Source organism: Cupriavidus sp. HE11 (assembly GCF_056097175.1).
Genome location: NZ_CP184465.1, coordinates 512242 through 568362, shown reverse-complemented (window position 1 = coordinate 568362; position 56121 = coordinate 512242). Strand labels below are relative to the sequence as shown.

At 65.6% G+C, this 56121-nt stretch carries 54 protein-coding genes (1 of these 54 only partly in view); 27 read left to right on the top strand and 27 right to left on the bottom strand.

Annotation, left to right across the window (positions count from 1 at the left end; genetic code table 11):
- Nucleotides 1-120 precede the first annotated feature (120 nt).
- The 9 genes from hisD to ACOABP_RS19975 all read left to right on the top strand — a co-directional run bounded on the left by hisD (nucleotide 121) and on the right by ACOABP_RS19975 (nucleotide 9383).
- Entirely contained in the window at nucleotides 121-1443 is a 1323-nt protein-coding gene (hisD, locus tag ACOABP_RS20015) for a histidinol dehydrogenase (protein WP_474229739.1), read from the top strand.
- Between the two features lie 5 nt (nucleotides 1444-1448).
- Nucleotides 1449-2216, top strand: coding sequence for an SDR family NAD(P)-dependent oxidoreductase (locus ACOABP_RS20010; RefSeq protein ID WP_474230460.1), 768 nt, complete (start codon nucleotides 1449-1451; stop codon nucleotides 2214-2216).
- Nucleotides 2213-3268 carry a LacI family DNA-binding transcriptional regulator gene (locus tag ACOABP_RS20005; protein ID WP_474229738.1) on the top strand — a complete coding sequence of 352 codons (1056 nt, stop codon included), beginning with the start codon at nucleotides 2213-2215 and terminating at the stop codon, nucleotides 3266-3268. The genes ACOABP_RS20010 and ACOABP_RS20005 overlap by 4 nt, the downstream gene beginning before the upstream one ends.
- On the top strand, nucleotides 3265-4239 hold the full coding sequence (locus ACOABP_RS20000; protein ID WP_474229737.1) for a 3-hydroxyacyl-CoA dehydrogenase: 975 nt from the start codon (nucleotides 3265-3267) through the stop codon (nucleotides 4237-4239). Before ACOABP_RS20005 ends, ACOABP_RS20000 begins: the two co-directional genes overlap by 4 nt.
- Before the next feature lie 167 nt (nucleotides 4240-4406).
- Nucleotides 4407-5330, top strand: coding sequence for a Bug family tripartite tricarboxylate transporter substrate binding protein (locus tag ACOABP_RS19995; protein ID WP_474230458.1), 924 nt, complete (start codon nucleotides 4407-4409; stop codon nucleotides 5328-5330).
- A 52-nt stretch (nucleotides 5331-5382) separates the two neighbouring features.
- Nucleotides 5383-6786 (top strand): 3-isopropylmalate dehydratase large subunit, encoded by a 1404-nt coding sequence (leuC, locus tag ACOABP_RS19990; protein ID WP_474229735.1) that lies wholly within the window; start codon nucleotides 5383-5385, stop codon nucleotides 6784-6786.
- Nucleotides 6783-7388 (top strand): 3-isopropylmalate dehydratase small subunit, encoded by a 606-nt coding sequence (leuD, locus tag ACOABP_RS19985; protein ID WP_474229734.1) that lies wholly within the window; start codon nucleotides 6783-6785, stop codon nucleotides 7386-7388. Before leuC ends, leuD begins: the two co-directional genes overlap by 4 nt.
- Before the next feature lie 39 nt (nucleotides 7389-7427).
- Complete coding sequence (locus ACOABP_RS19980; RefSeq protein WP_474229733.1) at nucleotides 7428-8291, top strand: isocitrate lyase/PEP mutase family protein; 864 nt, start codon at nucleotides 7428-7430, stop codon at nucleotides 8289-8291.
- 90 nt (nucleotides 8292-8381) lie between these two features.
- Nucleotides 8382-9383, top strand: coding sequence for a tripartite tricarboxylate transporter substrate binding protein (locus ACOABP_RS19975; RefSeq protein WP_474229732.1), 1002 nt, complete (start codon nucleotides 8382-8384; stop codon nucleotides 9381-9383).
- Nucleotides 9384-9416: 33 nt separating this feature from the next.
- Here the strand turns inward: ACOABP_RS19975 and ACOABP_RS19970 are convergent, their stop codons facing one another.
- From ACOABP_RS19970 to ACOABP_RS19945, 6 genes are all read right to left on the bottom strand, one after another.
- Complete coding sequence (locus ACOABP_RS19970; RefSeq protein WP_474229731.1) at nucleotides 9417-11639, bottom strand: TonB-dependent receptor; 2223 nt, start codon at nucleotides 11637-11639, stop codon at nucleotides 9417-9419.
- Between the two features lie 235 nt (nucleotides 11640-11874).
- A complete protein-coding gene (locus tag ACOABP_RS19965; RefSeq protein WP_474229729.1) occupies nucleotides 11875-13239 on the bottom strand; it encodes an ATP-binding protein in 1365 nt (454 codons plus the stop codon).
- Nucleotides 13215-13880 (bottom strand): response regulator, encoded by a 666-nt coding sequence (locus ACOABP_RS19960; protein ID WP_474230457.1) that lies wholly within the window; start codon nucleotides 13878-13880, stop codon nucleotides 13215-13217. Before ACOABP_RS19960 ends, ACOABP_RS19965 begins: the two co-directional genes overlap by 25 nt.
- 87 nt (nucleotides 13881-13967) lie before the next feature.
- Nucleotides 13968-14732, bottom strand: a complete 765-nt coding sequence (locus ACOABP_RS19955; RefSeq protein ID WP_474229728.1) for a COG4705 family protein — start codon at nucleotides 14730-14732, stop codon at nucleotides 13968-13970.
- Nucleotides 14733-14772: 40 nt separating this feature from the next.
- Nucleotides 14773-15210 (bottom strand): hypothetical protein, encoded by a 438-nt coding sequence (locus ACOABP_RS19950; RefSeq protein ID WP_474229727.1) that lies wholly within the window; start codon nucleotides 15208-15210, stop codon nucleotides 14773-14775.
- A 19-nt stretch (nucleotides 15211-15229) separates the two neighbouring features.
- On the bottom strand, nucleotides 15230-16075 hold the full coding sequence (locus ACOABP_RS19945) for a COG4705 family protein (RefSeq protein ID WP_474229726.1): 846 nt from the start codon (nucleotides 16073-16075) through the stop codon (nucleotides 15230-15232).
- Nucleotides 16076-16293: 218 nt separating this feature from the next.
- On the opposite strand from ACOABP_RS19945, the gene ACOABP_RS19940 reads away from it, so the two are divergent.
- Nucleotides 16294-16479, top strand: a complete 186-nt coding sequence (locus tag ACOABP_RS19940; protein ID WP_474229724.1) for a hypothetical protein — start codon at nucleotides 16294-16296, stop codon at nucleotides 16477-16479.
- 134 nt (nucleotides 16480-16613) lie between these two features.
- On the opposite strand, the gene ACOABP_RS19935 is transcribed toward ACOABP_RS19940, so the two are convergent.
- From ACOABP_RS19935 to ACOABP_RS19925, 3 genes are all read right to left on the bottom strand, one after another.
- Complete coding sequence (locus ACOABP_RS19935; protein WP_474229722.1) at nucleotides 16614-16991, bottom strand: DUF427 domain-containing protein; 378 nt, start codon at nucleotides 16989-16991, stop codon at nucleotides 16614-16616.
- Between the two features lie 306 nt (nucleotides 16992-17297).
- Nucleotides 17298-17987 carry a GntR family transcriptional regulator gene (locus ACOABP_RS19930; protein ID WP_474229721.1) on the bottom strand — a complete coding sequence of 230 codons (690 nt, stop codon included), beginning with the start codon at nucleotides 17985-17987 and terminating at the stop codon, nucleotides 17298-17300.
- 63 nt (nucleotides 17988-18050) lie between these two features.
- A complete protein-coding gene (locus ACOABP_RS19925) occupies nucleotides 18051-18503 on the bottom strand; it encodes an Lrp/AsnC family transcriptional regulator (RefSeq protein ID WP_474230455.1) in 453 nt (150 codons plus the stop codon).
- 227 nt (nucleotides 18504-18730) lie between these two features.
- On the opposite strand from ACOABP_RS19925, the gene ACOABP_RS19920 reads away from it, so the two are divergent.
- Nucleotides 18731-19747 (top strand): 1-aminocyclopropane-1-carboxylate deaminase, encoded by a 1017-nt coding sequence (locus ACOABP_RS19920; protein ID WP_474229720.1) that lies wholly within the window; start codon nucleotides 18731-18733, stop codon nucleotides 19745-19747.
- Between the two features lie 7 nt (nucleotides 19748-19754).
- Here the strand turns inward: ACOABP_RS19920 and ACOABP_RS19915 are convergent, their stop codons facing one another.
- Nucleotides 19755-20681, bottom strand: coding sequence for a LysR family transcriptional regulator (locus ACOABP_RS19915; RefSeq protein ID WP_474229719.1), 927 nt, complete (start codon nucleotides 20679-20681; stop codon nucleotides 19755-19757).
- An 80-nt stretch (nucleotides 20682-20761) separates the two neighbouring features.
- Between ACOABP_RS19915 and ACOABP_RS19910 the strand changes: the two genes are divergently transcribed.
- Nucleotides 20762-21970, top strand: a complete 1209-nt coding sequence (locus ACOABP_RS19910) for a pyridoxal-phosphate dependent enzyme (protein WP_474229718.1) — start codon at nucleotides 20762-20764, stop codon at nucleotides 21968-21970.
- Between the two features lie 19 nt (nucleotides 21971-21989).
- Nucleotides 21990-22961 carry a tripartite tricarboxylate transporter substrate binding protein gene (locus tag ACOABP_RS19905; protein WP_474229717.1) on the top strand — a complete coding sequence of 324 codons (972 nt, stop codon included), beginning with the start codon at nucleotides 21990-21992 and terminating at the stop codon, nucleotides 22959-22961.
- A 30-nt stretch (nucleotides 22962-22991) separates the two neighbouring features.
- Here ACOABP_RS19905 and ACOABP_RS19900 read toward each other — a convergent pair whose 3' ends face one another.
- Both ACOABP_RS19900 and ACOABP_RS19895 read right to left on the bottom strand, forming a co-directional pair.
- Nucleotides 22992-23693: a GntR family transcriptional regulator gene (locus tag ACOABP_RS19900; protein ID WP_474229716.1), complete on the bottom strand. Its 702-nt coding sequence runs from the start codon at nucleotides 23691-23693 to the stop codon at nucleotides 22992-22994.
- Nucleotides 23694-23809: 116 nt separating this feature from the next.
- Entirely contained in the window at nucleotides 23810-25594 is a 1785-nt protein-coding gene (locus ACOABP_RS19895; RefSeq protein ID WP_066737425.1) for an IlvD/Edd family dehydratase, read from the bottom strand.
- Nucleotides 25595-25821: 227 nt separating this feature from the next.
- On the opposite strand from ACOABP_RS19895, the gene ACOABP_RS19890 reads away from it, so the two are divergent.
- Complete coding sequence (locus ACOABP_RS19890; protein WP_474230454.1) at nucleotides 25822-26793, top strand: Bug family tripartite tricarboxylate transporter substrate binding protein; 972 nt, start codon at nucleotides 25822-25824, stop codon at nucleotides 26791-26793.
- A gap of 55 nt (nucleotides 26794-26848) precedes the next feature.
- On the opposite strand, the gene ACOABP_RS19885 is transcribed toward ACOABP_RS19890, so the two are convergent.
- A complete protein-coding gene (locus ACOABP_RS19885) occupies nucleotides 26849-27760 on the bottom strand; it encodes a LysR family transcriptional regulator (RefSeq protein ID WP_066737421.1) in 912 nt (303 codons plus the stop codon).
- 120 nt (nucleotides 27761-27880) lie between these two features.
- On the opposite strand from ACOABP_RS19885, the gene ACOABP_RS19880 reads away from it, so the two are divergent.
- Nucleotides 27881-29047, top strand: a complete 1167-nt coding sequence (locus ACOABP_RS19880) for a mandelate racemase/muconate lactonizing enzyme family protein (RefSeq protein ID WP_474229714.1) — start codon at nucleotides 27881-27883, stop codon at nucleotides 29045-29047.
- A gap of 69 nt (nucleotides 29048-29116) precedes the next feature.
- Here the strand turns inward: ACOABP_RS19880 and ACOABP_RS19875 are convergent, their stop codons facing one another.
- Complete coding sequence (locus tag ACOABP_RS19875; RefSeq protein WP_474229713.1) at nucleotides 29117-30034, bottom strand: LysR family transcriptional regulator; 918 nt, start codon at nucleotides 30032-30034, stop codon at nucleotides 29117-29119.
- A 99-nt stretch (nucleotides 30035-30133) separates the two neighbouring features.
- On the opposite strand from ACOABP_RS19875, the gene ACOABP_RS19870 reads away from it, so the two are divergent.
- The 4 genes from ACOABP_RS19870 (at nucleotide 30134) to ACOABP_RS19855 (ending at nucleotide 33629) form a co-directional block, all read left to right on the top strand.
- Nucleotides 30134-31120 carry a Bug family tripartite tricarboxylate transporter substrate binding protein gene (locus ACOABP_RS19870; protein ID WP_474229712.1) on the top strand — a complete coding sequence of 329 codons (987 nt, stop codon included), beginning with the start codon at nucleotides 30134-30136 and terminating at the stop codon, nucleotides 31118-31120.
- 15 nt (nucleotides 31121-31135) lie between these two features.
- A complete protein-coding gene (locus tag ACOABP_RS19865) occupies nucleotides 31136-32107 on the top strand; it encodes a hydroxyacid dehydrogenase (protein ID WP_474229711.1) in 972 nt (323 codons plus the stop codon).
- A 74-nt stretch (nucleotides 32108-32181) separates the two neighbouring features.
- Nucleotides 32182-32889, top strand: coding sequence for an RraA family protein (locus tag ACOABP_RS19860; protein WP_474229710.1), 708 nt, complete (start codon nucleotides 32182-32184; stop codon nucleotides 32887-32889).
- A gap of 176 nt (nucleotides 32890-33065) precedes the next feature.
- Complete coding sequence (locus tag ACOABP_RS19855) at nucleotides 33066-33629, top strand: lipocalin family protein (RefSeq protein ID WP_474229708.1); 564 nt, start codon at nucleotides 33066-33068, stop codon at nucleotides 33627-33629.
- 98 nt (nucleotides 33630-33727) lie between these two features.
- On the opposite strand, the gene ACOABP_RS19850 is transcribed toward ACOABP_RS19855, so the two are convergent.
- The 10 genes from ACOABP_RS19850 to paaA form a co-directional block, all read right to left on the bottom strand.
- A complete protein-coding gene (locus ACOABP_RS19850) occupies nucleotides 33728-35044 on the bottom strand; it encodes an MFS transporter (RefSeq protein WP_474229706.1) in 1317 nt (438 codons plus the stop codon).
- A gap of 148 nt (nucleotides 35045-35192) precedes the next feature.
- Entirely contained in the window at nucleotides 35193-36854 is a 1662-nt protein-coding gene (locus ACOABP_RS19845; protein ID WP_474229704.1) for a cation acetate symporter, read from the bottom strand.
- A complete protein-coding gene (locus tag ACOABP_RS19840; RefSeq protein ID WP_066737410.1) occupies nucleotides 36851-37159 on the bottom strand; it encodes a DUF485 domain-containing protein in 309 nt (102 codons plus the stop codon). Before ACOABP_RS19840 ends, ACOABP_RS19845 begins: the two co-directional genes overlap by 4 nt.
- A 112-nt stretch (nucleotides 37160-37271) precedes the next feature.
- On the bottom strand, nucleotides 37272-38630 hold the full coding sequence (paaK, locus tag ACOABP_RS19835) for a phenylacetate--CoA ligase PaaK (RefSeq protein WP_474229703.1): 1359 nt from the start codon (nucleotides 38628-38630) through the stop codon (nucleotides 37272-37274).
- 57 nt (nucleotides 38631-38687) lie between these two features.
- Nucleotides 38688-40325 (bottom strand): phenylacetic acid degradation protein PaaN, encoded by a 1638-nt coding sequence (gene paaN / locus ACOABP_RS19830; protein ID WP_474230452.1) that lies wholly within the window; start codon nucleotides 40323-40325, stop codon nucleotides 38688-38690.
- 122 nt (nucleotides 40326-40447) lie between these two features.
- Nucleotides 40448-41524, bottom strand: coding sequence for a 1,2-phenylacetyl-CoA epoxidase subunit PaaE (paaE, locus tag ACOABP_RS19825; RefSeq protein WP_474229701.1), 1077 nt, complete (start codon nucleotides 41522-41524; stop codon nucleotides 40448-40450).
- A gap of 25 nt (nucleotides 41525-41549) precedes the next feature.
- Complete coding sequence (gene paaD, locus ACOABP_RS19820; protein ID WP_474229699.1) at nucleotides 41550-42083, bottom strand: 1,2-phenylacetyl-CoA epoxidase subunit PaaD; 534 nt, start codon at nucleotides 42081-42083, stop codon at nucleotides 41550-41552.
- 5 nt (nucleotides 42084-42088) lie between these two features.
- Nucleotides 42089-42850 (bottom strand): 1,2-phenylacetyl-CoA epoxidase subunit PaaC, encoded by a 762-nt coding sequence (gene paaC / locus ACOABP_RS19815; RefSeq protein ID WP_474229698.1) that lies wholly within the window; start codon nucleotides 42848-42850, stop codon nucleotides 42089-42091.
- Between the two features lie 8 nt (nucleotides 42851-42858).
- Entirely contained in the window at nucleotides 42859-43140 is a 282-nt protein-coding gene (gene paaB / locus ACOABP_RS19810; protein WP_066737396.1) for a 1,2-phenylacetyl-CoA epoxidase subunit PaaB, read from the bottom strand.
- A gap of 60 nt (nucleotides 43141-43200) precedes the next feature.
- Nucleotides 43201-44202 (bottom strand): 1,2-phenylacetyl-CoA epoxidase subunit PaaA, encoded by a 1002-nt coding sequence (paaA, locus tag ACOABP_RS19805; RefSeq protein ID WP_474229696.1) that lies wholly within the window; start codon nucleotides 44200-44202, stop codon nucleotides 43201-43203.
- A gap of 113 nt (nucleotides 44203-44315) precedes the next feature.
- On the opposite strand from paaA, the gene paaX reads away from it, so the two are divergent.
- The gene (gene paaX, locus ACOABP_RS19800; RefSeq protein ID WP_474229695.1) at nucleotides 44316-45248 is read left to right on the top strand and encodes a phenylacetic acid degradation operon negative regulatory protein PaaX; all 933 of its coding nucleotides are present in this window, start codon (nucleotides 44316-44318) and stop codon (nucleotides 45246-45248) included.
- Between the two features lie 19 nt (nucleotides 45249-45267).
- On the opposite strand, the gene ACOABP_RS19795 is transcribed toward paaX, so the two are convergent.
- Entirely contained in the window at nucleotides 45268-46029 is a 762-nt protein-coding gene (locus tag ACOABP_RS19795) for a TerC family protein (RefSeq protein ID WP_474229694.1), read from the bottom strand.
- 231 nt (nucleotides 46030-46260) lie between these two features.
- Here ACOABP_RS19795 and ACOABP_RS19790 point away from each other — a divergent pair, with 231 nt between their 5' ends.
- The 7 genes from ACOABP_RS19790 (at nucleotide 46261) to ACOABP_RS19760 (ending at nucleotide 54787) form a co-directional block, all read left to right on the top strand.
- Complete coding sequence (locus tag ACOABP_RS19790; protein ID WP_474229693.1) at nucleotides 46261-47277, top strand: 2-dehydropantoate 2-reductase; 1017 nt, start codon at nucleotides 46261-46263, stop codon at nucleotides 47275-47277.
- A 219-nt stretch (nucleotides 47278-47496) separates the two neighbouring features.
- Nucleotides 47497-48216, top strand: a complete 720-nt coding sequence (locus ACOABP_RS19785) for a GntR family transcriptional regulator (RefSeq protein WP_066737389.1) — start codon at nucleotides 47497-47499, stop codon at nucleotides 48214-48216.
- A 404-nt stretch (nucleotides 48217-48620) separates the two neighbouring features.
- Entirely contained in the window at nucleotides 48621-49868 is a 1248-nt protein-coding gene (gene frc, locus ACOABP_RS19780; RefSeq protein WP_474229692.1) for a formyl-CoA transferase, read from the top strand.
- 112 nt (nucleotides 49869-49980) lie between these two features.
- Nucleotides 49981-50763 (top strand): fumarylacetoacetate hydrolase family protein, encoded by a 783-nt coding sequence (locus ACOABP_RS19775; RefSeq protein WP_474229690.1) that lies wholly within the window; start codon nucleotides 49981-49983, stop codon nucleotides 50761-50763.
- A gap of 342 nt (nucleotides 50764-51105) precedes the next feature.
- Nucleotides 51106-52839 carry an oxalyl-CoA decarboxylase gene (gene oxc / locus ACOABP_RS19770; RefSeq protein WP_474229688.1) on the top strand — a complete coding sequence of 578 codons (1734 nt, stop codon included), beginning with the start codon at nucleotides 51106-51108 and terminating at the stop codon, nucleotides 52837-52839.
- 48 nt (nucleotides 52840-52887) lie between these two features.
- A complete protein-coding gene (gene frc, locus ACOABP_RS19765; protein WP_066737381.1) occupies nucleotides 52888-54138 on the top strand; it encodes a formyl-CoA transferase in 1251 nt (416 codons plus the stop codon).
- 211 nt (nucleotides 54139-54349) lie between these two features.
- Nucleotides 54350-54787, top strand: coding sequence for a PAS domain-containing protein (locus ACOABP_RS19760; RefSeq protein WP_066737470.1), 438 nt, complete (start codon nucleotides 54350-54352; stop codon nucleotides 54785-54787).
- Nucleotides 54788-54856: 69 nt separating this feature from the next.
- Here the strand turns inward: ACOABP_RS19760 and sucD are convergent, their stop codons facing one another.
- Nucleotides 54857-55729 (bottom strand): succinate--CoA ligase subunit alpha, encoded by an 873-nt coding sequence (gene sucD, locus ACOABP_RS19755; protein ID WP_474229686.1) that lies wholly within the window; start codon nucleotides 55727-55729, stop codon nucleotides 54857-54859.
- A gap of 1 nt (nucleotide 55730) precedes the next feature.
- Nucleotides 55731-56121: the 3' portion of an ADP-forming succinate--CoA ligase subunit beta gene (gene sucC, locus ACOABP_RS19750; RefSeq protein ID WP_474229685.1), read on the bottom strand. Its footprint extends 821 nt past the window's final position; only the last 391 of its 1212 coding nucleotides appear in the window; the start codon falls outside the window, past its right edge; its stop codon occupies nucleotides 55731-55733.

The following is a 56121-nucleotide window of genomic DNA, read 5'->3' as shown; positions in this document are numbered from 1 at the left end:
GGTCGGTGCTTTCCCTATGGCGCCCTCGGCGAGGAGCTTCTTGGGGAAAACACTGAGTTTGCATACGAATGCAAGAAATCTAATCTGCATACGTATGCACAACCCAACACGGAACTCCCCATGATTCGTTACCTCAAGCGTGGCCGCGACGTTCAGGCGCGCGCCGACGACGACACCGCCGTCCGCAACACCGTTGAAGGCATCATCCGCGACATCGAGTCGCGCGGCGATGCAGCCGTACGCGAGTACAGCAAGAAGTTCGACAACTGGGAGCCGCAGGACTTCCGCCTGTCGGACGCCGCGATCGAACGCGCAATGAAGAGCCTGTCGGCATGCGAACTGGAAGACATCCGGTTTGCCCAGGCCCAGGTCCGCAACTTTGCCCAGATCCAGCGCGACTCCATGCTCGACGTGGAAGTCGAAACCCGCCCCGGCGTGTTCCTCGGCCATCGCCACGTGCCGATCAACGCCGTTGGCTGCTACATCCCGGGGGGCAAGTATCCATTGCTGGCCTCGGCGCACATGAGCGTGCTGACGGCGAAGGTGGCCGGGGTCAAGCGCGTGGTGGCGACGGCGCCGCCCTTCCACGGCGAGCCGCATCCCGCCATCGTGGCCGCCATGCACATGGCCGGCGCGGACGAGATCCTGGTGCTCGGCGGTGTGCAGGCGGTGGTGGCGATGGCGGTGGGGACATCCAGCATCGCGCCCGTGGACATGCTGGTCGGCCCGGGCAACATGTTTGTGGCCGAGGCCAAGCGCCAGTTGTTTGGCCGTGTTGGCATCGACCTGTTCGCGGGCCCCACCGAGACGCTGGTGATTGCCGATGACTCGGTCGACGGCGAAATCTGCGCGGTCGACCTGCTGGGCCAGGCCGAGCACGGCCTGACCTCGCCGGCCGTGCTGCTCACGGACAGCGAAGCGCTGGCGCACGCCACGATGGCGGAGATCGAGCGGCAGCTCAAGATCCTGCCCACGGCGCAGATCGCCGCGAAGGCCTGGGCCGATTTTGGCGAGGTGATCGTCTGCGATTCGCGCGAGGAGATGCTCCAGAAGGCCGACGAGATCGCCTCGGAGCACGTGCAGGTGATGACCCGCGATCCCGACTGGTTCCTGAACAACATGACGAACTACGGGGCGCTGTTCCTGGGCCCGCGCACCAACGTGGCCTACGGCGACAAGGTCATCGGCACCAACCACACCCTGCCCACCAACAAGGCCGCGCGCTACACCGGGGGGCTGTGGGTCGGCAAGTTCCTGAAGACCTGCACGTTCCAGCGCGTGACCACGGACGCCGCCAGCGCGGAGATTGGCGAATACTGCTCGCGCCTGTGCCACATGGAAAACTTTGCCGGCCATGGAGAGCAGGCCAATATCCGCGTGCGCCGCTATGGCAACCGTCCGGACGTGCCGTGGTACGAGCCGGTGCCGGAGCTGCAGTCGTGACATCCGTGACGCCTCTGCCGGCGTTCGGCGGCTTCCGCCTTGATGGCAAGCGCGCACTTGTCACCGGTGGCGGCCGCGGCCTGGGGCTTGCGGCGGGTGTGGCACTGGCGCAGGCCGGTGCCGAGGTCACCCTCGCGGCGCGGTCCGGTGTCGAACTGGAGGCCGCCTGTGCCGCGATCCGGGCGCAGGGCGCAAGCGCCGACTTCCTGGTGCTTGACGTGACCGATCCGGTAGCGGTCCGGCGCGAGATCGGCAGCCGTCCGCCGTTCCAGATCCTGGTCAACAACGCGGGGATGAACCGGCCGAAGCTGCTGACCGATACCGCCGACGAAGACATCGACGCGGTCTTTGCGCTCAACGTGAAGGCCACCTTCTATGTCTCGCGCGAGGTCGCCCGCAGCCTGCAGGCGGCGGGCCTGCCGGGATCGATCATCAATGTCTCGTCGCAGATGGGGCATGTGGGCAGCCCGCGCCGCACGCTGTACTGTGCCAGCAAGCATGCGGTGGAGGGCATGAGCAAGGCGCTGGCGTGGGAGCTTGGCCCGGCGGGTATTCGCGTCAATACGCTGTGTCCGACCTTTATCGAAACGACGCTCACCGCGCCGATGTTCGAGGACGCGTCGTTCCGCAGCTTCGTGCTCGACAAGATCGCGCTGGGCCGGCTGGGCCGGATCGACGAGGTGATGGGCCCGGTGGTGTTCCTCGCCAGCGACGCTTCCAGCCTGATGACGGGCAGCCCGCTGATGCTCGACGGCGGGTGGACGGCAGCATGAAGAAGGTCACCGCCCACGACGTGGCGCGCCTGGCGGAGGTCTCGCAGTCCGCTGTCAGCCGCACGTTCACGCCCGGCGCCAGCGTGGCGCCGGAAACGCGCGAACGCATCGAGACGGCGGCGCGCAAGCTGGGCTACCGGCCGAACGCCATCGCGCGCAGCCTGATCACGCGCCGCAGCCGCATCATCGGGCTGGTGATGAGCTATCTGGAGAACCAGTTCTATCCGGTGGTCATCGAGCGGCTGTGCCAGGCATTGCAGCAGGACGGCTATCACGTGCTGCTGTTCATCAGCCAGACGGAAGACGCCGACGACGTGCTGACGGACATCCTGCAGTACCAGGTCGATGGCATCGTCATGGCGTCCACGACGCTGTCGTCGGCGCTTGCCAACGACTGCATCAATGCCGGGATTCCCGTGGTGCTGTTCAATCGCGTGGCACAGATGGGGGCCATGGGAGCCTATTCCACCAGTTCGGTGACCTCGCAGAACCGGGAAGGGGGGCGGATGGTCGGGGACATGCTGGTGCGCAGCGGGCATCGCCGTATCGCCTGGCTGGCCGGCGCGGAGAACGCGTCAACCAGCCGCGACCGCGAGGCGGGCCTGCGCGATGCGCTGTCTGCGGCCGGCTTGCCGCTGCATGCCCGCGCGGTTGGTCACTATGACTTCGGCGAGGCGAGGCGCGCGGTGCTGACCCTGTTCCAGGACCCCGCCAACCGGCCCGATGCGCTGTTCGCCGCCAACGACCACATGGCCATCGCGGCACTGGAAACCCTGCGTGCCGAACTGGGCATGCAGGTGCCGCGCGATGTGTCCGTGGTGGGTTTCGACAATGTGCCCCAGGCCGCATGGCCGTCGTTCGATCTGACAACCGTGCAGCAGGACGTCGAGAAGATGGTGGATGCCACGCGGACCCTGCTGTTCGACCAGATCGGCGGCCAGGTCATGGCGCGCAGCGTGGATGTGCCGTGCGTGCTCGTGGAGCGCGGCACCGTGCGCGTGCGCGACCCCATCGCTGGCTCGCCAGTCACCAGAAAACGCAAGACAACATGAACGACAAACCTGATATCGAGGCGCTCTGCGCCGGTCGCCCCGTTGCCATCGTAGGCGCCGGGCTGGTAGGGGCGGGATGGGCCATCGTGTTCGCCCGCGCCGGGCTGCAGGTCAGGATGTTCGATGCCAACCCCGACATCACGCGCCGCGCCATGCCGCTCATCGAAGCGCAACTGGAAGGCCTGCGGCGGCACCGACTGATCGACGAGGCCTCGGCGGCCGTGCTGGCCCGCATCACGCCCGTTGCCACGCTGGCTGAGGCCGTGGATGGCGCCGCCTATGTACAGGAGTCGGTGCTCGAGCGCGTCGACGTGAAGCGGCAACTGATGGTGGAACTCGATGCGCTGGCCGCGCCCGATACGGTGGTGGGCAGTTCCACATCCGGTATCCCCGGCTCGGCCTTCGCGCTGGGGCTGACGATCTCGCCGCGCGTGCTGATCGCGCATCCGGTCAATCCGCCGTACCTGGTGCCGGTGGTCGAACTGGTGCCGTCGCCCGAGACCGCAGCGCGCACCGTCGAATTCGCTGACGCGCTGATGCGCGCCGTCGGCCAGGCAGTGGTCCACGTACGCAAGGAAGTGGAGGGCTTCGTCCTGAACCGGTTGCAGGCCGTGCTGCTGCGCGAGGCCTGGGCGCTGGTGCAGGATGGCGTGGCCAGTTGCGAGGACGTCGACAAGACCATTCGCGACGGCCTGGGCTGGCGCTGGTCGTTCATGGGGCCTTTCGAGACCATCGACCTGAATGCGCCCGGTGGGGTAGCCGACTATGCGGTGCGGCTGGGTCCGCTGTACCAGCGTATTGCGCAGTCTCGCCGGCACGACGCGCCGTGGGACGCAGACCTGATCCGGCAGGTGGAGTCGCATCGGCGCGAGCACCTGTCACAGCCCGACCTCGAAGCCCGGAGGGCCTGGCGGGACGAACGCCTGATGGAGTTTGCCGCCAGCCGCGCCGCCCGGGAGCCGCAGGCCTGATTCACACCCTGTCCGATATTCAACTCAACATCGTGACAAGAAAAGGCAAGCCGATGCCTTCCCCCTCGCAAGTCTGGAGACACCCTACCGTGAAACAGCCTCTCACCCCGTCCGCACAAACACGCCGTCGCCTTCTGGGCGCAACGCTGGCGCTGGCCGCATGCATCATGCCTGCTGCGCACGCGCAGGGCGACTATCCCAACAAGCCGATCCGGTTGATTGTGCCGTTTGCCAACGCGGGCGTGACCGATACCAGTGCGCGCATCGTGGCCGAGAAGCTCGGTCAGCAACTTGGCCAGCAGATCGTCGTGGACAACAAGCCCGGCGCGGGCGGCAATATCGGCACGCAGATGGTGGCAAAGGCAGAACCCGATGGCTACACCCTGCTGCTCGGTTACGACGGCACGCTGGTGATCAACCCCAACGTCTATGCCAGGGTGCCGTTCGATCCGGTAAAGGATTTCATGCCCATCGGCAAGATTGGTGACGCCGTGCTGCTGATAGCCGCCAATCCGAAGCTGGGCATCAAGACCGTTGCCGATCTGCAGCACTACGCGAAGACGGTGGCGGGCGGCATGTCCTACGGCAGCGCGGGCAATGGCAGCACGACCCACCTGGCCGGCGAGATGTTCCACCAGCGCACCGGCATCCCGATGACCCATGTGCCTTACAAGGGCGGCGGCCAGGCACTGCTGGACGTGGTTGGCGGTACGCTGCCCGTGACCTTCGCGGCGGTGACCGGCGCCATGCCGTTCGTCAAGAGCGGGCAGGTCGATGCCGTAGCGGTGACGTCGCGCCAGCGTGCGCCGTCGCTACCGAACGTGCCGACGCTGATCGAAACCGGCATGAAGGACTTCGAGATCAACTCGTGGGTCGGCCTGATGGCGCCAGCCGGCACGCCCAAGCCCATTATCGACAAGCTCAGCGTCGCGCTGCAGAAGGTATTGAACGATCCGGCCATGCGCGAGCGCCTGGCGTCTCTGGGCATCGTCGCCACGCCGGGCACGCCTGACGCCTACGGGCGCGAGATCGTGCGCGACCTGGCCAAGAACAAGGCCATCGTCAAGGCCGCCAATATCAAGCTGGATTGAGCCCCGGGTGCTGCGCGGCGCGGCACACCTACGACAGAAGTAGCCCCACATCATGACAACCCTATTCGACAAGATCTGGGCGGCGCATGCGGTCGCCCGCAATGACGCTGGCGAGGACCTGGTTTATATCGACCGGCACCTGGTGCAGGAGGTATCCAGTCCGCAAGCGTTTGCCAGCATGGCTGAAGCCGGACACGTGCTGCGCTCGGCGCCGCGTCATATCGCGGTGCAGGATCACAACGTGCCCACCACGGCCGACCGGCTGACGCACATCCCCAACGCGGAAAGCCGCGAGCAGATTGCCACGCTGCGGCGTAACACGCAGAACACCGGCATGCGGTTGTTCGACCTGGATCATCCGTTGCAGGGCATCGTCCATGTCATTGCCCCCGAGCTTGGCTACGTGCTACCAGGCAGCACCGTGGTCTGTGGCGATTCCCACAGCGCCACGCTCGGCGCCATGGGTGCACTGGCCTGGGGTATCGGCACCTCGGAAGTGGCGCACGTCATGAGCACCCAGAGCCTGTGGATGCGCAAGCCGCGCACGATGGGTATCGCCATCTCTGGCGCGCTGGCCCGGGGCGTCTACGCCAAGGACCTGGCGCTGGCGATCATCCGCCATATCGGTACCAGCGGTGGCAACGGGTTTGGCGTCGAGTACTTCGGGCCGACGGTGCAGGCATTGTCGATGGAGGCACGGCTGACCCTGTGCAACATGACCATCGAGGCGGGCTCGCGCTTCGGCCTGGTCGCGCCGGACGCGACCACTCTGGCGTACCTGCGCGACCGCGTGCAGGGTGCCGCCCGTGAGCATTTCGAGCAGGCGGCGCAGGCCTGGGGCGCGCTGCGCACCGATGACATGGCCGAGTTCGACCGCAGCGTGGCATTCGATGCCGCCACGGTGGCGCCGCTCGTGACGTGGGGCACGACGCCTGCCGACAGCGCTGCGTTCTCTGGCAGGGTGGGTGATGGGGCCAGGCTCGACGAGCCGGCCGAGCGCAATCGCCTGGAAGAGAACCTTGCCTACATGGGCCTGGAAGTTGGCCAGGCCCTTTCGTCGGTACCGATCGACGTGGCCTTCATCGGCTCTTGCACCAATGGCCGGTTGGAAGACCTGCGCGCGGCCGCAGAAGTGGTGCGTGGTCGTCGCGTGGCGTCGGGCGTGCGTGCGCTGGTGGTGCCCGGTTCGGGCAGCGTCAAGCGTGCGGCCGAGGCAGAAGGCCTGGCGCAGGTGTTTGTCAACGCAGGGTTCGAGTGGCGCGAATCGGGTTGCTCGATGTGCATCGGCATGAATGGTGACAGCCTGGCGCCCGGTGAACGATGTGCCTCCACATCCAACCGAAATTTCGAGAACCGGCAGGGGCAGGGTGGCCGTACCCACCTGATGAGCCCGGCTGCCGTCGCCGCGTCCGCCCTGCAGGGACGCCTGACCGATCCCCGGGAGTACCTGGCATGAAAGCCGTCATTGCAGAAGTACAAGGCCGCGCGGCGGTCATGCAGCGCGACGATATCGATACAGATGCCATCTTTCCGGGACGCTTCCTGCGCCTGGTGCAACGCACCGGCATGGGCGCACACCTGTTTGCCGACTGGCTCGCCGAAGGCCGGCCAGAGGTGGCATTCATGGCCCAGCCCACGCCGCCGGGTATGCTGGTGGCCTTGCAGAACTTCGGCTGCGGCTCGTCGCGCGAACATGCGGTCTGGGCCTTGTCGGACTACGGCGTGAAGGCCGTGGTGGCGCTGTCGTTCGGCGACATCTTCCGCAACAACTGCGTGAAGAACGGCGTGGTCGCGGCGACCGTCACCCCGGCCAATCACGCGCGTTTGCTGGAAGCGCTGGCCGATGTGCCGGACGCACCCCTGCACCTGGCGGTTGCCGACCGCAGCCTGCGGCTGCCCGACGGCAGCGTCATTCCCGTCACGCTCGCCGACGGGCACGCGGAGCAATTGCTCTCCGCCGAGGACGAAGTCGACCGCACCTTGCGCCACGACGCAGCACTGCGCGCCTACGAGGCACGCGTGCAGCGCGATCAGCCGTGGCTGGCGTCGATGGACTGAGCCCAACACTTTCCCGATTTCCCGTCTACTGGAGCCTTCATGGCCAATCCCATTCTTCGACAAAAGCTTGCCGCCGGTGAGTTCATCGTGATCCCCGGCGTGCAGGACATGATCGCCACCGTTATGACGACCAAGGTCGGCTTCGACATCATCTACGGCTCCGGCTACTGGCTGACCGCCTCCAGCCTGGGCCTGCCCGACGCCGGCATCGCGACCTATACCCAGATGGTGGACCGCATGCGCACCATCACCCGCACATCGCGGGCGGCCCTGATCGCAGACGCCGACACCGGCTACGGCGGACTGCTCAACGTACACCACACGGTGCGGGGCTATGAGGAAGCCGGCGTGACAGCCATCCAGATCGAGGACCAGGAGTTCCCGAAGAAGTGCGGCCACACGCCCTACAAGCGCTGCGTGCCGGTCGAGGACATGGTCGAGAAGATCAAGGTTGCCTCGGAAGCGCGACAGGACAAGGAAAATTTCCTCATCATCGCCCGTACTGACGCCCGCGCCAGCCTGGGCGTGGATGACGCCATGCGCCGCATGGAGGCCTATGCCAGGGCCGGTGCGGACATCCTGTTCTTCGAGGCGCCGCAGTCCGAGGAAGAGATGCGGCGCGCCTGCGAAGCCTTCGACCTGCCGATGATGGCCAACATGGCCGATGGCGGCAAGACGCCGATCCTGCCGGCTCACGTGCTCAAGGAAATCGGTTACTCGCTGGCCATCTTCCCGGCCATGACGAGCTTGGTGGCCGCTGCCGCGATGGAGAAGTCGCTGCGCCATCTCAAGGAAGCCGGTACCAGTCTGTCGGCGGAAATCCCCATGGCCGACTTCAACGAGTTCTGCCGGCTGATCGGTTTCGAGGAAGTCTGGGACTTCGAGAAGCGCTGGGCGCGTTGAGATCCCGATGACACCTCGCGGCGACTTTCCCGAACCATCCGGGCGAGGCGTCGCGTGCAAAACATGAGAAGTCGAATGGAGGAGACAAATATGCCGACGCGTTACAACATTCCTTGCCGCAATCCGCAGCAGGGCGCGCGCGCTCTAGCCACAATGCTGGCAGCAGTCGCGCTGGCGGCCCCTGCATATGCGCTCGCACAGGCGGCCTGGAAGCCCGATCGTCCGGTCACGATTGTGGTGCCGTACGTGCCGGGCGGTGGGACGGATGCCTCGGCACGTGCGACGGCCAAATTGCTGGGCGAACAGTGGGGGCAGCCCGTGCTGGTAGTCAATATGCCGGGCGCGGACGGCCTGATCGGCACGCGCAAGGTGACCGAAGCAAAGCCTGACGGCTACACATTGCTCCTGCAGACGCCCGCCATCGTGCTAACGAAGCACACGCCTTCCTTCACCGGCCCGGACCCGCTGGCGAGCCTCGTCCCGATAACCAACATCGCCCAATCGCCTGGCGTGATCGTGGCGAACGGCAAATTTCCGGCCACGTCGCTGCCTGAGCTGATCAAGTACTGCAAGACGGCTACTACGCCGTGTTCGATGGGCACGGGAGAAAACGTGGCGAAGCTCTTCGGCCAACAGCTCAAGGCCGAAGCGCTGCCCAATCTGATTGTGGTGAACTACAAGGGTACAGCGGCCATCATCACCGACATGATCGCCAACAATGTGAACTTTGCCGTGACGGGTGTCGCTTCGGCGCTGCCGCACCAGAAGGCCGGGACGCTGAAGATCGTTGCCAATCAGGGCACGCATCGCTTCAATGGCGCGCCGGAGGTGCGCACAGTGGTGGAGACCGGTCTGCCGCAGTACGAATATACGACCTGGTTTGGATTGTTCGCGCCGAAGGGGACACCTCCGGCGATCACCCAGAGCATCTACGCCGCCGTGCGCGAGGCCATGCGCCATCCCGAGTTGCAGAAGGCAATTGCGTCGGCTGGTGCCGAGCCGCTTGTCAATACGCCGGACGATTTCGCTGCCCAGGTACGCAAGGAAGATGAGCGCTTCACGGCGTTGGCGAAGCGCTACCCACTAAACTGACCTTCCAGGCAATTCCCGGGATACGGCGCGTGCTTACATGTGGATGTTCAGCGTCATTACGGCTGAACGTCCCGGTGCCCAGGTGGCGTAGATCGGGTACGCCGACGAGTAGTACTTCTTGTCGAAGATGTTCTGCACGTTGAGCTGCAGGTCCATCGTCTTGTTCAGGCGATAGGTCGCCACGGCATCGAAGCGCGCATAGCCCGGCGTCCATTTGCGGGTTGTGGCGGATACCGATGCGTACGTCAGGCTGGAGAACGTGGCGCCGCCGCCGATCGACAGCTTCGGCAGCACATCGTAGTACGTCCACAGCGTCAGGTTGTGCTTGGGCACCATCACCATCGGCAGGCCCGAAGCCGTCGGGTTGGCCGGGCCGGCGTCGGTGGTAATCGCATCGAGGTACGAATAGCCGCCGAACACGCGCCACTTGTTCGTGATGTTGCCGGCCACGCCCAGTTCGGCGCCACGTACGCGTTGGCTGCCGGCGTTGACGACGCCGCCCAGGCCGTCGCTGACGCGGGCATTGGTCTTGTCGGTCTGGAACAGGGCCGACGTCAGCGACAGGCGCTGGTCGAGCACATCCCACTTGGCGCCGACTTCGATATTGCGGCTACGCTCCGGCGACAGGTTCTGGTTGGTGGCAGTGATCTGGTCGGTGCCGCCGCCGAGGCCGCTGTTGGCACCCGGCGGATTGGCCGAGGTGCCATACGACGCGTAGAGGCTGACCGTCTGCACCGGCTTGAACACCAGGCCCAACTGGTAGCTGAACAGGTTGGACGTGTTGTTCAGGTCCGCCGCGCCGGCCTGCGTGGCCGAGACATCGAAGCGGTCGAAGCGCGTGCCGGCGTTGAACAGCCACTTGTCGCTGAGCTTGATGCTGTCGAACAGATAGGCCGACGCCACGTTGGTGTGCGTGTGCGTCGGAGCGCCGGGGAAGCCCGTGTCGCCATTCAGCACGGTGCTGCCGGTCCACGGGGCATCCGAATTCCAGGCGCCGATGGCGGTGCAGTTGTAGGCGATGGTGCAGGGGCCGCCCGAGCGGATGTTGTTGCCCGCGCTGTCGCTGACGAGGTAGCCCTCGTAGAGGCTGCGTTCCCAGCTGAATTCCAGGCCCGCGGTCAGCGTGTGCTGCATGCCCCAGAGCGTGGTCTTGCCCGAGACTTCGGTCTGGTTCGACACGCTGTTGGTCGCGTACTTGCCGCTCTTGGCCTGCAGTTGCAGGATGTTCGAGGTGGCGTTCAGGAACTGCGGGTTGGTGGCGATGTAGTCGAGCGTCGAGCGGCCGAACATGGTCGTGTTGCGCAGCTTCCAGTCCTCGGTCAGCTTGTGTTCGACGCGGATTTCGGCCGTGTCGGTCTGGCCGCGCCGGTAGTCGCGGTTGTTCAGGCCATAGAACTGCGAGCGCTCGATACCGCTGTTGGCACCCGGCGTGCCCCCTGTCGAACGGAACGGCACGCTGAAGTCCGGCATGTCGTACGAATTCAGGTGGTAGTAGCTGACATAGACCGTGGTCGGCGTATTCAGCCCGAAGGCCACCGAGGGCGACACGCCCCAGCGTTTGCTGTAGACGTTGTTGCGGCCTGGCTGATTGGCGTCGAAGCCCATCAGGTTCAGGCGCACGGCTGTCTCGTCGTTGATGCGGCGGTTCATGTCCACCGTGGCGCGCTTGTACGACTCGGTGCCCAGGCCCAGGCTGGCATTGGTGAAGTCGTCCAGGCGCGGCATCTTGGTCACGATGTCGATGCTGCCACCCACCGCGCCACGGCCCGCGTAGACCGAGTCCGGACCCTTGATGACACTGATCTGCTCCACGGCGAACGTTTCGCGGTTCTGCACGCCGGAGTCGCGCATGCCGTCCACGAAGATCGAGTTGCGCGACTCGAAGCCCCGGATGACCGGGCGGTCCGCCGACGGGTTGGCGGCCGCATCGCCGCCCAGGAAGGTCACGCCCGGCACGGTCTTCAAGGCATCGGACAGCGTCGTGGCGTTGGTCTGCTTGATGACCTCTTCCGGAATGACCGTTACCGAGCGCGGGGTGTCGAGCAGCGGCGCCACAAACTTGTACGACGGCAGCGCCTTGGTCTGCATCGGCGAGTCAGCCGAGACCACCGCTGTGGGCAGGGTGGCTTCAGACGTCTGGCTGCCCGTATCCGGGGTGGCCTGTGCGTTGGCGATAGAGGGAACGGCGATGCCGGTGCAGTACAAGGCACACGCATACGCGATGGCGCGCATGCGCGACTGAGCAGGAGAGAACATCTGGAAAGACGGAGAGAAAGTGACTTGAAATGCCTTGCCTTCTCACTGAAGTCGGAACGGCGCTATGGCTTCCGTTTCGGTAGTGAGAATGCTTATTATTAACCGGGTCAGATGTTAGCCCTTCGACGCTGCCATGTAAATGAATACTTCAAAGTCGAAAGGACTTTCGGCATTGGGCGTGGTAGACGAGAAGCGCGTCCACGCCTGGCAGTGTCGCCGCCGGAGGAAGCTGAACTTAGCGCGCGATCAATCGATCGGGGAGCGCCACGGAAATGCGGGTGCCGGTGGCGGCCGAAGGGTCTGCATACGAGATGCGGATCTCCCCGGCGAGTCGGTCGGAGATTGTCTTGACAATGGAGAGCCCCAGGCCAGAGCCTTGTGAGGTGGTCCCGGGTGTTCGATAGAACGGCTCCCAGATTCTGGAGCGCTCCTCTGGTGGGATGCCTGGGCCGGAATCACGACAGGTCAGTACGACCTGACTGTCCTCCAGGTCAATCGACAGGTCGACGGCACTGCCTTCCGGCGAGTAGCGAATCGCGTTGTCCACGAGGTTCCTGACCAGGGTGAAAAGCTCGACCTCATCCACCGCCAGCCGGACGTCACTGTCTGTCAGGACGCCAATGTCCGCGTGGCGGGCATCCGCCATTGGCATCAGGTCCTCAATCACGCGGCGAAAAACCTGGAGCACCGACGTCGCAGACACTGGCCGCGAGGAAGGCGACTGGACTCGCGCAAGACTGAGCAACTGCTCCAGCAGGTGCCTGCCGCGTTCGATGCCTTGCCTCAGTGGAGACAGCCGGGTGCGAGCCTCCTCCGACATCTCCGCGTGCGAAAGCCGCTCGGCTTGCAGCGACAGCGCCGTCATCGGGGAACGCAGTTCATGAGCCGCGTTGGCGATGAATTGCCGCTGTTGGTCCATGGATTGCGCAACCCGTGCAAGCAGCCGGTTGATTGCCATGACAAATGGCCGGATTTCTGCGGGGAGGTGGTTGCTCGGCAGTGGTGCCAGCTCGCCTTCGTCCCGTCGATTGACCTCGGCGGCCAGGGCCGCAATGGGCTTGAAGAGCTTGCGGATCAGGTCAGCAACAATCACCAGGAGCAGAGGAACCAGGACGACGAACGGAAGCACAGTGCGCAGTGCGCTGTCACGCGCAATTTCATCGCGCATGCTGGTTTCCTGGGCAACCAGGATGCGTCCACCGTTGGGAAGCGTCCTCAGAAGGACGCGAAATGACTCGGCGTTCAGTGTGAGAGAGTGGACGCCGTCAGCGACGTTCGCCGGAACGCCAAGAAACTTGCCAGGCATCTGCGGGCTCTGGCCCTCGGATGCGGGGCCGGCGTACTGGACTATCACCCGGGATTCCTCGTCGATGCCGGGCAGCTTGCCAAGCTCGGCCATGCGGGGAGCGGGCAGGTGGTCGACGTCGAACAGGATGGCGACCTGATGCAGCAGGTCATCCTGTAGCTCGATGGCTTCGTCGAAGGCGGTCCGGAAGGAAACAATCCCGCCAATCACGGCAACAGCCAGGATCGCCAGCGATAGCCACAGGGACAACCTGGCTTGTATGGAACCGGTCAGTCTTGCTTGGGCACCAGCCATCCGAGTCCCCTGACGTTTCTGATTGTGGCGGCGCCCAGCTTCTTGCGCAGCGCGTGGATAAGGTACTCGACGGCGTTGCTTTCTACCTCGTCTCCCCAGCCATAGATCCGCTCTTCGAGCTCGGCACGGGACAGGATTGCGCCGGGCCGCATCATCAATGCCTGCAGCAGGGAGAACTCCCGGCCGGTCAGGGGAACGGGCGCTCCGTCGGCAAGTTGTGCCTGCCGGGTACCGAGGTCGAGCGAAAGGGTGCCGCTGCGCAATACTGACGACGCCGCGCCGCCTTTCCGACGCCAGACTGCGCGCATTCTGGCGAACATCTCGGCCATCTCGAAGGGTTTGACCAGGTAGTCGTCCGCACCGGCATCGAGGCCGGCGACACGGTCCTCAAGGGCATCGCGCGCGGTAAGGATAACCACAGGCACTGCACTGCCGCGCGCCCGGATATCGCGCAGTACGTCGATGCCGCCTCTCCGGGGCAGGCCAAGATCGAGCAATACGATGTCGTATTGCTGGTTATCCATCGCGTTCAGCCCGCGCTCACCGTCTTCGACCCAGTCAGCAGCGTAGGCGGCGTCGCGCAGTGCATCTTGCACGACCTGCCCGATCATCACGTCATCTTCTATCAACAGGACACGCATCCAGATACCCCTGGGCTTGCGCAGCGGCACGTGCGTCCACCTTGGCGCGCTGCGGCTGGGCTGATCTCACCGGTGATTATGCAACGATCAATGGCTTGCGCTGGCTGCGGCACGCTGCGGTAACAGCAGGATGCAGCCGACCATGAAGGCCATCAGCACTGCCGAGGCAGTGAACCGGTCCAGGGCCAATCCACCAGAAGCTAGCGGCTTGTCCAGGAAGTCGCCAACGACGGCGCCAAGGGGGCGCGTAAGTATGAAGGCCGCCCAGAACAGCACTGTGCGCGAGATGGCGGTCCGGTAGTACGCAATGGCGAGGATGGCCAGCAACGTGCCGAAGATGGCGATGCCGCCCACATACCCAAGACCGATCGTGTCCGCGGTCCAGTCGCCCAGCGCGGTGCCGAGCGTTTGCGAGAACATGATGGTCACCCAGTAGAACATCTCCGCCTTCGGCTCGTTGACCGAGGCAATCGAGACGGTCCCCATGGCGCGATGCCAGATGAAGAGTGACAGTAGCAGAAGCGCCAGCAGCAGCGCGGTGCCTCCCGGATAGCCGATTCCCAGCGAGCGGTCGGCAAAGTCTGCCAGCGTTGTGCCCACCGTAGTGGTGGCGACAATCGTGATCCAGTAGGTAGCCGGGTGGTAGTGCCTGGCGCGGACCTGGGCCACGACGGCCACCAGGAACACGGCGGCGAAGATCAGTGTGCTGATCAGGTAGCCGAGATTCAGGGACATCGAGAGGGCATCGCCGCCTGTCTCGCCCAGGGTCGTGGCGGCGATCTTGATAAGCCAGAACCCCAGCGTGACCTCTGGAACCTTGCTTGCCGACTGTCGGAGGTTGGTTTGCTGCATGGGTCAGGTCCTCGAAGAAAGATGGATGGCACTCATGCCTTCATGCCTTGCCGCTAAGCCGGTCGAAAGTCTTCAGAAGGTCTGTCATCGCGGCCTTGCACTCGCCTTGAGACGGTTTGGACGCGCGCAGGGCATCCAGGGCGCGGTCGATGGCCTTGTCGAGCGTATGCCAGTCGCTCGCAGCGCGCGGCTTCAGGCCGGCCTCGGCACGGTCCCACGAAATCTCGAGGTCTTTGATACGGGTCTTTGCTGCAGCAAGGTTGCCGGCTTCCACTAGCGATTGCACGTCGACGGCGATGGTGTGAAATGCGCCCAGGTCACCGAGCATCGTGGGGGTACTCTGTGTGCGCTGAGCCGCGACGCTCGCTTGTTGGGGTGCAGCGGCGAGCGGAGCGGCGTGCCCGGCAAGCGGCGTCAACAGTGCGGCGATTGCAAGCATGGAGGCCGCCTGGCCGTGAAAGGGTGTGAAGATGAGCATGATGTAGTGCCTCGCGTAATTAGAGATGATCGGGGGCCGCGTACCGGGTGCCGCGACCATTGGTTGTCAGCTGCTCGATGGTCACGAGAATGCCAATGACGGTAAGAAACATTGCACTCGTCCAGAGCGGCCCCAAACCAAGGCCGCCGTAGGTCACGTCCTGTGTCAGCAGGTCACCAAGGGAGGCGCCGAACGGCCGGGTAAGGATGTAGGCGGCCCAGAACGTCAGTACGATGCTGGCACCGAGCCGCCACGCGGCATACGACAAGGCAATAAGCGCGCCGAAGGCGATAACGCCCCACGTAAAGCCGAGCCCAAGCGCCTCGGTCGCCAGGTCGCCTGCAGCCGTCCCGAGCGCGAAGGTGCAGAGGATGGCGATCCAGTAGAACAACTCCCGCCGGGGTGTGCAGATTGACTTGATGGACAACGTGCGCTCGCGTCGATACCACGCGGCGAAGACGAGCATCAGTGCCACGGAGAAGGCCGCTGTACTGGCGTACAGGCTGACGCCCAGGCCATCGGTCAGGACGTCGGTGACCTGGGTTCCGACGATGCTGACCAGCACGACAGTCAGCCAGTATTTCCATGGGGTATATCTGCGTGCGCGCATCTGATACCCCAGGGCAATCAGGAGCAGCAACGTCATCGCGGCGGTGGTGACTGCCTGACCCCATCCAACGTTCACGGCAAGGAAGTCAGAGCCCGTCTCGCCGACGGTTGTCGACAGAATCTTGATGATCCAGAACGAGGCCGTAATTTCTGGAACCTTGTTGGCCCAGGACTCGCCCGATGGAAGGGTTTGATGGCGCGTGTCGGCGATTGCCGAATGAGCGCTGGCATTGACGGTTGTTGGCTGACGGTCCATTCAAGCCTCCAGTTTCACGTTTCGAACCAGAGGCAAGCCTACGCACGAAGACTTAGGAGACCCTTAGGGCGCTCGGGAACCGGCGCCCGCTACACCGATTGGACGAACACATGTTGTGTCCCGGCATACGCACAATTACCTAATGCTGCGATGCGACATTCCTTCTGCTACAATTCGGGAAAACCCCATAAGGGTTATCCCTTAAAAGGAAGGACGCCATGAACACCCAATCCGACATCAAGCTGACCGATCAACTCGAACGCGACCTGATCGAGCGCGAACTGGGCACCCAAAGCCTGGGCTTTGCCAACGACGTGAAGCGCGCAGTTGCTGCCATCCAGAACATTTTCACCCGCCTGCAGGCGGAAGCGCGCAAGGCCAAGGTGGTCTACGCGAACGGCTGACCGGTATCGGCTGATAGCAGTACAGGCGGCGCAGCAAGCGCCGCAGCATTGAAAACCGGCCCGCCGCGTACCGAATCCAAGGTACGCGGCGGGCCGGTTTTTTGCTTTTGGCGTGGCGTGTCGAACCGTTCGGATCAGCGCTGGATGTCGATGTTATCGACGCGATCCGGGTAGAACGCCACATATCCCGCGATTTGCGACACGGCGTCGTGCGGATGTTCATACGTCCAGACGGCATTGTTGCCCCGGGCCCCGGCTGCCGCGATGCTGAAGTACGCGGCGTCGCCCTTGTAGGGGCAATGGCTGGCGTGTGCGGTCCGGGTCAGTTGCGCCATGTCCACGTCGTCGCGCGGGACGTACTGGACGGCCGGGTAGGACGCTTCCTGGAGGTTCAAGGCGCGCGTGGTATCGGCGATCACGCGGCCGCCGGCCGTGACGACAACGCGTGCGCGCTGCGGGGTGATGGTGATGGGATGGTCCGGGCCGGGGATCTTGACGGGCTTGTCAGTCATGGCGACGACTCCTTGCCTTGGGTGCGACGGCGGAAAAAGATGAGGCGCGGCAAAGATGCCGCGCCCGCGCCGGCCTGCCGTACGCCTGAGAGCCGTACGTGCCCGCGCCAATCATGAAAAAACCGCCACGGAGGTGACGTAAGGCTGGAAGGGAGAGAGAGCCTGCAGCCTTGCCCAAGACGATAACGCCACCGATCGTTGCGAAAAAGCGCAACGGCGGAACACACTTTTCGGGGTTCTAAAACAATGGCCCCGTCCGAGCGGGGCCATGGGCGTTCAAATCGTCGGAAAAGACGCGGGAAAGGTTCAGCTTCGGGACTGTTCCTCGATCCACAGCGACAGGCGCACCTTGTAGGCCTGCTGGATATGGCGGCGGGTGATCTGTTCGGCCTGTTCGGGGTTGCGTGCCTCCAGGGCCTCCACCAGTGCCAGGTGCTCCTCGTAGGATCCTCGCGCCCGGCCCGGCACGGCCAGCGTGGAGCGGCCCAGCAGCGCCATCGACTCGTGCAGCGACCGCAGCGTCTTGAGCAGGTAGCGGTTGTGGGCGCAGCGGTGCAGGGTTTCGTGGAACAGGCGGTTGTTCATTGCCAGCTTGTCCGGATCCGACGCAAACGACAGGTCGCGTTCGACGATATCGCGCAGCAGCGAGATTTCCACATCGGTGGCATGGCGCGCCGCCAGCGCGGCAGCCGTCGATTCCAGCACCTCGCGCATCACATAGAGCTCGCTGACCATGCTGGCATCGAGCCGGGTCACCATCATGCCCCGGTTTGGCTCGTTGACGACCAGGCCTTCGGATTCCAGCCGGGACAGCGCTTCGCGCACCGGCGTGCGCGACAGGCCTAGCGTTTCGGCCAGCTCGACTTCACGCAGACGGGTTCCCGGTAGCAGTTGGCCTGCCTGGATGGCGGCACGCAGTTGTTGATAGGCCCGCTCGGAACGCGGCAACGAAGCACTCTGGTCGCCGTCGGCGCCAGCCAGGTCCGTAGGAAGCATGAAAAACGTGAAGTGGGTAACCAAGACACGAGAGTCTACCCGAGTTCGCCGCCGGGCCTTTTGTCAAAAGGGAAACTGCGTCGTCGACAGCACTTGCTTGAGGACCATGAACGAGCGGATCTGCCGTACGCCGGGTAGATAGAGCAGTTGCTCGGCGTGCAGCCGGTTGAAGCTCTCGCTGTCCCGGGTGCGCACGAGCATGAAGTAGTCGAATTCCCCCGTGACCACGTGGCACTCCATGCAGCCCGATACTTTTTGTGCGGCTGTCTCGAATTGTGCGAAGGATTCGGGCGTGGATCGGTCGAGTACCACGCCAATCATGACCAGCATCCCGGCGTCCAGCGCCTTGGGGTCCAGCAGCGCCACAATGCCGCGGATCAGGCCCATTTCCTTGAGCCGCTCCACCCGCCGCAGACAGGCCGGCGGGCTCAGGTTGACCTTGGCCGCCAGCGCCACGTTGGAGATCGACGCATCCTGCTGCAGCGCGCGCAGGATGGCCTTGTCGGCGCGGTCCAGCGTGTCGACGTGCGCCGGGGCCGGCGTTGCCGGGGCTGCGGACGGGGCAGGTTGCCTGGCTTTGGTACGAAATTTTGTTTCTTTCAAGGCGAATTCACCGGAATAAACAAAAGGAAGACCGTCTTTGGATTGATGAATAGTGTTTCGAAGGGCCATTCTTTGCAAGCACGTTTCGTGGCTTTTTTTCTAGGATTGAGTCCATCGCCCTCAACCCCGGAGCAGCCAACATGAACCTGAAGCGCTTTCCTCGCCATGCCCTGACGTTCGGTCCCACCCCGATCCAGCCCCTGCAGCGCCTGTCCGACCATCTTGGCGGCAAGGTGGCGCTCTATGCCAAGCGCGAAGACTGCAACAGCGGCCTGGCATTCGGCGGCAACAAGACCCGCAAGCTCGAATACCTGATTCCCGATGTACTGGCGCAGGGATGCGACACGCTGGTGTCGATCGGCGGCATCCAGTCCAACCAGACGCGCCAGGTTGCCGCCGTCGCCGCGCACCTGGGGCTGAAGTGCGTGCTGGTGCAGGAAAACTGGGTCAACTATGCCGATGCCGTCTACGACCGCGTGGGCAATATCCAGATGTCGCGCATGATGGGCGCCGACGTGCGGCTGGTGGCCGACGGCTTCGACATCGGCATCCGCAAGAGCTGGGAAGAGGCCATGGAAAGCGTGCGCCAGGCCGGCGGCAAGCCGTATCCGATTCCCGCCGGCTGTTCGGAGCATCCGCTTGGCGGGCTAGGGTTTGTCGGGTTTGCCGAGGAAGTGCGCGCGCAGGAGGCCGAACTGGGATTCAGGTTCGACTACATCGTGGTGTGTTCGGTCACGGGGAGCACGCAGGCCGGCATGGTGGTCGGCTTTGCCGCCGATGGCCGCGCAGACCGCGTGATCGGCATCGACGCCTCGGCCAAGCCGGAGCAGACCCGCGCGCAGATCCTGCGCATCGCCAGGCATACGGCCGGGCTGGTGGAGTTGAACCGCGACATTGCCGATGCCGATGTGGTGCTCGACACGCGCTATGGCGGCCCGGAATACGGCCTGCCGTCGGAAGGCACGCTCGAAGCGATTCGTACCTGCGCGCGGTACGAAGGCGTGATGACCGATCCGGTGTACGAGGGCAAGTCGATGCACGGCATGATCGACATGGTGCGGCGAGGCGAATTCCCGGCGGGGTCGCGCGTGCTTTATGCCCACCTGGGCGGCGCGCCCGCGCTGAGCGCCTACAGCTTCCTGTTCCGCAACGGCTGAGCGGCGCTCACAGACGTAGTAGATCCTCCACGCGCTGGCGGCACAGCCGGACAAACTGCTGTGCCGCCGTGGACTGCCCCTGGCCCGGATGAAACGCCAGGATGGCGCGGAAGCGCACGGGGCCGGCAAACGGCACGCTGCGCAGGCCCAGCGCCGTATAGGTGCGCGCCACCAGTGGATTGGTAATGGCGAGGCCCACGCCCGCCAGCACCATTGCGCATTGTGTATGGCTGTAAGGGGTCGTCGCGACAAACCGTGCCGTGTGGCCGTGCCCGGCGAGCGCGGATTCCAGTTGCCGCTGGGCCGGATCGCCTGCATCGAGCCCGATCAACGGAGCATCGGCCAGATCCGAGGCGCCCACCCGGGCCCGGCCGGCAAACGGATGCGTGGCCGGCACGATGCAGACCGCCGGCACCGCATAGAACTCCGAAGCGGTCAGCCCGCTCGTGTCCACTTCGTCACCCATGAATGCCAGGTCCAGTTCGCGCTGGAGCAACCGTTCGCGCAGGCCGCGCGAACTGTCTACCTCCAGCCGGCAATGACTGCGCGGATAACTGTGCGTGAAGTTGGCCACCGCCAGGGGCATCACGCTGGCGGCCATCGCGTGCAGCGCGCCCACGCGCAGCACCGTGTCCTCGTGCGAGCGCAGCAGGTCGATCTTGCGCTGTACGGCATCCAGGCCTACGTAGACGCGTTCGACTTCGTCCATCAGCGCGGCCGCCTCGGCGGTCGGGACCATGCGGCCCTTGCTGCGGTCGAACAGCCTGAGCCGCGCCGATTGTTCCAGTTGCAGCACGATCTGGGTCACCGCCGGCTGGCTGATGTGCAGCGCCTCGGCGGCGCGGCGCGCGGAGCCCAGCCGCATGACCATGCGGAATACCTCGATCTGCCGCGCGCTGATGGTTTGCCCGGCGGTCGCTGCGATCTGGTTCATTCACACCCTATAAGTTTGGCTTATTGAAAGCGCGGGGTGGCTTGCGTCGCGGCGGTGCGTCTGCCCGTAGACTCGCGGTCATGCCATTCCCGTCCGTTGCCATGTCCGATATCCACGCGTCCGGCCCCGTGCCGAGCCTCAATCCCACGCTACGCGCGCTGCAATGCGTGACTTGCGGCGAAGTTTATCCGGTCTCGGACCTGCCCGAAGGCTGTCCGGCCTGCGCCAGCCACGACAGGCCAAGCAGCCTCGAAGCGGTCTATGAAGCTGCCCCTGGCGCGCCGGTGCCCGATTTTGCACCAAAAAGCCACGGTTATCGCTGGGGCCACTGGATGCCGTATCTCGACGGCGTGACGCTGGGCGAGGGCGCCACGCCATGCCTGCCTGTCCCGGCGCTTGCCGCGCTGACCGGCGTGGCGGCGGTGTGGATCAAGAACGAGGGGGCCAATCCGACCGGCTCGCACAAGGACCGCATGTCGGCCCAGGCCGTGAGCCGGGCGCTTGCCACGGGGGCGCAGGAAGTGGTGCTGGCGTCCAGCGGCAATGCGGCGGTGTCGGCCGCAGCCTATTGCGCAGCCGCCGGGCTGGCGTGCGAGGTCGCCACCTATCGCGACCTGCCTGCGGTGTTCGATGCGGCGCTACGTCACTACGGCGCCCGTCGCGTGATTTGCGCGACCGGCCATGCGCGCTGGGAACACGTGCGCCGCCGGGTGCGCGAAGACCGCGCCTTTGCGCTGACGAACTACAGCCTGCCGGCCGTCGGCAGCCCGGTGTTTGGTGTGGAAGGTTATCGCGCCGCTGCGCTCGAATGGGTTCAGCAGGGCTGCCTGCCCGACCACGTGATGGTGCCCACCGCACGCGGCGACCTGCTGTGGGGCCTTTACAGCGCGTTGCGCGACCTCGTGCGGCTTGGGCACCTGGCGCGCGTGCCGAAGCTGTGGGCCGTCGAGCCGTTCCCGCGCCTGGCCCGCGTGCTGGGCGGCGCTTCGCAGCAGGCGGATTTCCCGGGCGCGACGCAGCAGTTCTCGACGGCCGGCTCCACCGTTACCGCGCAGCAGGTACATGCGGCTACCCGATCGGGTGGCGGTGCGATTGTCGTGGACGACGCCGCCGCGCGCGCGGGCACCGGGCAGCTGGCCGCCGCCGGCTTCTGGGTCGAGCTTTGCGCGGGCGCCGGACTTGCCGCCGCACGGATGCTGCGCGCCGATGGCCGCATCGATCCATCGGAAACCGTTCTGCTCATGCTGACGGCGCGCGGCGACCGCGACCCGGCGCAGATCACAAACTAGAGCCCTGGAGGGGACCACCATGACGTTGCGTTACCTGACCGCCATCTTTTCCGTCAGCCTGGCGGCCCATGTGCCGGTGGCGCAGGCGGCCGGCTATCCCGACAAGCCCATCCGCCTGATCGTGCCGTGGGCGGCGGGCGGCAGCACCGATGCCCTGGCACGCGCCGTGGCGCAGCGCATGAGCGAATCGATGGGCCAGCCCGTGGTGGTCGAAAACCGCGCCGGGGCCTCGGGTCGTATCGGTGCCGAGGCCGTTGCCAAGGCCACGCCCGATGGCTACACGCTGGGCGTGATCGAACTGGCCCATGCCGTGGCGCCATCGGTATTTCGCCAGATGTCCTACGATGTGCTGCGCGATTTCGCGCCGGTTTCGCTGCTCGGCGAATCGCCGCTGGTGCTGTTCGCGGACAGTGCACGTTATCGGCCCGGTGACATCCAGCGATTTCTGGCCGATGCGCGCCAGTCCGGCAAGCCGGTGCAACTGGCTACGAGCGGCAACGGCACGATCAGCCATCTGGCGGGCAAGATGCTGGAGGCGCAGGCGGCCATCCCGGTCGATGCCGTGCCTTATCGCGGGTCGGCGCCTGCGCTGACCGATGTTTCCGCGCAGCTGGTTTCTGGCCATTTTGCGACGCTGGCGAGCGGCAGCAGCCTGCTTGGCGGCGGCAAGATCACGGCGCTGATGGTCACGGGGCCGTCGCGGCTTGCCGCGCTGCCGAATGTGCCGACATCAACCGAGGCAAAACTGCCGGCCTTGCAGGTGGGCCAGTGGTGGGCGGTGGTGGCCCCGGCGCGCACCCCGACGGCTGTGATCACCCGTCTCAATGACGAAGTGCGCGCTGCGCTGGCCAATCCCCAGACCCGGGCACGGCTGGACAGCCAGGGCATCGACCTGAAGGCTTCCACGCCGGCACAACTGGGCGACCGGTTGCGCGGCGAGGTTGACCGCTGGGCGCAACTGGTGAAGCAGGCGGGTATCCAGCCGGAATAGGCGCAGGCACCCGCAACAGGGCGCGGGCAATCAGCCCCGGTACTGCTGCGCGTTCAGATAGGCATCGCGCGACGGCAGCAGGTGGCTGGCGCACAGCGCCACCAGCGCGTCGATATCGCCGGCCTTCAGCGCCTCGATCATCTGCCAGTGTTCCTGGCGGGCGCGTTCGCGGTATTCGGCCGATACCAGCGAGGCAAAACGGATCGGATGGGTCTGCCGCGCGAATTCGGCAATGGCCTTCTGCAGCGTCTGGTTGCTGCAGAGGCTGAACAGCTCGCGGTGGAAGGCCAGGTTGACGCGGAACACCGTACGCGCGTCGCCGGCCGCAACGGCCGCGTCGTGTTGCTGCTGGATGGCGATCAGGCGGTCGAGGTGTGCCGGCACGCGCTGCAGGTCGATGCGCCGGGCCGCCTCGGTCTCCAGCATGCCGCGCACTTCGTACAGCTCGGTCACTTCCTGGACCGAAAACGAGCGCACCACGGCGCCGACGTTCTTGCGCCGCTCCACCAGCCCCAGGCGGTCCAGCGCGGCCAGTGCATCCCGCACCACGTGCCGCTTGACGCCAAACCGCTCCATGAGTTCGTCCTCGACCAGGCGCTCCCGGGGGTGCAGCCGGCCAAAGACGATATCTTCCTCAAGCGTGGCGATCATCGCGCCCAGGGTGTCCTGGGCCACGGGTGTGTCGTCGACGCCTGCATTGGCAGCGGCGTAGAGCGTGTCGGAACTCGGCATCAGGCGAATCGCGCCGGGGCTGGCCCCGGACGCGTGAAGAGGTGTCGGATGGAAAGCCGTCATTCTGACCGATTTTCCTGTCCGTGGCGCCTGTCCGGCCATGGTTCCACCGTGCGTCAGGCGCCGTTGCCCGGCACCTTGCCGCGCGTCTCGGCGGCGCGCAGGAAGTCGAAGTCCACGCCCTGGTCGGCCTGGTTGACGGTGGTAAGAAAGAGCTTGCGGTAGCCACGGTCGGCGGTGGGCACCACCACCGGCGTTTCCTGCGCGCGGCGTGCCAGTTCTTCATCACTGACATGCAGCGTCAGGTCGCGGCGCGCCACCGACAGGCTGATGCGGTCGCCGTTGCGTACATGGGCCAGCGGCCCCCCGATGGCCGATTCAGGTGTCACGTGCAGCACGATGGTGCCGAACGCGGTGCCGCTCATGCGGCCATCCGAAATCCGCACGATGTCCTTGACGCCCGCGCGGGCCAGCTTGCGCGGAATCGGGATATAGCCTGCCTCGGGCATGCCGGGTGCGCCTTTCGGGCCGATGTTCTTGAGCACCAGGATGTCGTCGGCCGTCACGTCGAGGTCGTCGCTGTCGATGCGGTTGGCAAGGTCGGCGGCGTTCTCGAACACCACGGCGCGGCCTTCGTGCTCCATCAGCTTGGGGTGTGCCGCCGACTGCTTGATGATGGCGCCGCCCGGTGCCAGGTTGCCGCGCAGCACGGCAATGCCGCCCTGCGGATAGATCGGGTTGTCGCGCGTGCGCACCACCTCCTGCCTGAACCCGGGACCCGCGCGCTCGATTTCCTCGCCCAGCGTGCGGCCGGTCACGGTCAGCGCATCCAGGTTCAGCAACGGCTTCAGTTCGCGCAGCAGCGTAGCCATGCCGCCCGCGTGGTGGAAGTCTTCCATGTAGTGGTCGCCAGACGGCTTCAGGTCCAGCAGCACCGGCGTGTCGCGCCCCATGTGGTCGAGGGCGGCCAGGTCGATGTCATACCCCAGCCGGCCCGCGATGGCTGCCAGGTGGACGATCCCGTTGGTGGACCCGCCAATCGCCAGCAGCACGCGCATGGCGTTCTCGAAGGCGGCCGGCGTCAGGATCTTGTCGATCGTCAGGCGTTCGCGGGCAATGCGCACCGCTTCCGTACCGGTCTGCTCGGCCACGCGGATACGGTCGGCGGTCACCGCCGGCGGCGAGGCGCCACCGGGCACGGTCATGCCCAGGGCTTCGGCAATGCAGGCCATGGTGCTGGCCGTGCCCATCACCGAGCAGGTGCCCACGCTGGCCACCAGCTGGTTGTTGACGTCGGCGATCTCCTCGGCGTCGATCTCTTCCGCACGGAACTTGCCCCAGTAGCGGCGGCAGTCGGTGCAGGCGCCCACGCGCTCGCTGCGGTGCGATCCGGTCAGCATCGAACCCGTGATGAGCTGGATGGCCGGGATGCCGGCCGATGCCGCGCCCATCAGTTGCGCGGGCACGGTCTTGTCGCAGCCGCCAATCAGCACCACGGCATCCATGGGCTGCGCGCGGATCATCTCCTCGGTGTCCATCGACATGAGGTTGCGCAGGTACATGCTGGTGGGCGCCGAAAAGCTCTCGTGGATCGAGATCGTCGGGAAGTCCATCGGCAGGCCGCCGGCCAGCATGATGCCGCGCTTCACGGCTTCGATCAGCTGGGGCGCATTGCCGTGGCAGGGGTTGTAAGCGCTGCCCGTGTTGACGATGCCGATGACCGGACGGTCCAGTGCGTCGTCGGTGTAGCCCGCGCCCTTGATGAACGCCTTGCGCAGGAACAGCGAGAAGCCCCGGTCGCCGTAGTTGGTCAGGCCCTTGGAGATGCCGGTGGCGGCGTCGGCGGGCGCGATGTCATGGCGCGGGGCGGCGCCTTTCGGGTTCTGTTCGTCGTGGGACATGGATCGATGCGGTGTGCCGGGGCGCGAAGCCCCTGGATTGAATGTTGGACCTAAGGATAGTCGACTCCCGCCTGATTGTCGTCGGTACTATCACCTATATTATTAATAATCTGATTGACTAGAGTTCGGGCAGTCCCGGGTGCGCCAGTGCCCCGGACATATCCATGCATCCGAACCAGAGCAGGAGGAGACTTGTGAAGCACAAATTCAGATCATGCGCCGAAGGCATGAGCCGCCGGCGTGCCCTCGTGGCGGCGATGGCCGTTGCCCTTGGCGGCGCGCTGCCGGCCATCGCCCGGGCGGACTATCCCGACAAACCGGTCAGGCTGGTGGTGCCCTATACCCCGGGAGGCGCCACCGACGTCATTGGCCGGGTGATCGCCCAGAAGCTGTCGGTGTCGCTGGGGCAGCCGGTAGTGGTGGAAAACCGCGCAGGTGCCGCCGGCAATCTGGGCGCGGCCTACGTTGCCAAGGAAAAGCCGGATGGCTACACGCTGCTGCTGGGCGCGCTGACCAGCCATTCGATCAACAGCGTGCTGCAGCCGTCGGCGGCGGGTTTCACGATGGACAAGAGCTTCGTGCCCGTGGCCGTCGTCGGCCGGGTGCCGCTGGTGGTAGCCGTGGGGCCGTCGTTCAAGGGCAAGACGCTGGCCGACTTTATCGCGGCGGCCAAGGCCAGGCCGGGCGGCATGAACTACGGATCGTCGGGCAATGGATCGCCGCAACACCTGGCGGCCGAGCTGTTCAAGCGCCAGGCCGGCGTGGAACTGGTGCACGTGCCCTACAAGGGCAGCAGTCCCGCGCTCAACGACCTGATGGGCGGACAGGTCGACGTGGTGTTCGACACGCTGCCGGCCACCCAGGCATTCATCAAGGGCGGACGGCTGCGCGCGCTGGCATCGGCCACGCCGCAGCGGGTGCTGCCGGATGTGCCGACCGCGGCCGAGGCGGGGCTTGCCGGCTTCGAGGTCAGTTCGATGTTCGGCGTGCTGGCGCCGGCCGGCACCGCGAAGCCGGTGGTCGGCAAGCTCAGCGCCGCACTCAAGGACATCATGGAGCAGCCCGAGGTGAAGTCCGCGCTGGTGGCGCAGGGCGCGATGCCGGTCTACAGCACGCCGGATCAGGCGCAGGTGCAGATCCAGGCCGAAGTCACGCACTGGTCTCGCGTCATCAAGGACTCGAATATCCAGGCAGACTGATCCGGGCGGCGTCCGGGCCGCGCGCAACCCCGGCGGTTATTGCGGGTGATTGCGGTTATCGCCGGCCCGGCGCGGCCTGCTGGAACTTCTGCGCCAGGAAATCGATGAAGGCGCGCGCCCGCGCGGTCTGGTTGCGGCGCTGGGCGTAGTACACGAACAGGTCGGCGGATGGCAGCCGGTACTCGGGCAGCACCACGCGCAGCCGGCCGCTTTCCAGATACCTGGCAAGGTCCCATTCCGATCGCACCAGGATGCCGTGCCCGTCCAGCGCCCAGCCCAGCACGATATCGCCATCGTTGCTCGATAGCGCGCCTTCTACCTTCACGTTTTCATGGTGCCCGTCGCGTTCGAACCGCCAGACGCCGTAGGCGTCGTCGTTCTGCCGGTGGATGATGCAGCGATGGTGCGCCAGGTCGGCCAGCGTCCGTGGCGTGCCGGACTGTTCCAGATAGGCCGGCGACGCGCACAGGAAGCGGCGATTGGGCAGGATGCGCCGCGCCGACAGCCGCCGGTCTGGCAGCGTGCCAAACCGGATCGCCAGGTCGACGCCGCTGTCGACCAGATCCACGGGACGGTCGGTCACTTCCAGTTGTACCTCGACATGCGCGTAGCGTTTGGCAAATTCGGAGACCAGCGGCGCGATGGTGGTACGGCCAAAGCCCAGCGTGGCGTTGACCCGCAGCAGGCCACGGGGCTCGGCGCCGCTGCTGGACACCACGTTTTCCATCTCCCGCAGGTCCGCCAGGATGCGCGTGGCATAGGCGAGGTAGGTCTCGCCCTCGTTGGTCAGGCTGATGCTGCGCGTGGTCCGGTTCACCAGCCGCACGCCCAGGCGCGACTCCGTCAGGGCCAGGCGCTTGGTGGCGGCCGGGGGCGTCAGGTTCAGTTCCCGGGCGGCGGCCGACAGGCTGCCCAGGCGGGCGACCAGTACGAAAAACTCCAGCTCGGAGGCCAGGTCGGTTTTCACTCTAAGTGAATAATGAAGTAAAAGTGATTCAATCTTAGTGCATCGTCTGGCGCCTAAGCTACCGGTTCCCACGCGACGCCCATCACCGATGCCGCGCGTTCCGCACACCAGGAGACCCCCGTGAGAATCGTAGAAATCCGAGAAAAGACGTTCCCCATCAGTTCGCCCATCCGCAATGCCTATATCGACTTCAGCAAGATGACGCTGAGCCTGGTGGCCGTGGTCACGGACGTGATCCGCAACGGCAAGCCGGTGGTGGGCTATGGCTTCAATTCCAACGGCCGCTATGGGCAGGGCACGCTGATGCGCGAGCGGTTTATCCCCCGCATCATGGAAGCCGATCCGGCGTCGCTGGTGGATGCCACTGGCGACAACCTCGATCCGCACAGGATCTGGGACACCATGTTCAGGAACGAAAAGCCCGGCGGTCACGGCGAGCGTTCGGTGGCCATCGGCACCATCGACATGGCGGTCTGGGATGCCGTGGCGAAGATCGAGGGCAAGCCGCTGTTCCAGTTGCTGGCGGATCGCTACGGCAACGGCCAGCCGGATCGCAAGGTATTCGTATATGCCGCAGGCGGCTACTACTACCCCGGCCAGGACCACGGCAAGCTCAAGGACGAGATGCGCAGCTACATCGACCGCGGCTATACGGTGGTCAAGAAGAAGATCGGAGGCGCGTCGCTGGACGAAGACCTGCGCCGCATCGACTCGATCCTGAGCGTGCTGCAGGACGGCCAGAAGCTGGCCGTGGACGCCAACGGCCGCTTCGATCTCGATACGGCCATCCAGTACGCCAAGGCGCTGTCGCAGTACGACCTGTTCTGGTACGAGGAGCCCGGCGATCCGCTGGACTTCGAGCTGCAGGCCACGCTGCGCAACTACTACGACAAGCCGATGGCGACCGGCGAAGACCTGTTCTCGATGCAGGACGCGCGCAACCTGATCCGCTACGGCGGCATGCGTCCGGATCGCGACTGGCTGCAGTTCGACTGCGCGTTGAGCTATGGCCTGGTGGAATACCTGCGCACGCTCGACATGCTGAAGCAGCACGGCTGGTCGGCCAGCCGCTGCATTCCGCACGGCGGTCACCAGATGTCGCTGAACATCGCTGCCGGCCTGGGCCTGGGCGGCAACGAAAGCTATCCCGACCTGTTCCAGCCGTTCGGCGGATTCCCCGATGGCGTCAAGGTCGAGAATGGCTATCTGACGATGCCAGACCTGCCGGGTATCGGCTTCGAGGGCAAGTCCGACCTGTACAGCGTGATGCAGCAGCTGTCGGCCTGACGGCGCGGGCCCTGCCGCCGGCGCGCTGTCCACCGTCCTGTGACAGCGCGCCGGGCCGGCCGTCACGCATCATTCATCGCCCGGCGCCGTGCTGAACAGCGCCTCGCCACGTTCCTGCAACAGCGCCATCAGGCGCAGCGCGGCAGGGGACAGGTAGCCGTGCCGCCGGTAGCTGACGCCGAGCCGGCGCCGCAGCGTGGCCTCCTTGAGCGGCACTTCGCGCAGCACGTGCCGGTGCTCGTCGAGCGTATGGCGTGACAGGAAGCTCAGCAGTTCCGTCTTGCCGATCAGCCGGGGCAGCAGCGGGATCGAGTTGGCATCGATCTGCGTGGCGGGGCGGGGCAGTCCGTGCGACTGGAACGCGGCGTCGATCCATTGCCGGCTCGGTATCGACGCCGCCGGCAACACCCATCGCCAGGCCAGCAGCGCCTTGAGCGTGACGCGCGGCAGGGCAAAGACCGGGTGATGGCGGCTGGCAACCACCACCACCACGTCTTCCACGATGGCATGGCTGACCAGCGCGTCGTCATGCTCGGGCATCAGGCCGATCAGCAGGTCGAGCGTGCCTTCCTTGAGCCGTTCGCGCAGTACCAGGCTGGGCGCCACGGTAATGTCGATGGTGGTCGCCGGCGCTTCTTCCAGCAGCAGGCTGCAGATTTCGGGCAGGACATGCTCGGCGGCGATGGGGCCGCTGCCTATCCTGACGTGGCCCGCATTGCCCCTGGCGAAATCCCCGACTTCCCTCAGCGCTTCGTCCGTGGCGCCGCGCAGCATGCGGGCGCGGGCCAGCAGCACCTCGCCGACCGGCGTCAGCCGGATGCCGCGCCCCTTGCGCTCGAACAGCTCGCTGCCAAACGCCTCTTCAAGCCGCTGCACCGCCTTGGTCAACGCCGGCTGCGTGCGGCCCAGCTTCTCGGCGGCGCGGCCGATATGCCCGAGTTCGGCCACCACCTCGAAATAGCGCAGATCCCTGAGCTGGATTTCCATCGATAACTCACAGGAATGAAAACATGAACATTATCAAATAGACGGAATGCTTTTGCACGGCAAGAATGCCTGCAAACGAATCGAGACAGGAGACATACGATGCTGAAGCCCGGAATGCTGGTCACCGCCTCCTTATCGGCGCTATTGGCCGTTTGCAGTGGCACCGCGAGCGCCGATACGTGGCCGGGCCGGCCGATCCGGCTGGTGGTGCCGTTCCCGCCCGGCGGCGGTACCGATGCGGTAGCGCGGCTGATTGCCGAAAAGATGTCCACGCAGGCGCACTGGACTGTGGTGGTCGAGAACCGTCCCGGCGCAGGTGGCAACGTTGGCCTGGACGTGGTCGCCAAGGCGCCGGCCGATGGCTACACGATCGGCCTGGGGCAGACCGCGAACCTGGCGATCAATCCCGCGCTCTACCCGAAGATGCCGTTCGACCCACTCAAGGACTTCGCGCCGATCACCACGGTGGCGTCGCAGCCGGTGGTGCTGCTGGTCAACGCCGCTTCGCCGTTCAAGACGCTCAAGGATGTGGTGACCGCCGCCAAGGCCAAGCCCGAGGCCCTGCGCATGGGCACGCCCGGCAACGGCACCGTGGCCCACCTGACCGGCGAACTGCTGGAGCGCCAGGCCGGCTTCCGCATGCTCAACGTGCCGTACAAGGGCGCCAGCCCGGCGATGATGGACCTGCTGGGCAACCAGGTGGAATTCAACTTTGCCAATACCGCCGCGGCCATTTCGCAGTTGAGCAGCCAGAAGGTGCGGGCGTTGGCGATCAGTTCGGCGCAGCGCGTGCGCATTTCGCCGTTGCTGGCCAATGTGCCGACCGTTGCCGAATCGGGCTATCCGGGCTTCGAGGCCATTACGTGGACGGGGCTGGTGGCGCCGGCCCGTACGCCGCAGGCCGTGATCGACCGCATCAACGCCGAGGTGCGCAAGGCGCTGAAAACACAGGACGTGCTGGACAAGCTGGCCGTTGAAGGCAGCACAGCGATGGGCAGCACGCCGCAACAGTTCAGCGAATACCTGCGCGCCGAGCATCAGAAGTGGGGCGCCCTGGTCCGCGAAGCCAATATCAAGCTCGATTGAATTCAGAGAACTACCATGCATACCGTATTTGTGACCGCGCCCCGGCTTGCTGCCGCTGGCGTGCAATGGCTGGACCGGGCCGGTGCGCGCGTGATCTACCTGTCGTCGCCTGACGATGCGCAAGAGGTCGAGCGCATCATGGCAAGCGAGCCGGTTGACGCCGTGATCTCGCGCACGGTGACGTTGTCGGCCCAGGCCATTGCGTCGTGTCCCACGCTCAAGGTGATCTCCAAGCATGGCGTGGGCGTCAGCAATATCGATGTGCAGGCCGCCACGCAGCGCGGCATTCCGGTCTACGTCACGCCGGGCGCCAACGCGCAGTCCGTGGCGGAGATGACGCTGGGGCTGATGTTCGCGGCTGCACGGCGCATCGGCTGGATGGATGCCGAACTGCACGGCGGCCGGTGGTCGCGCGCGCAGGACGGTGTCGAGCTGTGCGGCAAGACGCTGGGCCTGGTCGGGTTTGGCCAGATCGGCCAGCGCGTGGCCCGCGTCTGCCTGGCGCTGGGCATGCGTGTGGTGGCGTTCGACCCGGCGCTGACCGGCCGCCAGACTCCCGTCGAAGGCGTGGAGCTGGTGTCTTCCGTCGCCGACCTGCTGCCGCAGGCCGACGTGCTGAGCCTGCATGTCCCGTTGAACCCGCACACGCGCAATATGCTGGGCGCCGAGCAGTTCAGCCTGATGCCGAAGGGCGCCATCCTGGTCAATACCGCTCGTGGCGAGGTAGTGGACGAAGCTGCGCTGGTGGCCGCGCTGCAGGACGGGCGCCTGTTTGCTGCCGGGCTCGATACCATGGCTATCGAGCCATTGCCGGCGGACAGCCCGCTGGCGGCGCTGAAGAATGTGGTGCTGACCCCGCACGTTGGTGGGTCCACGCCGGCCGCGTTGGCCGCGATGGCCAGCGGCGCCGCGCGCAATGTGCTGGGCTGGCTCGACGGCCAGCCGGTGGACCGCGCCGCGTGCGTCAATCCGCAGGTCTTTTCCTGATTTCCGATTTCCCGCTTTCCCGCTTTCCCGCTTTCCAGATTCCCCCCATTCCATTCCCGATCCAGGAGACAGTCATGAATCAATCCGACGCCGCCGCAGCAGCCCAGTGGCCCCCCGGCTATCGCATCCATCCGCGTGCCGAAGGGCCTGCCGCCGCCGTGGTGGCCGCCTTCCGTGACATGCCGGTGGCTGCCATTGGCGATTCGATGAGCCGCAATGTCGGCACGGTGGGCCTGCGCCAGTACCATCGCCGCCTGGAAACGGTGCTGTGCGGCCCGGCCGTGACGGTGCGCGTGCGCCCCGGCGACAACCTGATGATCCACAAGGCGCTGATGATGGTGCAGCCGGGCGATGTGCTGGTCATCGACGGCGGCGGCGACGTGACGCAGGCGTTGGTCGGCGGGCTGATGCGCACCACGTGCGTGGCGAAGCAGCTTGGCGGCCTGGTGATCGACGGCGCGATCCGCGACCTGTGCGAGTGGGCCGAGGACGGCATGCCGATCTTCGCGCGCGGCCACACCCATCGCGGGCCCAGCAAGGATGGCCCCGGCGAGATCAACGTGCCGGTGTCGTGCGCCGGGCTTGCGGTCATGCCGGGTGACCTGATCGTTGGCGATGCGGACGGCGTGATCGCCGTGCCGGCCGCCGAGGCCGCGCTGGTGCTGGAGCGCTGCAAGGCGCACCTGGCGAAGGAGGCAAAGATCCGTGCCGACAATGCTGCGGGCACCTCCGACCCCGAGCGCTTCGACGCGACGCTGCGCGCGAAGGGGCTGCCGGTATAGCTTGCCCGGGAACGGAGGGTGACGTGCGGGTGACATGAAGGCCGCGCCGGCTTTCGTCGGCGCCGTCCCACAGCGCGTGTCGGCATCCATCCGATTCCGGCGCGCGGCATGGGCGCTTCACAATCGGCCGGAGGATCGAGCCAGTTCGATCCTTACCGATTCGATGGAGGTGCCTTGTGAAACGATCCCTCGCGCCGCTGGCAGCGGCAGGAATCGCCCTGGCCGGTGCGGCGCTGGCCGCCCGGGCATATGGCAAGTTCTCCGGCGGCAGGCGCGGCAATGCCGATGTCCCGGAACCGGCCAGGCCTGTGGACCTGGATCGCTACCTTGGCAAATGGTACGAATTCGCACGCTACGAGAACGGCTTCGAGCGCGGTTGCGAAGGCGTGACTGCCGAGTATGCGCTACGCGACGACGGCCTGATCTCGGTGCGCAACACCTGCCACGAGGGCGGCACCGATGGCGACACACGCACATCGGAAGGCCGCGCCCGCGTGGTGCCGGACAGTGGCGGGGCCAAGCTCGAAGTGTCGTTCTTCGGCCCGTTCTTCTTCGGCGACTACTGGGTGCTGGACCATGCCGACGACTACGCGTGGTCGATCGTCGGCGAGCCATCGGGCCGCTTCCTGTGGATACTGACCCGCGACGCCCGGCCGCCGCGCGCGCTGGCGACGTCGCTGATTGCCCGCGTGGCAGCGTTGGGCTACGACACCGCGCTGCTGCGCGAGACGATGCATTGATGAGCCGCGCCCGCGCGGGCGGCAAAGAGCCGCCAAGTCAAATAGCGCGCGAATAGCGCGGCTGTGACACCGGCAAGACCGCCACAGACCAAGGCGGCTCAGTCCAGCGCGCGATTCCGCGACTCGACGTTGACCGCGCCGACCGCCAGCGCAGCCGTGGCGAGCATGGCCGAGATCATCGCCAGGGCCAGCGTGAAATGTGTGGACATGACCGGCGCGATGACGGCCGGGGCGAACAGGCCACCGAAGCGGGCCACGGCGCCGGCCGTACCCATGCCCGTGGCGCGCAGGTTGGTGGGATAGACCTCGGGCGTGAAGGCGTACAGCGCGCCCCAGGTGCCCAGCAGCGCAAAGCTCATCAGCAGCGTGGACCCGACTACTACCACTGGCGCCGTGCCCAGGCTGTACAGCATGCAGCCCACGGCGCTGAGCAGCAGGAAGCCGATCAGCGTCGGCTTGCGGCCCCATCGCTCCACGCCATAGGCCGCCAGCGCATAGCCCGGCAGCTGCACCAGGGCCAGGACCACCAGGAAGGCCTGGCCGCGCATGAAGGCAAAGCCGGCGCCGCTCAGGCGGATGGGCAGGTAGACGAACACCGCGTAGTAGGCCACCGAGATCAGCAGCCATGCGGCGAACAGCGCCACGGTGCGGCGCCGGAAGGTGGCCGTGAACAGCGTGAAGACCGATTGCCGCTCGGTGCGCTCGGATTGCAGCGCGGGAATGGTGACCTGCCTGCCATTGGTCTGGGCCACGCGTTCCAGCACCTGGCGCGCTTGTTCGGACTTGCCGTTCCGGTTCAGGAACAGCGGTGATTCCGGTACATACATGCGCGGGATCAGGCCCACCAGCGCGGGGATGCCGGTCACGAAGAAGATGATGCGCCAGGCGTCGTCGCCATGGGCTGCGGCGGCCAGCGCCAGCAGGGCCAGGCAGATCGTGCCCAGCGCCCAGAACGATTCCAGCAGCACCAGCCAGCGGCCGCGGCGGTCGCGCGGCAGGAATTCGGCCAGCATCGTGTAGTCGACCGGCAGCGTGCCACCCACGCCGATGCCGGTCAGCAAGCGCAGCACCATCAGCCAGCCCAGGCTCGGAGCAAACGCGGAAGCCACGCCGCAGGCCGCATCGATGACCACGGCCAGCATGAGCGCCGGCCGCCGGCCGATACGGTCGGCGATGCGCCCGAAGCAGAACGCCCCGAGCAGCATGCCGACAAAGAACGTGGTGCCAGTCTGCAGCGCTTGCGGAACCGGCACGCCGAACGTGCTGGCAATCGACGGGGCGCTGAAGCCGATGGACAGCACCTGCATCGCATCGGCCATCCACACCAGCCCGAAGATCACGAAGAGCCGGTACTGGAATTTTCCGACACCGGCGGTACGAATGGCCTCTTCAAAGCTGATCTGCGAGGTCGACATGCTGGCAATGGTCCGTGCGACAAGGGAATGGGCGGTGTGGCAGGCCAGCCGTTGCCGGCCCGGCTGCCACGCTGGCGGCCATTCTAACTTGGCAGGACCATTTCGATGGCGATGGCGTCGCCCGATCCGCCCTGGATGCCGGCCACCCTCAATGCCGGCTGGCCGATGCCGCCCCCAGGCCCGTCATGGACCGCACATACTGGGGCAGGTAGGCCCGCCGCTCGCCCGCAGCCGCTTCCGAACGATCGAGCACCGACAGCAGCCACGCGGCGCCAAAGGCCAGGGTCATCGAGAACAGCGCCGGGTTGGCGTACGGGAAGATCGGCTGCCCATGCTTGAGGATGCCCACCCAGACGGTCGGGCCCAGCACCAGCAGTGCGATGGCAGACACCAGGCCCACCACGCTGCCGCCTACCGCGCCGCGCGTGGTCAGGCCCTTCCAGAACATCGACAGGAACAGCACCGGGAAGTTGACCGAGGCCGCGATGGCCAGCACCAGGCCGGACAGGAAGGCGATGTTCTGTTTTTCGAACAGCAGGCCAAGCAGGATCGCCACCACGCCGATGCCAAGCGTGGCAAAGCGCGATACGCGGATTTCCTCGGCCTCGGTGGCGCGGCCCTTGCGGATCACCGTGGCATACAGGTCGTGCGACACGGCCGATGCGCCCGACAGCGCAAGCCCCGCCACGACGGCCAGGATGGTGGCGAAGGCCACGGCCGAGATAAAGCCCAGGAACATGCTGCCGCCCACGGCTTGCGCCAGGTGCACGGCCACCATGTTGCTGCCGCCGAGCAGTTGCCCGGCAGCGTCGCGGAAGGCGGGGTTGTTGCCCACCAGCACGATGGCCCCGAAGCCAACCACCAGGATCAGCAGGTAGAAGTAGCCGATAAAGCCGGTGGCATAGCAGACCGACTTGCGGGCCTCGCGCGCATCGGCCACGGTAAAGAAGCGCATCAGGATATGGGGCAGGCCCGCCGTGCCGAATATCATCCCGACGCCCAGCGATATGGCCTCCGCCGGATTCGCCACCAGCCCGCCGGGTGCCATGATCGACTGGCCCTTCGGGTGGGCCTGGACGGCCGCGGCAAACAGCGCATCGAGGCTGAACCCGAAATGCGCCAGCACCTCGTAGGCCATGAACGTCGTGCCGCCCAGCAGCAGGATGGCCTTGATGATCTGTACCCAGGTGGTGGCGAGCATGCCCCCGAACATCACGTACAGCACCATCAGCACGCCTACCACCAGCACGGCGGACAGGTAGCTGGTGCCGAACAGCAGCTGGATCAGCTTGCCGGCGCCCACCATCTGGGCCACCAGGTACATGATCGACACGGTCAGCGTGCCGAACGCGGCCGTGATGCGCACCGGTTTTTGCGACAGGCGGTACGCCACCACGTCGGCAAACGTGTAGCGGCCCAGGTTGCGCAGCCGTTCGGCTACCACGAACAGGATGATCGGCCAGCCTGCCACCACGCCCAGCGCGTAGATCAGGCCGTCGAAGCCCTTGTCGAACATCATGGCCGAGATGCCCAGGAACGATGCTGCGGACACCATGTCGCCGGCAATGGCAAGGCCATTCTGGAAGCCGGTGAGCCCGCCGCCGGCCGCGTAGAAGTCCGATGCCGTGCGCGTGCGGCGCGCCGCCCAGCGCGTGATGACCAGCGTGAACAGCACGAACACCACGAACATGCCGATGGCATGCCAGTTCATCGGCTGCTGGGCCACGTTGCCGTCGATGGCCGGGCTCGCGTGGGCGCTGGCCGCGCTGAGGGCTGCGAGGGCAGGCGCAAGGGTTGCGAATCGCTTCATGCTGCGCACTCCTTCAGGATGCGGGCGTTCAGGCCGTCGAACTCGCGGTTGGCCTTGCGCACATAGATGGCGGTCAGCGCGAACGCCACCACGATCACACCGGCACCGGCGACGATGCCCGTTGTCAGCGTGCCGCCGCGGATCGGCGCCACCAGCAGTGCCGGGTAGAAGGCCAGCAGGCCGATAAAGCCGAAATAGACGGCCAGCATCAGCGCGGTCAGCGACCAGCCCAGGCGTGCGCGGCGGCGGGTCAGCGACTGGAAGTCGGGGTGTTGGGTGATAGAGGCGAATTGCCGTTCGGTCATGGTTGTCTCCAATGGCGAAGCGTGGCCGGCACGCCTTCTGTCGAGGCGTTGCGGCCTGCCGCCCGCGAGAGTGGCGGGCGGCGACGGCGAGGAGTAATCGGGGGGAAGCGCGTCAGGCGGCGGCGCGAACGGCTTCCGGCACGGCCGGTGTCGTGGCGGTGCGCAGGTCCAGCACGCGCCGGGCCTTGCCGGTGGAGGTCCGCTCCAGGCGGTCGGCCGGCACGGCGTCCACGCGGGTGGTGATGCCGACGTTGGTCTTGATCGCATCGCGCAGCCTGGTGCCCAGGGCCTCGCGGTCGGCATCGGACAGGCGATGCGTGACCTCGGGGCGCACTTCGACCGCCACGGCCAGGCGGTCGAGGTGGCCGTCGCGGGTGACGGTCAGCTGGTAGTGCGGCGCCAGTTCGGGCTGCTTGAGGATCAGTTCCTCGATCTGCGACGGAAACACGTTCACGCCCCGGATGATCAGCATGTCGTCCGAGCGCCCGGTGATCTTGCCGATGCGGCGCATGGCGCGCGACGTGGGCGGCAGCAGGCGCGTCAGGTCGCGCGTGCGGTAGCGGATCACGGGCAGCGCCTCCTTGGTCAGCGACGTGAAGACAAGTTCGCCTTCCGAGCCATCGGGCAGCACTTCGCCGGTCACGGGGTCGATGATCTCGGCGTAGAAATGGTCTTCCCAGATGACCGGGCCGTCCTTGCTCTCGATGCACTCGCAGGCCACACCGGGGCCCATGACCTCGGACAGGCCGTAGATGTCCACGGCGTCGATGCCGGCGCGCGTCTCGATCTCCTGGCGCATGGCGTCGGTCCAAGGTTCGGCGCCGAAGATGCCGATCTCCAGCGAGCTGTCGGCCGGCGACATGCCCTGGCGCGCCATTTCGTCGATCAGGTTCAGCATGTACGACGGCGTGACCATGATGATGCGCGGCTTGAAGTCGCGGATCAGCTGCACCTGCTTCTCGGTCTGTCCGCCCGACATCGGGATCACGGTGCAGCCCAGCTTCTCGGCGCCGTAGTGGGCGCCAAGGCCGCCGGTGAACAACCCGTAGCCGTAGCAGACCTGCACCACGTCGCCACGACGGCCGCCGGCGGCGCGGATCGAGCGGGCTACCAGTGTCGCCCAGGTGTCGATATCGTTGGCGGTATAGCCCACCACGGTCGGCTGGCCGGTGGTGCCGCTCGATGCGTGGACGCGCACCACCTGCTCGCGCGGCACGGCAAACATGCCGAACGGATAGTTGTCGCGCAGTTCCTTCTTGGTGGTGAACGGAAACTTCGACAGGTCGGACAGCTGGCGCAGGTCGCCGGGATGCACGCCGGCCGCGTCGAACGCCTGGCGGTAGTGCGGCACGTTGTCGTAGGCGTGTTGCAGCGTCCATTTCAGGCGCTGCAGCTGCAGCGCCTGGAGTTCGTCTCGGCTGGCATGCTCGATCGGATCGAGCTGGTCGGTTTGGGGGGCGCGCTGGACCATGGGTGTCTCCTCCAGGGTATGTCGGGCGAATCGTGGGGATGGCGTAAGCCGTGGGGTTCAGTCTTTCAGATGGCGGCGAGCCTGAATCACCCGGAAGCGGTTGGCGACGAACGCCGTGTCGGCCAGCGCGGCATTGGCGGCCGGATTGGCGCCAGTGCCGTGGAAGTCGCTGAAGGCGGCCGACTGGTTGACGAGCACGGGGCCGGTCAGGTTCAGCGACAGCGCCACGCCCGCGTCCAGCGCGGCGTCTTCGAGTTGCGATTCCACGTCGCGCCGGGTGGAGTAGCCGGACAGCGTCAGCGCGCCGTGCTGCTTCGCAATGCGCCGCGCGACGGCAATCGCCTGGTCGGTGCTGTCGGTGGCGATCACGAAGGCGATCGGGCCGAACAGTTCCTGCGTGAATTTGTCTTCGTCGCGCACATCCACCTTGAGCAGCAGCGGCGTGCGCACGCGTGCCTCGGGGAACTGCGGATGGGTGATGGTCTGGCTGTCCAGCACGACCTTGCCCAGTGCGCGCGATGCCTCGATACGCTGCGCCACGCCGTCGTTCTGGATTGCGCCCAGGATCTCCACGCCCTTGGCCGGATCGGCGGTCAGCTTCTGCAGCGCCTCGCCCAGTGCGGCGACCACGCCGTCAAACGTGACATGGCCCTCCGGCGTATCGATGCCGTCGCGCGGGATGTAGAGGTTTTGCGGCGCGGTACACATCTGGCCCGAGTACAGCGCCAGCGACAGGGCCAGGTTGCGCACCATGCCCTTCAGGTCGTCGGTCGAATCGATGACCACCTGGTTGACCCCGGCCTTTTCGGTGTAGACCAACGCCTGATGGGCATTGCGTTCGAGCCATTCGCCATTGGCTGTGCTGCCGGTGAAATCGATCAGCCGCACCTCGGGGCGCAGCGCCAGCGTGGACGCCATGCGCTCGTCCGGGTTGTTGGCGACCAGCGTGACGATGTCGGGGCTGAAGCCGGCTTCGGCCAGCACTTCACGGGCGATCTGCACCGTGATCGCCAGTGGCAGGATGGCGCCCGGATGCGGCTTGACCACCACCGGATTGCCGGTAGCCAGGCTGGCGAACAGGCCCGGATAGCCGTTCCAGGTGGGGAACGTGCAGCAGCCGATGACCAGGCCGATGCCGCGCGGCACGACCGTGAAGGTCTTCTCCATGCGCAGCGGGGGGTTCTTGCCCTGCGGCTTTTCCCAGGTGGCGCGGGCCGGGATGCCGCGCATCGCCTGCCAGGCATAGGCCACGGCTTCCAGTCCGCGATCCTGTGCGTGCGGGCCGCCGGCCTGGAACGCCATCATGAACGGCTGGCCGGTGGTGTGCATGACCGCGTGGGCCATCTCGAAGCTGCGGCGGTTCAGGCGGGTCAGGATTTCCAGTGCCACGCCCACCCACGTCGTGGGGCCGGCCTCGCGCCAGGCGGGCGCGGCGGCTTCGATCGCGCCGAACAGCGCGTCCAGGTCAGGGCGCGGATAGGTCACGCCAAGCGCGGGGCCGTAGGGCGAAACTTCCTGGCCGGCCTGGCCGGTCGTGCCAGGCTGCGTGATGGGGAACGGCTGCCCGAGGCGTGCATCGAACGCGGCCTTGCCTTCGTCGGCCGCCGTTTCGCCATAGACCCTGGGGCTCGGCATTTCGGAAAACGGGCTCCAGTAGCCGCGCTGGTCGATGGCGTCGAGCGCCTGGTCGAGCATGGCCTGATGGCGGGTGAACAATGCGTGGGTCACGGGGGTCTCCAAATTTTCCAGATCGTCTACGCCGAAGCGTGAAGGGCGTTTTGATGGGGTAGGGCGGGTGCGGGGGCCGCTCGGGCCGCTCAGGTTTCCTGATCGAAGTCGAGCACGAGCTTGTCGCTGACGGCGTAGCTCTGGCAGCTCAGGATGAAGCCGCGCGCCACTTCGTAGTCTTCCAGCGCAAAGTTCACATCCATGTCGACGTCGCCCGAGACGCGCTTGCAGCGGCAGGTGGAACAGACGCCGCCCTTGCACGAATAGGGCAGCTCGATGCCCTGTTCCAGCGCGGCGTCGAGCACCGTCTGGGTGTTCCGGGCCACGGTAAAGCTGCGCGAGCGGCCATCCTGTATCACCGTGACCTCGCAATCCTGCTTGCCGGCGGCGGCGCCTTGCGGCTGCGGCGCGCGGGTGGCTGGCGTGCTGGTGCCGAACAGCTCGCGCTTGATGCGGGCGGGGTCGACGCCGTTCTGCTTCAGCGCATCGGATACGCCTTCCATCATCGACTGCGGGCCGCAGATAAAGGCCACGTCGATGCTGGCCGGGTCCACCCACTGCTTGAGTAGGGCGTCGGCCTTGGCGCCGTCCAGGCGGCCGTTGAACAGGTCGATGTCGAGCGTCTCGCGGCTCAGGATAAAGACCAGGTTCAGCCGGTGCAGGTAGGTGTCCTTCAGGTCTTCGAGTGCTTCCTTGAAGATCACCGTGGACGACGCGCGGTTGCCGTAGAACAGCGTGAAGCGGCTGTCCGGCTCGGCACGCAGCGTGGTTTCGATGATCGACAGCAGCGGCGTGATGCCGCTGCCTGCGGCAAAGCCCACGTAGTGCTTGCGGTGGCCGGCATCGAGCGGCACGCTGAAATGGCCGGACGGCGGCATCACGTCAAGCGTGTGGCCGACGCGCAGCGTGGCCGTAGCCCAGCTCGAGAACAGGCCGCCGTCCACGCGCTTGATGGCAATGCGCAGGCGCTGGTCCTGCGCGGCGGCGCAGATCGAATAGGAGCGGCGCACTTCGTTGCCGGCAATGCGCGTGCGCACGGTCAGGTGCTGGCCGGGCGCATAGCGATACGTCTCGGCCAGTTCCGGCGGGACGTCGAAGGTCACGGCGATGGCATCGCGCGTCTCGTTGGTGACATCGGTCACGCGCAGGGCATGGAAAGTGCTCATGTCTATGTCTTCCGGTCGCGGCGGCTCAATGCGCCTTGAAGTAGTCGAACGGCTCGCGGCAGTCGCCGCAGCGGTACAGCGCCTTGCAGGCCGTGGACCCGAACTGGCTGACCAGGTGCGTGTGGGCCGAACCGCAATGGGGGCATGCCACCTTCGGTCCGGGCTGGCGCCGGCGGGTAATGCCGCTGATGTCGATGACGGTCTGCGCGGGCGGTGCAATGCCGTAGCCGGCCAGCTGCTGCCGGCCACGCGCGGTCATCCAGTCGGTGGTCCAGGCCGGCGCCAGTTGCAGCCGCACATCCACCTGGCCGATGCCATGCTCGCCCAGCGCCTGCACGATCTGCTCGCGGATCAGCGTGACGGCCGGACAGCCCGAATACGTCGGGGTGATCGTCACCACGCAGGTGTCGGCTTCCCAGTGCACGCCACGCACGATGCCGAGATCGACGACCGAGATCACCGGAATCTCGGGATCGGGGATGGTGTCGAGCCACGACCAGATGGTGTCCGCGGTTGGGGCCATCGTGGCGTGGGGATGGACGATTGCCTGCGCCTGCATGCTGCTCACCACGTGGCGCCGGGATAGGCGCGCTGCAGGAACTGCATCTCGGCCAGCAGGAAGCCAAGGTGTTCCGAGTGGCGTCCGGCGTGGCCGCCGCGCTGCATCCAGCCATCGGCCGGCATTTCCAGCGTGGCCTCATCCAGCACGTCGGCCAACTGCTGGCGCCAGGGCGCCTGCAGCGCGGCCGGGTCGCAGGCCACGCCGGCCGCGATCAGGGTGGCATCGACGCTGTCGGCGTCGAACAGCTCGCCGGTGTACATCCACAGGCGATCGATGGCGTCCTGCATGCGGCGATGGCTTTCGGCCGTGCCGTCGCCCAGGCGCACCACCAGATCGGCGCTGCGGCGCGCGTGATAGGCCACTTCCTTGACGGCCTTGTCGGCGATGGCGGCGATGGTGGCATCGCTGGACCGCCGCAGCGCGTCGAGCAGGTAGTAGTGCCAGGTATCGAACAGGAACTGGCGGGCCAGCGTATCGGCATAGCTGCCGTTGGGCTGCTCCACCAGCAGCGGGTTGCGGAACTGGTGCGCGTCGCGCAGATAGGCGAGCTGGTCTTCGGTGCGGCCCGCGCCTTCCACTTCACCGGCATGGGACAGCCACATGCGGGCCTGGCCGATCAGGTCCAGGGCGACGTTGGTCAGCGCGATGTCTTCCTCCAGCGCCGGGCCCTTGCCGCACCATTCGGAAAGGCGCTGGCCCAGCACCAGCGGGGTATCGCCCAGGCGCAGCAGGTAGTCGAAGGTTGCTTGCTTGCTGACTTGCATGGCGTGCCTCAGATGTGCTTGACCGCTTCGGGCATCGGAAAAAACGTGGGATGGCGATAGACCTTGCTGTTGGCCGGCTCGAACAGCGGGCCCTTGTCGGTCGGGCTGCTGGCGGCGATATGCGTGGCCGGCACGGCCCAGATGCTGACGCCCTCGTTGCGGCGCGTGTAGACATCGCGGGCGTTGTTGATCGCCATGGCTGCGTCGGCCGCGTGCAGGCTGCCGACATGCTTGTGCGCCAGGCCGTGCTGGCTGCGGATAAAGATTTCCCAAAGCGGCCATTCGCTCATGGCTGTCTCCTGCTTGTTGAGTGCTGGATGCTGAAACGCTGAATTGCGGAAAGGGGCGCGTCAGGCGACCTGGCGTTCCGCCGGGTGTCCGGCGGACTGCTTGCCGGCGTGGGCCGCCAGTGCGTCGCGGAACCACGCGCCGTCCTGCCAGGCCTTGACGCGGGTGCCAAGACGTTCGCGATTGCAGGGGCCGTTGCCCTGGATCACGTTGTAGAACTCGTCCCAGTCGATGGCGCCGAAGTCGTAGTGGCCGCGTTCGTCGTTCCACTTCAGATCGGGGTCGGGAATCGACAGACCCAGGAACTCGGCCTGGGGCACGGTCTGGTCCACCATCTTCTGGCGCAGCGCATCGTTCGAGAACAGCTTGATGCGCCATTGCGCGGATTGCGCGCTGTGCAGCGAATCGGCGTCGGACGGCCCGAACATCATCAGCGCCGGCCACCACCAGCGGTTCAGCGCGTCCTGGGCCATCTGCTTCTGCTCGGCCGTGCCGTTGCACAGCTTGAGCAGGATGTCGTAGCCCTGGCGCTGGTGGAACGACTCTTCCTTGCACACGCGCACCATGGCACGGGCATAGGGGCCGTACGAGCAGCGACACAGCGGCACCTGGTTGATGATGGCCGAGCCGTCCACCAGCCAGCCGATGGCGCCGATGTCGGCCCAGTTCAGCGTCGGGTAATTGAAGATGCTCGAATACTTGGCTTTTCCGCTATGCAGGTCGGCCAGCATCTGGTCGCGCGACACGCCGAGCGTTTCCGCCGCGCTATATAGATACAGCCCATGGCCCGCTTCATCCTGGATCTTTGCCAGCAGCACGGCCTTGCGTTCCAGCGTCGGCGCGCGCGTTACCCAGTTGCCTTCGGGCAGCTGTCCCACGATTTCCGAGTGGGCGTGCTGCGAGATCTGGCGTACCAGTGTGCGTCGGTAGGCGTCGGGCATCCAGTCCTTCGATTCGATGCGGATGCCTTCGTCGATGCGCTGCTGGAAGCTGCGTTCGTCATCGTTCATGTCCTCCGCCGTGCGGACTTTCGTGACACCGGTATCGACCAGTTGCGCGTACATGCATGTCTCCGTGATTCGCGTCAGGTTCGTAGGCCTGACATTGATCAGGATCATAGTGATACGATTTGACTCATTCAACGAGTTCGTGTGTATCACTTTGCGCAAGGAGACCCATGCCTGAGGTGTTGAAGCCGGAGGGGGTGTCGCCTGCCGTGGCCCGGCTGTCGAAGGGGCTGAAGCTTGGGGCGGGCTCGCTGCTGGTGACGATGTATGGCGATGTGATCGCGCCGCGGCCGCAGGCGCCGTGGCTGGGCAGCCTGATCACGCTGTCGGCGCCGTTTGGCCTGAGCAACCGTCTGGTGCGCACGGCTATCTTCCGGCTGGCGGCCGACGACTGGCTGGAGGCCACGCGCGTGGGTCGCAAGAGTTTTTACGGCCTGTCCGACGCGGGGCTGCTACGCGTACAGCACGCGGGCAAGCGCATCTATGCGGGCGCGTCGCCGGCGTGGGACGGCAAGTGGACGCTGGTGCTGCTGCGCAACGACACCAGGGCCTCGATGCGGCAGCCATTGCGCAGGGAACTGCTCTGGGAGGGCTTCGGGCCGGTGGCGCCGGGCGTGTTTGCGCACCCCAATGCCGACCGCGGCTCGCTGGAAGAAATCCTGGCGGCCGCCGGCGCCACCGAGCACGCGGCCGTGATGGTGGCCGAATCGGTGGCCGCGTTTTCGCGGCGGCCACTTGAACAGCTGATCCACCAGACCTATCGGCTCAAGGAGGTGGCGCAGGCGTGGCAGGCGTATGTCAGACGCTTTGCCTCGTGGGTCAAGGAAGCCCCGTCCCTGTCGGCGGTCGATGCGTTTTTCGTGCGCATCCTGCTGATCCACGAATATCGCCGCGTGCTGTTGCGGGACCCCGGCTTGCCCGATGAACTGCTGCCGGCCGATTGGCCCGGCCGCGAGGCGCGGGCCGGTACCGGTGCGCTCTATGCGGCACTGTTGCCGGCCAGCGAGGCCTATCTGCGGGCATATCTCGAAACCGAGGGCGGAATTTTCCAATCGCCCATGCGCGTGTTGCGCGAGCGGTTCACGTCACGTTTTCACGAATAGCCGCCTGAGCCTGTCGCCGTCAGTCGTGTGCGACAGCCTTGCCGCCAGCCTTCGCACGCCGGCGCCGGGCGAGCATGTTCAGTCCCTCCACGGCCGTGGAGAACGCCATCGCCGTATAGATATAACCCTTGGGTACATGGTGACCCAGCCCGTCGGCGATCAGCGTCATGCCGATCATGATCAGGAAGGCCAGCGCGAGCATCACGATGGTCGGGTTGCGATTGATGAAGTTGGCAAGCGGCGTGGCGGCCACCAGCATCACGGTCACCGCGGCGATCACGGCCACGAACATGATTGGAATGTGATCTGTCATGCCCACTGCTGTAATGATGCTGTCGATCGAGAACACGAGGTCCAGCACCAGGATCTGGCCGATGGCTGCAGCGAAGCCGGGCACGGGGCGGGCGGCGGCCGATTCGTCCTCGTGTTCGGCCTCGGGCGCCACGTGCTCGTGGATTTCGCGCGTGGCTTTCCAGACCAGGAAGGCACCACCGGCGATCAGGATGATGTCCCGCCAGGAAATGCCCTTGCCGAATATCGTGAAGACCGGTTCGGTCAGCGCCACGATCACGGCGATGGTGGCAAGCAGCCCCAGCCGCAGGATCAGGGCCAGGCCAATACCGATGCGGCGCGCCTTTTCCCGGTTCTCCTCGGGGAGCTTGTTGGTCAGGATGGAAATAAAGATGAGGTTGTCGATGCCCAGCACGATTTCCATGGCAACCAGGGTAGCCAAAGCGGCCCAGGCCGACGGGTCGCGTGCCAGTGCGAGCAGTGTTTCCATGCGGACTCCAGATCTCCGTGACGGTGGAAGAGGGCCGGGAAGCGGAAAGGCGGCCCGCAAGCGGACAACGGTAGACATGGTAGTACACACCCTGCACGCGGCGATACCGGTACAGCGTGTTCTGCACCACTGAGTGAAAGAACGAGGTTGTCGAATGGCGATTGTGAAATATAGTATGTGATATACCAAAGAATTTTACGCATCACTATCACAACCATCAGGAGACAACCGATGAAGATCTGTATCTACGGAGCGGGAGCCATTGGCGGCTACATGGGCGCCCAGCTGGCGTTGGCGGGCGCCGATGTCAGCTTTATCGCGCGGGGGCCCCATCTGGCGGCCATGCAGGCCAACGGCGTGCGCCTGCAGATCGAGGGCGAGGAGCGCGTCGCCAAGGTTCGTTGCACCAGCGACCCGCGCGAACTGGGTCCGCAAGATTACGTATTCATCACTTTGAAGGCGCACCAGGTGCCAGGCGTGGTGGACCTGATGCAGCCGCTGCTGGGGCCCGACACGGCCGTGGTGACCGGCGTCAACGGCATTCCCTACTGGTATTTCCACAAGCATGGCGGTGAATTCGCCGGTCGGACCCTGGAAAGCGTGGACCCGGGCGGCAAGCAATGGCAGGGCCTGGGGCCGGACCGCGCCATTGGCTGCGTGCTGTATCCGGCGGCCGAAATCGTGTCGCCCGGCGTCATCAAGCACGTCTATGGCAAGAAATTTCCGATTGGCGAGCCGGACGGCACCCGTTCCGAGCGCGTGACCCGCCTGGCGGAGATGATGGCAAAGGCCGACCTGGACGCGCCGGTGCGCGACAACATCCGTGACGAGATCTGGCTCAAGCTGTGGGGCAATCTCTGCTTCAACCCTATCAGCGCGCTGACACATGGCACGCTGGACATCATCACGTCCGACCCGGCCACGCGTGCGTTGTCGAAGCAGATGATGCTCGAAGCCAAGGACATCGCCGAGCGCTTCGGCGTTCATTTCCGGGTGGATGTGGAACGGCGCATCGATGGCGCGGGCGCGGTTGGGGCGCACAAGACGTCGATGCTGCAGGATCTGGAGGCGGGCAGGGCCATGGAGATCGATCCGCTGCTGACCGTGGTTCAGGAAATGGGCCGGATGATCGGGCAGCCCACGCCGATGATCGATGCGGTGCTGGGCCTGATCAAGCAGCGCGACCGCATGGCCCAGGCGGCGCTTGCAGCCAATGCCGAGCCGGTAAAGGTGGCCAAGGCCGCCTGATCGAAACGAGGGCAATGACCTTCGGCAGTGCCGTCATTGTGATATACCATATACGAAAGGCCGGATTCGTCCCTTGCCTCGCCGTCTGGTGCGGAAACGTGCCAGATTGATGAGCGGAACGCATGGCACCATGCCAAACTGGTGCCATGACGTTCACGGGACGCGTGCCACCGGACGCCAGACCGGCGTCCGGGGCACCGGCCACTGACGAGTGCATTCATGTCTGCCCAAAGCCAACCTGAAGTCCAGCCGCAAGGGCTGTCCCTGTCGCTGCAACCGATCAACGCCGGCGCCAGCCTGCGCGACCAGGCGTACGCAATGTTGCGCCAGGCCATTGCCGACGCCGATATCTACCAGTCGCGCGACGAAGTCCGGCTTGATGAGCGCGTACTGTCCGAAGCGCTGGGTGTAAGCCGCACGCCAATCCGCGAAGCCATGACACTGCTGGAGCAGGAAGGGTTCCTGCGCACGGTGCCGCGCCGCGGGATCTATATCACCCGCAAGACCAAGCGCGAAATCGTCGAGATGATCCAGGTCTGGGCCGCGCTGGAAAGCATGGCTGCGCGCCTGGCCACGCAGAATGCCACCGACGAGGAAATCGGCAAGCTGCGCCATATGTTCGACAGCTTCCGCGATTCAACGCCGGCCGAGCATATCGAGGAATACTCCGACGCCAATATCGTGTTCCACCAGGCGATCGTGCAGCTGTCGAAGTCGCAGGTCATCATGGACCAGATCAAGAACATCTTTGTCCATGTGCGAGCGATTCGGAAAATGACGATCTCGCAGAGCGACCGTGCGGCGCGCTCCATCGTCGATCATCTGCGGATTATCGAAGCCCTGGAAAAGCGCGATACGGAACTGGCCGAGCGGCTGGTGCGCCAGCATTCGCTGGACCTGGCCGAGTACGTGGAAAAGAACTGCGATTTCCTGGACTGACGGCCGGTCGCGACGTGCGCTCGCCTTTGCCAGGACACCATCGGTGAGGCGAGGGCGGTGCCATGCTGACAAGCGCCACGTCGCTCCACGTTGCTGCCCACTTGCCCCGCCGCGCGCCCGCGCGGCGGAAGACTGCGAATCCTGCCTGCCGCCACAACCAACTGCTGGTGGCTGACCGTTTTTCCTGCCCCGGCATCCCGTTCGAGGATGTCATGTTCACCGCTTTACCAGTCACAGCCCGCGCTTGATCAGCCCGCTGGCTGCCGGCCGTTGTCGGCCTCTATCCGCATTTGCTGCAACGCATCATCGAAACCTCCCGGATTCGGGTTTAAACCCCCTTGCGTCTTCGTGATATACCACATACTGTATGTCAACAGCGCAAAACACACATCAGGAGACGCAGCATGGCCGACACCCATAACGAACGCAAAGCCCTGGACGGTATTCGCATCCTGGACATGACTCACGTGCAGGCCGGCCCCTCGGCCACGCAGCTGATGGCCTGGATGGGGGCCGACGTGATCAAGGTTGAAATGCCCGGACGCGGTGACATCACGCGCAGCCAGCTGCGCGACGTGCCGAACGCCGACAGCCTGTACTTCACCATGCTGAACAGCAACAAGCGCAGCCTGACGCTCAATATGAAGACGCCGGAAGGCAAGGCCCTGCTGGAGGACCTGATCCAGCAGAGCGACGTGCTGATCGAGAACTTCGGCCCGGGCGTGCTGGCCCGCGCCGGGTTTGACTGGGACCATATCCAGAACCTGAATCCGCGCATGATCTATGCGTCGATCAAGGGCTTCGGTCCCGGCCCGTACCAGGACTGCAAGGCCTACGAGAACGTGGCGCAGTGCATGGGCGGTTCGGCTTCGACGACCGGCGAGGCCGCCGGCATGCCGACGGTGACCGGTGCGCAGATCGGCGATTCGGGTACCGGCGTGCACTGCGTGGTGGGCATCCTGGCCGCACTGCTGCAGCGCGAGCATTCGGGCCGCGGCCAGCGCGTGGAAGTCGCCATGCAGGATGCCGTGCTGAACCTGTGCCGCGTGAAGCTGCGCGACCAGCAGCGCCTGGATGCCGGCCCGCTGCGCGAGTACCCCAACGACCAGTTCGACGACCACGTGCCGCGCGCCGGCAATGCCTCGGGCGGCGGCCAGCCCGGTGCTGCGCTGCGCTGCGCGCCGGGTGGCCCGAACGACTACGTCTACGTGATCATCCAGCCGCAGGGCTGGGAGCCGCTGATGCGCCTGTGCCGCCGCGAAGACCTGATCACCGATCCGGAGTTCGCCACGCCGGAAGTGCGTCTGAAGAAGCTCACCGCCTGCTTCGGCATCATCGAGCAATGGACGCTGGGCCGTACCAAGTTCGAGGTGATGAACGCGCTCAACGAGGTGGATGTGCCGTGTGGCCCGATCCTGTCGATGAAGGACCTGATCGAAGACAAGTCGATGTACGAGCGTGGCTACCTGGTGGAACTGGAGCATCCGGCGCGTGGCAAGTACGTGCAGCTTGGCTCGCCGATCACGTTGTCCGACTCGCCGGTGAGCGTGGAGCGTTCGCCGCTGCTGGGCGAGCACACCGACGAGATCCTGGAATGGCTGGGACGCTCGCCGGCACAGATCGCGGCGCTGCGCGTGGCGGGAGCGGTCTGACCCGAGGCCGCCCGGCCACCTGTTAGCTGTCTCCACGGCCCCTGGGAGGGGGCCCCAATGTCTGCTGAGAGCGCAGGCGCTGCAAAGACGCGCCTGCCGGAGGAACTCTGCCGTGCAAACCTGGATTCGCTTCCGCCGTCCTGACGGTGACATCGCTTACGGCCGCCTTGACGATGGCGATGCCGATCGCGTCATCGAATGCGATGGCCCTGGCTATACCGATCCCCGTCCCACGGGCAACACCTACAGCTACGCCTCGCTGGAACTGGTGGCCCCGTGCCAGCCCGGCAAGATCGTGGCGCTATGGAACAATTTTCACGCCCTTGCGGCCCGGCTGGAAAAGACCGTGCCTGTGCATCCGCTGTTCCTGCTGAAGCCGGCCAGTTCGCTGGCTGGCCCTGGCGACGCCATCCTTCGCCCGAGCGGATATACCGGCAAGATTGCCTATGAAGGCGAACTCGGCATCGTCATCGGCCGCGAATGCCGCAATGTCCCGTTGAGCGACGCCGCCTCGCACATCTTTGGCTACACCATCGTCAATGACGTCACGGCGGGCGAGCTACTCAATGCCGATCCGAACTTCCCGCAGTGGACGCGCGCCAAGGGGTCCGACACGTTCGGTTGTATCGGTCCGGCCATCGTGTCCGGCTTTGACTGGCGCAGTGCCAGCGTGGTGACGCGCCTGGATGGCAACGAGCGCCAGAACTATCCGCTGTCCGACATCGTTTTTTCGCCAGAAGAGCAGGTCAGCCGCTTGTCGCAGGACATGACGTTGATGCCGGGCGACGTGATCGCTGTTGGCACTTCGATCGGGGTCGGGTCAATGAAGGACGGCTCGGTGGTGGAGGTGTCGATTCGCGGCATCGGTTCGCTGGTCAACCATATGCGCGGCTGAGGCGGGTTCGCTCCAAGTCGCGAAGGGTAGTAGGTGCCCTGGCATAAGCCAGACACGCCAGGGCATGCAGTTTCGGGATCGGCAATTCCCCTTATTTGCGTCTAATTTTCACGAAATGCTGCAGTGCACCGACGAAAGTTCGTCGAAATAGTGGGAAATCTCTTGCCGATCTTTGATATATCACATACCGTATTTCAGCGTTATCGAATACAGGGAATCGAAACGGAGGAGACACCGTGCCGATTTGTCCGATGAAGCCAGGCGGAACGCAAGCGCGACCGCTAAGGACACCCTGAAGAAGAGAAATTCCAATCCCGTCAATTTGCATAGAAGGAAGCAACCATGGCAGAAGTCGGAAACGAACTGCAGCGTCACGCTGCAGAAGAGCAGCAGGCACAAACCGATGGTTTTCATCTGGTCATCGACGCGCTGAAGCTGAACGGCATCGAAAACATCTACGGCCTGCCTGGCATTCCGGTCACCGATCTGGCCCGCCTGGCGCAGGCCAACGGCATGCGCGTCATCAGCTTCCGTCATGAGCAGAACGCAGGCAACGCCGCCGCGATTGCCGGCTTCCTTACACAAAAGCCGGGGGTTTGCCTGACCGTGTCCGCGCCTGGCTTCCTGAACGGGCTGACGGCGCTGGCCAACGCGACCACCAACTGCTTCCCGATGATCCTGATCAGCGGCTCCAGTGAGCGCGAGATCGTCGACCTGCAGCAGGGTGACTACGAGGAGATGGACCAGCTTGCCATCGCCCGCCCGCACGCCAAGGCTGCCTTCCGTGTGCTGCACGCCGAAGACATCGGTGTCGGTGTGGCCCGCGCCATCCGCGCCGCCGTATCGGGCCGCCCGGGCGGTGTGTACCTGGACCTGCCGGCCAAGCTGCTGGCCCAGTCGATGGAAGCCGAAAAGGGCCGCAAGTCGCTGATCAAGGTGGTGGACCCGGCCCCGCGCCAGCTGCCGGCACCGGATTCGGTTGACCGCGCCGTCGAGCTGCTGAAGGGCGCCAAGCGTCCGCTGATCCTGCTGGGCAAGGGCGCCGCCTACGCACGCGCCGATGCCGATATCCGCGCGCTGGTCGAGAAGACCGGCATTCCGTATCTGCCGATGTCGATGGCCAAGGGCCTGCTGCCCGATACGCACCCGCAATCGGCCTCGGCCGCACGGTCGTATGTGCTGGCGGAAGCCGACGTCGTGGTGCTGGTGGGCGCGCGCCTGAACTGGCTGCTGTCGCACGGCAAGGGCAAGACCTGGGGCAAGCCGAAGCAGTTCATCCAGATCGACATCTCGCCGACCGAGATGGACAGCAACGTCGCCATCGCCGCACCGGTGGTAGGTGATATCGGTTCGTGCGTATCGGCACTGCTGGGCAAGATCGGCAACGACTTCGCCAAGCCGGGCGCCGACTGGCTGAACGCGGTGGACGAACGCAAGGAAAAGAACCTGGCGAAGATGGCCGAGACCCTGGCCAAGGAGACGTCGCCGATGAACTTCCACAGCGCGCTGCGCGTGCTGAAGGACGTCGTCAAGGCCAATCCGAGCATTTCGTTTGTCAACGAAGGCGCCAACACGCTGGACTACGCCCGCGCCGTGATCGACATGTACGAGCCGCGCAAGCGCCTGGACGTAGGTACCTGGGGCGTGATGGGCGTGGGCATGGGCTACGCGGTGGCTGCGGCGGTTGAAACCAGCAAGCCGGTACTGGCGGTATGCGGCGACAGCGCATTCGGTTTCTCGGGCATGGAAGTCGAGACGATCTGCCGCTACGACCTGCCGGTCTGCATCGTGGTCTTCAACAACAACGGCGTCTACAAGGGCATTGACAAGAACCCGACCGGCGGCAAGGACCCTGCGGTCACGATGTTCGTGCCGGGTGCGCGCTACGACAAGATGATGGAAGCGTTCGGCGGCGTCGGTCACAACGTGACCACACCGGCGGAACTCGAATCGGCCGTGAACGAAGCGCTGCGGTCGGGCAAGCCCACGCTGATCAACGCCGTCATCGATCCGGCCGCCGGTACCGAAAGCGGTCGCCTGACCAACCTGAATCCGCAAAGCTCGGCCAGCAAGTAAATAGCCAACCACCTGAATTTCACCCTCTATTCCAACGGGAGAGCGAACGTGAACTTACCACTGAGCGGTATCAAGATCATCGACTTCACGCATGTCCAGGCCGGCCCCGCCTGCACGCAACTTCTCGCATGGTTCGGTGCGGACGTCATCAAGGTGGAGCGCCCCGGCTCCGGCGACGTGACCCGCACGCAGCTGCGTGACCAGCCCGACGCCGACGCGTTGTACTTCACGATGCTGAACAGCAACAAGCGCTCGCTGACGCTGGACACCAAGAAGCCGGAAGGCAAGAAGATCCTGGAACAGCTGATCCGCGAATCGGACGTGCTGGTCGAGAACTTCGGCCCGGGTGCGCTGGACCGCATGGGCTTCTCGTGGGCGCGCATCAACGAACTGAACCCGATGATGATCGTGGCATCGGTCAAGGGCTTCAGCGACGGCCACCACTACGAAGACCTGAAGGTCTACGAGAACGTGGCGCAATGCGCCGGCGGTGCCGCGTCGACCACCGGTTTCTGGGACGGCCCGCCGACCGTGTCGGCCGCTGCGCTGGGTGACTCGAACACCGGCATGCACCTGGCAATCGGCATCCTGACCGCGATCATCGGGCGCCAGCAGACCGGCAAGGGCCAGAAGGTGGCGGTGTCGATGCAGGACGCCGTGCTGAACCTGTGCCGCGTGAAGCTGCGCGACCAGCAGCGCCTGGACGCCCTGGGCTATCTGGAAGAGTATCCCCAGTACCCGCACGGCACGTTCAGCGACGTGGTGCCCCGTGGCGGCAACGCCGGCGGTGGTGGCCAGCCGGGCTGGGTGCTGAAGTGCAAGGGCTGGGAGACCGACCCCAACGCCTATATCTACTTCACCGTCCAGGGCCATGCCTGGGAGCCGATCTGCAAGGCACTGGGCCGGGAAGAGTGGATCAACGATCCGAACTACAACACGGCCAAGGCCCGCCAGCCCCATATCTTCGAGATCTTCAACACCATCGAAGAGTGGCTCGCCGACAAGACCAAGTACGAAGCGGTGGATATCCTGCGCAAGTTCGATATTCCGTGCTCGCCGGTGCTGTCCATGAAGGAAATCGCGGCCGATGAATCGCTGCGCAAGAGCGGCTCGATCGTGGAAGTCCCGCACAAGCAACGTGGTACGTACCTGACCGTGGGCAGCCCGATCAAGTTCTCGGACATGAAGCCGGAAATCACGGGTTCGCCGCTGCTGGGCGAGCACAGCGAGGAAGTGCTGTCCGGTCTGGGCTACGACGCCGAGGAGATCGCCCGCCTGCGCGAGTCGCAGGTGATCTGAGCCGGATAACGGCGCTGCCGGGGATGCGTGGACAGGACGTACCACGCATCCCCGGCGCCTTTTCGTTTTCGTCTGGACGCCTGACCTGAATGACCAGCTGCCGGCTGACCCGAGGGGCCCACCCAATGGGCTCCCGGTGCCGACAGTGCCACAATGACAGCCTGGGCCCCGGGCGCTGAACCGGGCCAATCCCCATTCCTCAGGAATGACCATGCAGACTGCAATCGACTACGAACAGCTGGTGTCCGCCATCGGCGACGCCGTCATCATCTCCGGCCCCGACGGGGCCATCACGCTGTGGAACCCGGCCGCGGAGTACATGTTCGGCTATACCCAGGAAGAAGCGCTGGGCAAGTCGCTGGACCTGATCATTCCCGAGCGCCTGCGTGCGCGCCACTGGGAGGGCTACGACAAGACCATGGCAACGGGCCAGACCCGCTACGGCCATGACTTGCTCAAGGTGCCGGCGATCAACAAGAAGGGCGATGCAATGTCGATCGCCTTTACCGTGGCGCTGCTGCACGGAGAAGGCGGGGAGGTCACCGGCATCGTGGCGGTGATCCGCGACGAGACCGTGCGCTTCCAGGAAGAGCGGGCGCTGCGCAAGCGCATTACGGAACTGGAAGCCAAGGCGGGCGCCGCGGCCTGACCCAACTGGCTTGCCGAGGCGGGACGTGATGCGGGGCGCTTGATTGCGCCCCGTTTGCTTTGGCGATCGCTAGCGCATGGCTGCGGCCATGGTCGCGCCCAGCTCCGCCGGCGAAGCGGCCACCTGGATGCCGGCCGCGCGCATGGCTTCGATCTTGGCCTCCGCCGTGCCCGTGCCGCCCGAGATGATCGCGCCGGCATGGCCCATGCGGCGTCCCGGCGGCGCGGAGGTGCCGGCGATAAAGCCCACCACGGGTTTGCGCGCGTGTGCGTCGCGCAGGAATCGCGCCGCGTCTTCTTCCGCCGACCCGCCGATCTCGCCGATCATGATGATGCCTTCGGTCTGGTCGTCGGCCAGGAACATCTCCAGGCAATCGATGAAGTCGGTACCGTTGACAGGGTCGCCGCCAATGCCGATGCAGGTCGATTGCCCCAGTCCGGCCGCCGTGGTCTGCGCCACGGCCTCATAGGTCAGCGTGCCCGAGCGCGACACCACGCCGATCCTGCCCGGCGTATGGATGTGTCCCGGCATGATGCCGATCTTGCATTGGCCCGGCGAGATCACGCCGGGGCAGTTCGGCCCCACCAGGCGGCTGCCGGTGCCAGTCAATGCACGCTTGACGCGCACCATGTCCATCACGGGAATGCCTTCGGTAATGCAGACGATCAGCGCAATGCCGGCATCCACCGCTTCGAGGATGGCATCGGCGGCAAATGGCGGCGGCACGTAGATGACCGATGCGTCGGCGCCGGTCGCATCGGCCGCGGCGGCCACGGTGTCGAAGACAGGCAAGCCCAGGTGCGACTCGCCGCCCTTGCCGGGGGTGACGCCCCCGACCATCTTTGTGCCATAGGCCAGCGCCTGTTCCGAATGGAACGTGCCTTGGGCACCCGTAAAGCCCTGGCAGATCACGCGCGTGTTCTGGTCGATCAGCACAGCCATGTCAGTTGCCTCCTTTTTTCTGCGTGGCGCGCACGGCGGCCACCACCTTTTCGGCCGCATCGGCCAGATGACTGGCGGATTTGATCGGCAGGCCCGAATCGCGCAGGATCTGCCTGCCTAGGTCGACATTGGTGCCTTCCAGCCGCACCACCAGCGGCACGGTCAGGTCCACTTCGCGTGCCGCCGCCACCACGCCTTCGGCGATCACGTCGCAGCGCATGATGCCGCCGAAGATGTTCACCAGGATGCCTTCCACCTTGGGATCGGCCAGGATCAGCCGGAAGGCAGCCGCCACGCGCTCGCTGGTGGCGCCGCCGCCCACATCCAGGAAGTTGGCCGGCTCGGCACCGTAGCGCTTGATGATGTCCATAGTGGCCATGGCCAGGCCCGCG

Excerpts from the sequence above, each read along its gene's own strand:
- leuC (WP_474229735.1), top strand. The coding sequence starts at position 5,383 with ATGACAACCCTATTCGACAAGATCTGGGCGGCGCATGCGGTCGCCCGC.
- ACOABP_RS19870 (WP_474229712.1), top strand. The coding sequence starts at position 30,134 with ATGCTGAAGCCCGGAATGCTGGTCACCGCCTCCTTATCGGCGCTATTG.
- ACOABP_RS19760 (WP_066737470.1), top strand. The coding sequence starts at position 54,350 with ATGCAGACTGCAATCGACTACGAACAGCTGGTGTCCGCCATCGGCGAC.
- ACOABP_RS19975 (WP_474229732.1), top strand. The coding sequence starts at position 8,382 with ATGCCGACGCGTTACAACATTCCTTGCCGCAATCCGCAGCAGGGCGCG.
- ACOABP_RS19920 (WP_474229720.1), top strand. The coding sequence starts at position 18,731 with ATGAACCTGAAGCGCTTTCCTCGCCATGCCCTGACGTTCGGTCCCACC.
- paaK (WP_474229703.1), bottom strand. The coding sequence starts at position 38,630 with ATGGTCCAGCGCGCCCCCCAAACCGACCAGCTCGATCCGATCGAGCAT.
- ACOABP_RS19865 (WP_474229711.1), top strand. The coding sequence starts at position 31,136 with ATGCATACCGTATTTGTGACCGCGCCCCGGCTTGCTGCCGCTGGCGTG.
- ACOABP_RS19795 (WP_474229694.1), bottom strand. The coding sequence starts at position 46,029 with ATGGAAACACTGCTCGCACTGGCACGCGACCCGTCGGCCTGGGCCGCT.
- ACOABP_RS19840 (WP_066737410.1), bottom strand. The coding sequence starts at position 37,159 with ATGACCGAACGGCAATTCGCCTCTATCACCCAACACCCCGACTTCCAG.
- ACOABP_RS19785 (WP_066737389.1), top strand. The coding sequence starts at position 47,497 with ATGTCTGCCCAAAGCCAACCTGAAGTCCAGCCGCAAGGGCTGTCCCTG.
- frc (WP_474229692.1), top strand. The coding sequence starts at position 48,621 with ATGGCCGACACCCATAACGAACGCAAAGCCCTGGACGGTATTCGCATC.
- ACOABP_RS19850 (WP_474229706.1), bottom strand. The coding sequence starts at position 35,044 with ATGTCGACCTCGCAGATCAGCTTTGAAGAGGCCATTCGTACCGCCGGT.
- ACOABP_RS20005 (WP_474229738.1), top strand. The coding sequence starts at position 2,213 with ATGAAGAAGGTCACCGCCCACGACGTGGCGCGCCTGGCGGAGGTCTCG.
- ACOABP_RS19950 (WP_474229727.1), bottom strand. The coding sequence starts at position 15,210 with ATGCTCATCTTCACACCCTTTCACGGCCAGGCGGCCTCCATGCTTGCA.
- ACOABP_RS19790 (WP_474229693.1), top strand. The coding sequence starts at position 46,261 with ATGAAGATCTGTATCTACGGAGCGGGAGCCATTGGCGGCTACATGGGC.
- ACOABP_RS19890 (WP_474230454.1), top strand. The coding sequence starts at position 25,822 with ATGAGCCGCCGGCGTGCCCTCGTGGCGGCGATGGCCGTTGCCCTTGGC.
- ACOABP_RS19900 (WP_474229716.1), bottom strand. The coding sequence starts at position 23,693 with ATGCCGAGTTCCGACACGCTCTACGCCGCTGCCAATGCAGGCGTCGAC.
- ACOABP_RS19995 (WP_474230458.1), top strand. The coding sequence starts at position 4,407 with ATGCCTGCTGCGCACGCGCAGGGCGACTATCCCAACAAGCCGATCCGG.
- paaD (WP_474229699.1), bottom strand. The coding sequence starts at position 42,083 with ATGCAGGCGCAGGCAATCGTCCATCCCCACGCCACGATGGCCCCAACC.
- paaB (WP_066737396.1), bottom strand. The coding sequence starts at position 43,140 with ATGAGCGAATGGCCGCTTTGGGAAATCTTTATCCGCAGCCAGCACGGC.
- ACOABP_RS19845 (WP_474229704.1), bottom strand. The coding sequence starts at position 36,854 with ATGAAGCGATTCGCAACCCTTGCGCCTGCCCTCGCAGCCCTCAGCGCG.
- ACOABP_RS19955 (WP_474229728.1), bottom strand. The coding sequence starts at position 14,732 with ATGCAGCAAACCAACCTCCGACAGTCGGCAAGCAAGGTTCCAGAGGTC.
- paaN (WP_474230452.1), bottom strand. The coding sequence starts at position 40,325 with ATGCTCGACCAGGCGCTCGACGCCATCGACCAGCGCGGCTACTGGAGC.
- ACOABP_RS19940 (WP_474229724.1), top strand. The coding sequence starts at position 16,294 with ATGAACACCCAATCCGACATCAAGCTGACCGATCAACTCGAACGCGAC.
- ACOABP_RS19960 (WP_474230457.1), bottom strand. The coding sequence starts at position 13,880 with ATGCGTGTCCTGTTGATAGAAGATGACGTGATGATCGGGCAGGTCGTG.
- ACOABP_RS19935 (WP_474229722.1), bottom strand. The coding sequence starts at position 16,991 with ATGACTGACAAGCCCGTCAAGATCCCCGGCCCGGACCATCCCATCACC.
- ACOABP_RS19860 (WP_474229710.1), top strand. The coding sequence starts at position 32,182 with ATGAATCAATCCGACGCCGCCGCAGCAGCCCAGTGGCCCCCCGGCTAT.
- ACOABP_RS19965 (WP_474229729.1), bottom strand. The coding sequence starts at position 13,239 with ATGGCTGGTGCCCAAGCAAGACTGACCGGTTCCATACAAGCCAGGTTG.
- ACOABP_RS19895 (WP_066737425.1), bottom strand. The coding sequence starts at position 25,594 with ATGTCCCACGACGAACAGAACCCGAAAGGCGCCGCCCCGCGCCATGAC.
- ACOABP_RS19915 (WP_474229719.1), bottom strand. The coding sequence starts at position 20,681 with ATGAACCAGATCGCAGCGACCGCCGGGCAAACCATCAGCGCGCGGCAG.
- paaX (WP_474229695.1), top strand. The coding sequence starts at position 44,316 with ATGCCTGAGGTGTTGAAGCCGGAGGGGGTGTCGCCTGCCGTGGCCCGG.
- ACOABP_RS19875 (WP_474229713.1), bottom strand. The coding sequence starts at position 30,034 with ATGGAAATCCAGCTCAGGGATCTGCGCTATTTCGAGGTGGTGGCCGAA.
- ACOABP_RS19980 (WP_474229733.1), top strand. The coding sequence starts at position 7,428 with ATGGCCAATCCCATTCTTCGACAAAAGCTTGCCGCCGGTGAGTTCATC.
- ACOABP_RS19910 (WP_474229718.1), top strand. The coding sequence starts at position 20,762 with ATGCCATTCCCGTCCGTTGCCATGTCCGATATCCACGCGTCCGGCCCC.
- ACOABP_RS19970 (WP_474229731.1), bottom strand. The coding sequence starts at position 11,639 with ATGTTCTCTCCTGCTCAGTCGCGCATGCGCGCCATCGCGTATGCGTGT.
- paaA (WP_474229696.1), bottom strand. The coding sequence starts at position 44,202 with ATGTACGCGCAACTGGTCGATACCGGTGTCACGAAAGTCCGCACGGCG.
- ACOABP_RS19905 (WP_474229717.1), top strand. The coding sequence starts at position 21,990 with ATGACGTTGCGTTACCTGACCGCCATCTTTTCCGTCAGCCTGGCGGCC.
- ACOABP_RS19930 (WP_474229721.1), bottom strand. The coding sequence starts at position 17,987 with ATGCTTCCTACGGACCTGGCTGGCGCCGACGGCGACCAGAGTGCTTCG.
- ACOABP_RS19945 (WP_474229726.1), bottom strand. The coding sequence starts at position 16,075 with ATGGACCGTCAGCCAACAACCGTCAATGCCAGCGCTCATTCGGCAATC.
- oxc (WP_474229688.1), top strand. The coding sequence starts at position 51,106 with ATGGCAGAAGTCGGAAACGAACTGCAGCGTCACGCTGCAGAAGAGCAG.
- leuD (WP_474229734.1), top strand. The coding sequence starts at position 6,783 with ATGAAAGCCGTCATTGCAGAAGTACAAGGCCGCGCGGCGGTCATGCAG.
- sucD (WP_474229686.1), bottom strand. The coding sequence starts at position 55,729 with ATGGCTGTGCTGATCGACCAGAACACGCGCGTGATCTGCCAGGGCTTT.
- hisD (WP_474229739.1), top strand. The coding sequence starts at position 121 with ATGATTCGTTACCTCAAGCGTGGCCGCGACGTTCAGGCGCGCGCCGAC.
- ACOABP_RS20000 (WP_474229737.1), top strand. The coding sequence starts at position 3,265 with ATGAACGACAAACCTGATATCGAGGCGCTCTGCGCCGGTCGCCCCGTT.
- paaC (WP_474229698.1), bottom strand. The coding sequence starts at position 42,850 with ATGCAAGTCAGCAAGCAAGCAACCTTCGACTACCTGCTGCGCCTGGGC.
- paaE (WP_474229701.1), bottom strand. The coding sequence starts at position 41,524 with ATGAGCACTTTCCATGCCCTGCGCGTGACCGATGTCACCAACGAGACG.